At 69.4% G+C, this 57,671-nt stretch carries 44 protein-coding genes and 1 tRNA gene (2 of these 45 cut by a window edge); 21 read left to right on the top strand and 24 right to left on the bottom strand.

The window, feature by feature from the left end:
- Positions 1 to 1,641 carry the 3' portion of a Druantia anti-phage system protein DruA gene (locus tag Sdi02f_RS13890; protein WP_108933338.1) on the top strand. It extends 336 nt beyond the left edge of the window, so 1,641 of the gene's 1,977 nt are visible here — the last part of the coding sequence; its start codon lies beyond the left edge, outside the window; the stop codon is at positions 1,639 to 1,641.
- Positions 1,642 to 2,120: 479 nt separating this feature from the next.
- Here the strand turns inward: Sdi02f_RS13890 and Sdi02f_RS13885 are convergent, their stop codons facing one another.
- The 5 genes from Sdi02f_RS13885 to Sdi02f_RS35620 form a co-directional block, all read right to left on the bottom strand.
- Positions 2,121 to 3,314: a hypothetical protein gene (locus Sdi02f_RS13885; protein WP_108933337.1), complete on the bottom strand. Its 1,194-nt coding sequence runs from the start codon at positions 3,312 to 3,314 to the stop codon at positions 2,121 to 2,123.
- Positions 3,311 to 3,901: a DUF4365 domain-containing protein gene (locus Sdi02f_RS13880; RefSeq protein WP_245962188.1), complete on the bottom strand. Its 591-nt coding sequence runs from the start codon at positions 3,899 to 3,901 to the stop codon at positions 3,311 to 3,313. Before Sdi02f_RS13880 ends, Sdi02f_RS13885 begins: the two co-directional genes overlap by 4 nt.
- A gap of 262 nt (positions 3,902 to 4,163) precedes the next feature.
- Positions 4,164 to 9,731 (bottom strand): DEAD/DEAH box helicase, encoded by a 5,568-nt coding sequence (locus tag Sdi02f_RS13875; RefSeq protein ID WP_245962187.1) that lies wholly within the window; start codon positions 9,729 to 9,731, stop codon positions 4,164 to 4,166.
- The gene (gene druD, locus Sdi02f_RS35625; RefSeq protein ID WP_497594982.1) at positions 9,728 to 10,807 is read right to left on the bottom strand and encodes a Druantia-type antiviral defence protein DruD; all 1,080 of its coding nucleotides are present in this window, start codon (positions 10,805 to 10,807) and stop codon (positions 9,728 to 9,730) included. Before druD ends, Sdi02f_RS13875 begins: the two co-directional genes overlap by 4 nt.
- Positions 10,808 to 10,815: 8 nt before the next feature.
- Complete coding sequence (locus Sdi02f_RS35620; RefSeq protein WP_142199503.1) at positions 10,816 to 13,707, bottom strand: hypothetical protein; 2,892 nt, start codon at positions 13,705 to 13,707, stop codon at positions 10,816 to 10,818.
- 947 nt (positions 13,708 to 14,654) lie between these two features.
- Here Sdi02f_RS35620 and Sdi02f_RS13865 point away from each other — a divergent pair.
- A complete protein-coding gene (locus tag Sdi02f_RS13865) occupies positions 14,655 to 15,737 on the top strand; it encodes a hypothetical protein (RefSeq protein WP_108933334.1) in 1,083 nt (360 codons plus the stop codon).
- Positions 15,738 to 16,356: 619 nt separating this feature from the next.
- Here Sdi02f_RS13865 and Sdi02f_RS13860 read toward each other — a convergent pair.
- From Sdi02f_RS13860 to Sdi02f_RS13845, 3 genes are all read right to left on the bottom strand, one after another.
- Complete coding sequence (locus tag Sdi02f_RS13860; protein WP_108933333.1) at positions 16,357 to 16,704, bottom strand: helix-turn-helix domain-containing protein; 348 nt, start codon at positions 16,702 to 16,704, stop codon at positions 16,357 to 16,359.
- Positions 16,705 to 17,814: 1,110 nt separating this feature from the next.
- Complete coding sequence (locus tag Sdi02f_RS13850; RefSeq protein WP_245962186.1) at positions 17,815 to 19,575, bottom strand: IclR family transcriptional regulator domain-containing protein; 1,761 nt, start codon at positions 19,573 to 19,575, stop codon at positions 17,815 to 17,817.
- 236 nt (positions 19,576 to 19,811) lie between these two features.
- On the bottom strand, positions 19,812 to 21,110 hold the full coding sequence (locus Sdi02f_RS13845; protein WP_055468434.1) for a M6 family metalloprotease domain-containing protein: 1,299 nt from the start codon (positions 21,108 to 21,110) through the stop codon (positions 19,812 to 19,814).
- 299 nt (positions 21,111 to 21,409) lie between these two features.
- Here Sdi02f_RS13845 and Sdi02f_RS13840 point away from each other — a divergent pair, with 299 nt between their 5' ends.
- The gene (locus tag Sdi02f_RS13840; protein WP_030399258.1) at positions 21,410 to 22,063 is read left to right on the top strand and encodes a TetR/AcrR family transcriptional regulator; all 654 of its coding nucleotides are present in this window, start codon (positions 21,410 to 21,412) and stop codon (positions 22,061 to 22,063) included.
- 213 nt (positions 22,064 to 22,276) lie between these two features.
- Positions 22,277 to 23,821 carry an MFS transporter gene (locus Sdi02f_RS13835; protein ID WP_031083467.1) on the top strand — a complete coding sequence of 515 codons (1,545 nt, stop codon included), beginning with the start codon at positions 22,277 to 22,279 and terminating at the stop codon, positions 23,819 to 23,821.
- Between the two features lie 103 nt (positions 23,822 to 23,924).
- Here the strand turns inward: Sdi02f_RS13835 and Sdi02f_RS13830 are convergent, their stop codons facing one another.
- Complete coding sequence (locus Sdi02f_RS13830) at positions 23,925 to 24,416, bottom strand: MarR family winged helix-turn-helix transcriptional regulator (protein ID WP_030399256.1); 492 nt, start codon at positions 24,414 to 24,416, stop codon at positions 23,925 to 23,927.
- 123 nt (positions 24,417 to 24,539) lie between these two features.
- On the opposite strand from Sdi02f_RS13830, the gene Sdi02f_RS13825 reads away from it, so the two are divergent.
- Positions 24,540 to 25,301, top strand: a complete 762-nt coding sequence (locus tag Sdi02f_RS13825; protein ID WP_037800568.1) for a dioxygenase family protein — start codon at positions 24,540 to 24,542, stop codon at positions 25,299 to 25,301.
- 20 nt (positions 25,302 to 25,321) lie between these two features.
- On the opposite strand, the gene Sdi02f_RS13820 is transcribed toward Sdi02f_RS13825, so the two are convergent.
- Entirely contained in the window at positions 25,322 to 25,840 is a 519-nt protein-coding gene (locus Sdi02f_RS13820; RefSeq protein ID WP_031083465.1) for a GNAT family N-acetyltransferase, read from the bottom strand.
- A gap of 213 nt (positions 25,841 to 26,053) precedes the next feature.
- Here Sdi02f_RS13820 and Sdi02f_RS13815 point away from each other — a divergent pair, with 213 nt between their 5' ends.
- Together Sdi02f_RS13815 and Sdi02f_RS13810 are read left to right on the top strand one after the other, a co-directional pair.
- Positions 26,054 to 27,052, top strand: coding sequence for a sigma-70 family RNA polymerase sigma factor (locus tag Sdi02f_RS13815; RefSeq protein ID WP_030399253.1), 999 nt, complete (start codon positions 26,054 to 26,056; stop codon positions 27,050 to 27,052).
- Positions 27,053 to 27,452: 400 nt separating this feature from the next.
- Entirely contained in the window at positions 27,453 to 28,136 is a 684-nt protein-coding gene (locus tag Sdi02f_RS13810) for a TetR/AcrR family transcriptional regulator (RefSeq protein ID WP_053664334.1), read from the top strand.
- Positions 28,137 to 28,270: 134 nt separating this feature from the next.
- Here Sdi02f_RS13810 and Sdi02f_RS13805 read toward each other — a convergent pair whose 3' ends face one another.
- Positions 28,271 to 29,242: a helix-turn-helix transcriptional regulator gene (locus Sdi02f_RS13805; protein WP_030399251.1), complete on the bottom strand. Its 972-nt coding sequence runs from the start codon at positions 29,240 to 29,242 to the stop codon at positions 28,271 to 28,273.
- 62 nt (positions 29,243 to 29,304) lie between these two features.
- On the opposite strand from Sdi02f_RS13805, the gene Sdi02f_RS13800 reads away from it, so the two are divergent.
- The 4 genes from Sdi02f_RS13800 to Sdi02f_RS13785 all read left to right on the top strand — a co-directional run bounded on the left by Sdi02f_RS13800 (position 29,305) and on the right by Sdi02f_RS13785 (position 35,052).
- Positions 29,305 to 30,834, top strand: a complete 1,530-nt coding sequence (locus tag Sdi02f_RS13800; protein WP_053637597.1) for an MFS transporter — start codon at positions 29,305 to 29,307, stop codon at positions 30,832 to 30,834.
- A gap of 261 nt (positions 30,835 to 31,095) precedes the next feature.
- Positions 31,096 to 31,857 carry a DeoR/GlpR family DNA-binding transcription regulator gene (locus tag Sdi02f_RS13795; RefSeq protein ID WP_030399249.1) on the top strand — a complete coding sequence of 254 codons (762 nt, stop codon included), beginning with the start codon at positions 31,096 to 31,098 and terminating at the stop codon, positions 31,855 to 31,857.
- Positions 31,854 to 32,816: a 1-phosphofructokinase gene (pfkB, locus tag Sdi02f_RS13790; protein WP_055468432.1), complete on the top strand. Its 963-nt coding sequence runs from the start codon at positions 31,854 to 31,856 to the stop codon at positions 32,814 to 32,816. Before Sdi02f_RS13795 ends, pfkB begins: the two co-directional genes overlap by 4 nt.
- A 127-nt stretch (positions 32,817 to 32,943) precedes the next feature.
- A complete protein-coding gene (locus tag Sdi02f_RS13785; protein ID WP_108933331.1) occupies positions 32,944 to 35,052 on the top strand; it encodes a PTS fructose transporter subunit IIABC in 2,109 nt (702 codons plus the stop codon).
- 44 nt (positions 35,053 to 35,096) lie between these two features.
- On the opposite strand, the gene Sdi02f_RS13780 is transcribed toward Sdi02f_RS13785, so the two are convergent.
- From Sdi02f_RS13780 to Sdi02f_RS13765, 4 genes are all read right to left on the bottom strand, one after another.
- Complete coding sequence (locus Sdi02f_RS13780; protein WP_030399246.1) at positions 35,097 to 35,846, bottom strand: DUF6227 family protein; 750 nt, start codon at positions 35,844 to 35,846, stop codon at positions 35,097 to 35,099.
- Positions 35,847 to 36,013: 167 nt separating this feature from the next.
- Positions 36,014 to 37,237 carry a L,D-transpeptidase gene (locus Sdi02f_RS13775; protein ID WP_108933330.1) on the bottom strand — a complete coding sequence of 408 codons (1,224 nt, stop codon included), beginning with the start codon at positions 37,235 to 37,237 and terminating at the stop codon, positions 36,014 to 36,016.
- A gap of 306 nt (positions 37,238 to 37,543) precedes the next feature.
- On the bottom strand, positions 37,544 to 38,584 hold the full coding sequence (locus tag Sdi02f_RS13770) for a P1 family peptidase (protein ID WP_108933329.1): 1,041 nt from the start codon (positions 38,582 to 38,584) through the stop codon (positions 37,544 to 37,546).
- Between the two features lie 181 nt (positions 38,585 to 38,765).
- Positions 38,766 to 40,001 (bottom strand): low temperature requirement protein A, encoded by a 1,236-nt coding sequence (locus Sdi02f_RS13765; RefSeq protein WP_030399243.1) that lies wholly within the window; start codon positions 39,999 to 40,001, stop codon positions 38,766 to 38,768.
- 93 nt (positions 40,002 to 40,094) lie between these two features.
- On the opposite strand from Sdi02f_RS13765, the gene Sdi02f_RS13760 reads away from it, so the two are divergent.
- Positions 40,095 to 40,271 (top strand): hypothetical protein, encoded by a 177-nt coding sequence (locus tag Sdi02f_RS13760; RefSeq protein ID WP_037824264.1) that lies wholly within the window; start codon positions 40,095 to 40,097, stop codon positions 40,269 to 40,271.
- A gap of 4 nt (positions 40,272 to 40,275) precedes the next feature.
- Here the strand turns inward: Sdi02f_RS13760 and mscL are convergent, their stop codons facing one another.
- From mscL to Sdi02f_RS13730, 6 genes are all read right to left on the bottom strand, one after another.
- Positions 40,276 to 40,746: a large conductance mechanosensitive channel protein MscL gene (gene mscL, locus Sdi02f_RS13755; RefSeq protein ID WP_108933328.1), complete on the bottom strand. Its 471-nt coding sequence runs from the start codon at positions 40,744 to 40,746 to the stop codon at positions 40,276 to 40,278.
- A 111-nt stretch (positions 40,747 to 40,857) separates the two neighbouring features.
- Complete coding sequence (locus Sdi02f_RS13750) at positions 40,858 to 41,343, bottom strand: CpaB family protein (protein WP_037800566.1); 486 nt, start codon at positions 41,341 to 41,343, stop codon at positions 40,858 to 40,860.
- Positions 41,344 to 41,656: 313 nt separating this feature from the next.
- The gene (locus Sdi02f_RS13745) at positions 41,657 to 42,529 is read right to left on the bottom strand and encodes an S-methyl-5'-thioadenosine phosphorylase (RefSeq protein WP_051783154.1); all 873 of its coding nucleotides are present in this window, start codon (positions 42,527 to 42,529) and stop codon (positions 41,657 to 41,659) included.
- An 88-nt stretch (positions 42,530 to 42,617) separates the two neighbouring features.
- Positions 42,618 to 42,950 (bottom strand): FmdB family zinc ribbon protein, encoded by a 333-nt coding sequence (locus tag Sdi02f_RS13740; protein WP_030399239.1) that lies wholly within the window; start codon positions 42,948 to 42,950, stop codon positions 42,618 to 42,620.
- A gap of 67 nt (positions 42,951 to 43,017) precedes the next feature.
- Positions 43,018 to 44,283: an MFS transporter gene (locus Sdi02f_RS13735; protein WP_030399238.1), complete on the bottom strand. Its 1,266-nt coding sequence runs from the start codon at positions 44,281 to 44,283 to the stop codon at positions 43,018 to 43,020.
- A gap of 248 nt (positions 44,284 to 44,531) precedes the next feature.
- Positions 44,532 to 46,082 (bottom strand): potassium/proton antiporter, encoded by a 1,551-nt coding sequence (locus tag Sdi02f_RS13730; RefSeq protein WP_030399237.1) that lies wholly within the window; start codon positions 46,080 to 46,082, stop codon positions 44,532 to 44,534.
- A 287-nt stretch (positions 46,083 to 46,369) separates the two neighbouring features.
- On the opposite strand from Sdi02f_RS13730, the gene Sdi02f_RS13725 reads away from it, so the two are divergent.
- Positions 46,370 to 49,159 carry a penicillin acylase family protein gene (locus Sdi02f_RS13725; RefSeq protein ID WP_108933327.1) on the top strand — a complete coding sequence of 930 codons (2,790 nt, stop codon included), beginning with the start codon at positions 46,370 to 46,372 and terminating at the stop codon, positions 49,157 to 49,159.
- 69 nt (positions 49,160 to 49,228) lie between these two features.
- Here the strand turns inward: Sdi02f_RS13725 and Sdi02f_RS13720 are convergent, their stop codons facing one another.
- Positions 49,229 to 49,843, bottom strand: coding sequence for a 5-formyltetrahydrofolate cyclo-ligase (locus Sdi02f_RS13720; protein ID WP_031087192.1), 615 nt, complete (start codon positions 49,841 to 49,843; stop codon positions 49,229 to 49,231).
- A gap of 93 nt (positions 49,844 to 49,936) precedes the next feature.
- Between Sdi02f_RS13720 and galU the strand changes: the two genes are divergently transcribed.
- The 7 genes from galU (at position 49,937) to Sdi02f_RS13685 (ending at position 55,617) form a co-directional block, all read left to right on the top strand.
- Positions 49,937 to 50,848, top strand: coding sequence for a UTP--glucose-1-phosphate uridylyltransferase GalU (galU, locus tag Sdi02f_RS13715; RefSeq protein ID WP_030399234.1), 912 nt, complete (start codon positions 49,937 to 49,939; stop codon positions 50,846 to 50,848).
- The gene (gene glp / locus Sdi02f_RS13710; RefSeq protein ID WP_030399233.1) at positions 50,845 to 52,194 is read left to right on the top strand and encodes a molybdotransferase-like divisome protein Glp; all 1,350 of its coding nucleotides are present in this window, start codon (positions 50,845 to 50,847) and stop codon (positions 52,192 to 52,194) included. Before galU ends, glp begins: the two co-directional genes overlap by 4 nt.
- Positions 52,195 to 52,280: 86 nt before the next feature.
- On the top strand, positions 52,281 to 52,793 hold the full coding sequence (gene moaC, locus Sdi02f_RS13705; protein WP_030399232.1) for a cyclic pyranopterin monophosphate synthase MoaC: 513 nt from the start codon (positions 52,281 to 52,283) through the stop codon (positions 52,791 to 52,793).
- Positions 52,790 to 53,329, top strand: a complete 540-nt coding sequence (locus Sdi02f_RS13700; protein WP_051783152.1) for a MogA/MoaB family molybdenum cofactor biosynthesis protein — start codon at positions 52,790 to 52,792, stop codon at positions 53,327 to 53,329. Before moaC ends, Sdi02f_RS13700 begins: the two co-directional genes overlap by 4 nt.
- On the top strand, positions 53,326 to 54,003 hold the full coding sequence (locus tag Sdi02f_RS13695) for a GNAT family N-acetyltransferase (protein WP_030399415.1): 678 nt from the start codon (positions 53,326 to 53,328) through the stop codon (positions 54,001 to 54,003). The genes Sdi02f_RS13700 and Sdi02f_RS13695 overlap by 4 nt, the downstream gene beginning before the upstream one ends.
- A gap of 177 nt (positions 54,004 to 54,180) precedes the next feature.
- Entirely contained in the window at positions 54,181 to 55,458 is a 1,278-nt protein-coding gene (gene sepX, locus Sdi02f_RS13690; protein WP_031087189.1) for a divisome protein SepX/GlpR, read from the top strand.
- A gap of 85 nt (positions 55,459 to 55,543) precedes the next feature.
- Positions 55,544 to 55,617 (top strand) — tRNA-Ala (locus Sdi02f_RS13685).
- 58 nt (positions 55,618 to 55,675) lie between these two features.
- Here the strand turns inward: Sdi02f_RS13685 and Sdi02f_RS13680 are convergent.
- Positions 55,676 to 56,167 (bottom strand): GNAT family N-acetyltransferase, encoded by a 492-nt coding sequence (locus Sdi02f_RS13680; protein ID WP_030399229.1) that lies wholly within the window; start codon positions 56,165 to 56,167, stop codon positions 55,676 to 55,678.
- A gap of 67 nt (positions 56,168 to 56,234) precedes the next feature.
- On the opposite strand from Sdi02f_RS13680, the gene Sdi02f_RS13675 reads away from it, so the two are divergent.
- A complete protein-coding gene (locus Sdi02f_RS13675) occupies positions 56,235 to 57,038 on the top strand; it encodes an exodeoxyribonuclease III (protein ID WP_031087187.1) in 804 nt (267 codons plus the stop codon).
- A gap of 7 nt (positions 57,039 to 57,045) precedes the next feature.
- Here the strand turns inward: Sdi02f_RS13675 and Sdi02f_RS13670 are convergent, their stop codons facing one another.
- A protein-coding gene (locus Sdi02f_RS13670) for a MerR family transcriptional regulator (RefSeq protein ID WP_108933326.1) crosses the window boundary here: on the bottom strand, positions 57,046 to 57,671 show its 3' portion. Its footprint extends 37 nt past the window's final position; only the last 626 of its 663 coding nucleotides appear in the window; its start codon lies off the right edge, out of view; it ends in the stop codon at positions 57,046 to 57,048.

Genomic DNA, 57,671 nt, shown 5'->3' with positions numbered 1-57,671 from the left:
GACGAGCAACTCGGGCAGAGCAGCGTTCGGCGCTTCGTCGAGAGTATGGAGCGCACGCACCAGCACGGCGGCCGGCTGGTCTCCATCTTCAATCTGATGCGCGACGGCCGGGAGTTGGCGGATGCACTTCAGAGTGCCGGCGCAACCACAGACGTCATCAGACCGTACGTTCAGATCGTCGACTCCTCGACCTGCGATCTGACAGGTTTCAAGCTTCACGACATCTGGCGATACTTCCGGCACACTTGGTCTAACGCCTACGCAACCGTGCCCGGCCGTTCGATGCCAATCTTGATCCGGGACGCGGCGACTGAATTCCACACCGTCATTGGGCTGGCGGCGATCTCCAGCCCGGTTGTTCAAATCGCCGAGCGCGACCACTGGATGGGCTGGGAAACTGATCAGTTTCTTGAGCAGGTGCGGGCTGAGCCCACTGCTGACATCGCCCGCTGGCTGGCCCGACGGATCACGGTTCAGCAGGAAGAGATCTATGTCGATGATCTCCTCCGCGACGGGATCCTTCAACCGACCGACCTGGCGGCGCCTACCTCGGAAGTGATCGGCCGGCTGCGGGCTGACGCCGAACGGCACCGTCAGCGACACCACCAGGCCAGCACAATCCGCGAGGTCCGCAACATAGAGCGTGGTGCGTGGGTGGATCGGGCCACGACAGATCTGTTTCGCAGTAAGCGTTCAGCAGCGCTTGCCGAGACCTTGGAGATCGTCACCCTCCTTGGGGCCTATCTCTCTCCACCCACAGCCGAAGGACTCGCCAAAGCTTTCTCGGATTCGAAGGCGCGGGCACAGATGCGTCGCGTGGTACGTCGCGCACGAGGGGAGCGGGTCGGCACCGTCATCGCCGACCTCACCGTCTGTGGCGCCGTGGCGCCTTATAACGCGCTGGTGGCGGGTAAGCTCGTAGGGGCTTTGGCCGTCTCACCGAGTGTACTGACGGCTTACCGTGAAAAGTATTCACGCCCCAGTGAGATCGCCTCTGCGATGGCCGGCCGCCCAATCCTGCGCGAGCCTCGCCTTTCCTTCATCGGAACCACTTCGCTCTACGGAACTGGTTCAAGCCAGTACAACCGGTTGTTCTGGCCTTCTGAAGTGATGGGAGGAAAGAGCAGCGCCCGGATGGGATTCCATGAACTCGGACGGTCACGCTCCTTTGGAACCTCTCACTTCTCCAGTGAGACCGTCGAGGCCCTTGTTCGGCTTTCGGCCCTACGCGGATCGCTCGTACGAGTCAACAATCTGTTCGGTGAAGGAGTCAGCCCTCGTCTACGGAAGGTGAGGCTAGGGATCGCCGCACTTGGGTGGCCCGCCAACGAACTCCTCAGGCACGGACGTGAACGCATCCTCTACGGCGTTCCGCTGGTCGAAAACCTGCGGGACTACTCACTCGGCATCGATGAGGAGCCGGAGTACCTACTCAATCCCGATCTGCCTGAAGCAGACGACAGGGTCGCCAACTGGTGGCTTGAACGCTGGTGTCGACAGAGGGCCGGACGCCAGGATGTTCTTGAGTCCATGCGTTCCCATCGGCTAGTCCGCCCAGTCCGGCATGGTGCCCGGGTACCGTTGCCTGCTGGAGACGGGGCGCCGCCGATCGACCAAGGGATGCTGCCCATGTTCACATAGCCGGGAGGCGTCCCTTCGCCGAGTGCGGGGCATGGCCGGAACGGCACGGGCGTCACAAATGTCAGCCCAGGGCGGCGGCGATCGCATCCAAAGCCCGACCGCTACTCGCCTCGATGTCGACCCAGCGGACCGCTGGCAGGGGAATGGGCGCCCACTCCTTCACCCGCTGTAGGGCGCCGACGAAGTGCCGCTCCTCGGAGCGGACGACGTCACAGTCCGGCGGATAGCAGGCTAACGCGGTTGTCGCGGCCCGTGCTCTTGGTGACCTTACGCGAGCAGCGCCACCCCAGCCCGTTGCGCGGGATCCCTGCTTCGTCGATGTCTTTTGAGCCAGTGCACGCGCGGGCATCTCATCCCCGCCTCCCGGGGGCGCTTCCGGACGATCGTGCAGGCCACCTTCCGCCCGGACGGAATCTCGCCGTAGCAGGTCAGGCGGGGACGCCCATGGACTTGCCTATTATCAACCCGATAAGCGTCTCCTAGGAACTGCCCGAGTCGGAATCTTCTGAGCCTGTAAGGTGGCGCAGGAAGCTCGAATCGACCTCGATACGGCCAGTTAGGCGCCAAGTGCGGCGCTCGTAGGACAGGTCGCCCGTCACAGTAAAGGGAAGTTGGCGTTCATAGGCCATGATCGCCCAGCTGTGATCCGCTCCCGTCAGTGGAACATGAACTCGCAAAGTCTTTCGTTTTACCTCCGCCACGATGATAGCTGTTCCTGCCTCTTCGCCATTGGGCGTCGAGTTTTCCCGTATAAGCGACTTAACGAGACCGGCTAGCCTTTCTCGCCGTACGGGCTCTTCCCTTCGTACGAGTTGTTCTCGAACACGCGGAAGCTCAACAATTGTGTCTCGGTCTAGCGTAATTGTTGCTAGGCCCACGTCCGGCCTGCGCTCAGCCGCTGCCCACTCGAAAGAAAAGTCCAGTGAGCGAAGGTGCTGCGACTGTGACATCTCTTCGAGCGACTCCACCAGCCCCGCACTAAGCCCTAGGCTGCTTGGAGATGAGAGAACCTCTTCGTCCCAGGACTGCGTCAGACGTTTTGTGGTCTCAAGGCCTCTGGCCAATGTTTCCATGACTTGTCGTGGAAAAGGCATAGCAGGTTGCTCGTGGCCATCGATTGGTTGCGGATTAGCCTCGCCTAGACGGGATACTACGGTGAAGACAAAACTGCCACGCTTCGTGTGCCCCAGTCTTACATCCTCTTCCAGGAACTCGTTGACCGCCGCCGGCCTCCGTCCCTTATTCGGATGATTGGGATCGACTGCTGTAGTCGCAGCTGACTTCATCAACTTGAGGATCGCTTGTAGTGTCTTTTCGGCCTGCTGGAAAGGGATTGTCCCATCGATCATTTCTTGATCGAGACGCACAAAGAACAAGTCCGCTCGTGTGGCGATGATGTGTTCCAGTAGTTGCCAGGCATCCCAATCGTGAATATGCCCGAGCGACTCCAACGTGTCCGCGAAGCGTGGTGCGAAATCTGCGAAATCTGTGGCTAGCGGGACCATGACACGGGGCGCGGTGGCCAATGAGGCTGACCGGTAGCGCCAGACCTCGCGAACCTGCGGCTGCTTCTGTTCCAGCTCCCAGTCGTGAGAAGCCAGGAACTGAGAGACCGCGGGAGGAGTCAGCGCGGATGCAATCTCACGGTAGCTGTCAAACGCGGCTCGGGTCACCTCAGACCCCTCTCTGCATCGCCGATTGACTTCATGATGCCCAGAAGCTGCTCACCCGTGAAGAGATTCCGACGTGGTAGATGTACCGTGTGGTAATCATTGATCGGGCCGTCGTATCTCAGGTTATCCGCAGACTCCCAGAACATGCGGCTACGCGTATACAAGCCATATTCATTTATGTGAAGCCAGGGTTCCGGCTCGCGTGGAATAAGGAGGACGCCAAGGTAGGCGGGGATATACCGCTTCGTGCGAGTTAGTTTTCGAAACGGTTTCGCCTTCATTTTCCACGTCATGCTGTCATCTTTAAGTAAGCTCTCCTGGTAGGTGCACTTCAATTGAAGCTCGAACTGCGGCCCGTAGAAGCCGCGGTACTCTGTCGAAGAAACAATAGTGATGTCAACGCCCTCAAAATCGGTCTCGTGAGTTTTTATGGAGCATCCAGCCGCATAAGCAATCATCCGCGTGAACGACACGCTGAAGTGCTCCTGTAGTGCTGTGATGGGTATCTGACCCTCCGCAAGGTCCTGTTCGCCCATCTCTTCACCAGTGCCGCCTTCGGCCATATTGCCCCTCTTGGTATCTTTCATCGATTGCCCTAGCGAGTCACGAAGGAGGAAGTAACGTTCAGGATAGAAGGTTCTTACTTGTGGCGGTTCCGTCTATTTTCGTGTAGAGCGACGCTAGGCTTCTTCATGATGTCAGCACGGGCGACGGCCCGCATAGCAATATGCAGGCCGCCGCCCAATGGGCTATCTCCCCTTGCCGTGCGAGCAGGAGAGGCAATGGAGACTAATTCGGCCAAGCCCAGGCCTCAGTGTCGCCGTGTCGCCATTTGCATCTTGTTCTAGCTCATGTCAGAGCCTTCAGAACGGTTTGGGTCGCGAATGGCAAGTTCTGGGAAATCACCAAATCGTCAACCAGGTGGACCGAAACTTTGCTCTTCTCGGAACTTGCCTGGGCATGCTGCAGCCGGTCGTTCGGTGCTACGCCCGGAGTCAGAGGGCTGTGAACACCAATGATCCATTCACGGTCACGCTCCCTAGCCAGGATGGGCGCAGTGACCGGCCCGACACCTTCGACGTCGGTTTTGACGCTTCGCTCGAACGTGATACCGAGCTCCCGGCTATCGAGATCCTCGAAGAGCTTGTCGGTCGACCGCGCGAGTCGTGCTTCGTCAAGAGCCGGTGGCGTGTCGTCGATCAGGTAGCGCAGGAGACTGGCCCCGACGTGGCGGTCAAGGAGGTTGTGTTCGAATCGATTGCGGAAGCTGCGCAGACAGCGGTAGCAGGACTCATCGCAGTTCGCCGGGCAGTCTTCGAGAAGCTTCAGCGTTTGCCTAAAGATCTCCATGCCGTGGTCGTTGACCCGGCGGGTGAAGCCGGCACCGCCAGCGAGGGTGTCGTACATGTAGATGTCGGCTTCCCGGCCTTCGCCGCCAAGAGGTGTCAGCGCAGGACGGTATTCCGCTTGCAACTCCGTGGCCTCGATGCCTAGCTTCCGTGTCGCAGCAATCGTCAGGGCCTCAGCAATTGTGCGCAGCGCGATGTGTGTCGATAGGTAGTCCGGCTTGAGGGTGATGGGCGAATCCACCTTGAGGCGGACTAGGAGTACGTCGGAGATGAAGTCAGTACCGAGCACCAGTCCACGGGTCGAGCGAGATCCGGGACAGTTCGGTTCCTTTTCGTCGGGGTAGGGCTTCTTGTGTGTCCCATTCACCACGCCCGTGGCCGAGGCTGTCGGCTCAATGAGCCCGCAGAGCGTGCAGTAGGTGTACCCCTCGCTGCGGGGACCGGTGTTCGTCACCAGCAGCGTCTCGCGACGATACGTCTGCTCAAGCCGGTTCGTGACGCGCTGCCAGGCGCTCTCCTCGGTCGGCCCGGAAGCCATGAGCTTGGCTCGCGTGGCGTAACTGCGAGCCGGCGCCTTGTCGGCACTGGTGCCAGGGTCTTTCCTGGCCGGGTGCGCGAACCCCGGCGGGCGCATCCAGTTCTTAGCCTTGCCGAACTTGCCTTCGGCACGGCAGGCCGGACAGTTGCGCTCATCCCCAGGCGCGGCCTCGCCGTACGAATAGTAGTTGGCGTAATGGCACACCTGGCACTCGAAGTAGAGCAGCTTGTCCCGCCAAGCTTGGTGACGCGTTTCTTGGACTGGCGCGTAGATGGCCTCGGAGGTCCATTCTTTGTTATCGATCCACACCACCTTGCCGGGCGCGTACTGGCTGAGCGCTACCGCAAGACCCTGACTGGGCGCATAATGGAACTCAGGCTTGAAGCGCGTCGACCGATCGATGTCAAAGACGTAAAACGATACGACGTCCGTCGGGAACGCGTAACGCGGCAGCACTCCTTTGTATAGGAGCCGATCGAGCAGGTTCTTCTGGGTCCTCCGGGCATTCGGCTCCTCCGGGTCCTCGGCTGAGTCCTCCGTATCTTCCTCATCAGATTCCGATGACGCGTCACTACCGGAGGCCGTCACAGGGTGCCCGCTGGCATCGAGGTCAAGGGCCTCGTCGATCTCGTCGAGAGTCCTCGTGACGAAGTTTTCAAGGACGGAGTGGTGGCCGTTCTGGCCGAGCTCGTCGGGGAGCCATGCCGCAATGTCATGCCGAAGAGAGTCTTCATGGGACTTCAACCACTCTTCCAGGTCGGCCCTGTTCAGCGGTGAATTTGTCCCAGTGAAGTCCGTGATTTGTCCCAGTACCTCGAAAAGCTGTGGCTGCTCGTCGGGGTCGATGTCAGGAAGACGGTCCTGGTGGTAGCGCTGCAGCAGGTACGCGATAACGTGACGACGCGTGATCTCCTCGTTGTCCATCGTCAGTACTGGGTCATCGACCGCACCGCGGATCATCAGTTCCGGCTGGCGGAAGTAATGATCGTCGTGGGTGTCAGCGCTTCCAAAGGCCAGCACAGTGGCGACTGCGTTGCCCCGCCGACCGGCCCGACCTGCGCGTTGCTGATAGTTCGCGCGCGAAGGTGGCATGTTACGCAGAGCGACACCGGATAGATTTCCGATATCGATGCCCACTTCCATGGTGGTCGTGCAAGACAGAACATCGATGGCGGCGGGTTTCTTCCGATCTCCGGATCCGGGCAGACCGAGGTCGACGTCTTGGAACAGCAGCTCATGTTCTTCTGCTTTGGAGAACACAGCGTCTGACTGTGCCGCGGCGTTGAGCTGCGCCGTATGCTCAGCGGCGATGATGCTCATCGGGGACTCGGGGCTGTCCCGTAGAGCTCGTGTGGCGCTGGCGCGGTAGTACCCCTTACGGGCTTGGAACACCGGGTCCGTGTCGGGGTCTAGCGTACGGACTTGGTCGTCTCGGCAGCTGACGCACCGGGAAGAACCGGGGAACGGTCGCTGGGTGAAACGACAGCGTTCACAATATCCCCAAATCGTTCCGAGATCCAAGTAGACCTTCGAGGCTGACAGCCGGTATTTCCCAGCTACCGCTTCGCAGAACTCCTGAAGCAGTGTAGGCAGCCATGTGTCATTGAACTGCTTCTTCGCTGCCTTGGAGTGGAGCCATTGGTCAATCGATTGGAATTTACCCGTGTGCGGATGGACCCCGCCTTCCGTCTTCCACCAGTCTCCATCGGTCATCGACGGGAACCAGATGCCGGGAGTCGTCCATTGCATGAGCCACATTCGCATCAGCGCCAGCTTGGATTCCTCGCTGGTCGCCACGCTGTCAATGCCGGGGAGCGTTGCGAGCAAATCAGCAGCCCTGGCTCGGGGCTCCCGTAGGGATGCGAGGCCGAGGGATGCGAGGCCGAGGTATTTGTCCGTGAGCGTTGCGTACATCGTCCGCATCAGCGCATGCGGTGGCGGATCGGTGATGCTGAACAACTGCATGAGCTCGCCGGGGTTGCCCTTGAGTGCGCCCTTCTCGATGGCTGCTTCGACCCTGTCCAGGACGTGAAGTGACTCAGAAGGGCGCAGTTCGGGGCGAAGCCGAACCGACAATTGGCGGGCGCCAACCATGACTGCCAGATATAGATGGTTCAAGGACAGCATGGGCTCGAGCATCGTCTTTTCCAGCTCTTGCCACCCGCGCAGGATTAGGGGCCGCATGGCGTCGCGCATCGAGTAACTCTGCAGGTTTGGAGCGAGCCGGGCGGCGACCTGTCGGGAGTCGGAAAAAGCGAGCACCTTACGCCCACGCAATGGCGCGAACTCGGTGTTCGGCTGCGCGCCTGGTGGTTGCACTTCAAGTTGACGGGTCACCAAGGCCTGAAACGGTTGGTCACCCTTCGTTTGATGATCTTGCACTGACGAGCGCCCGTAGCCTGCGCGCCGACCGCAGACACCGCAAGGCTTGAACTGCCCGTCCGCCTCGGCCTCGTCGCCGTCATCTTCGCCGGCGATTGGTTCCCCGCTCCGGAGTCCGGGCAGGAAAACGCTGCGGACGCGACGATCGAGTACCTTCTCTGGGTTGAGTCTGCCGGTGACCAGGTCGAGGTCGGCGAGTTCGACGTTCTTCTCGTAGGGCTCTTCGAGTAGCAGGTCAAGGGGCTGCAGTTCCGGGATGAGGCCGGACGCAGACTGGAAGGCTCCTCCAGGCTCGTTCCACAGGTGCGAGGGGTTGACGAGGTCGTCGGTATAGGCCCGCGCGTAGGAGGAGCCACAGTGCCGGCACGTGTACAGCTCAAAAACCCTGGCTCCGCAGTCACAGGTTGCTCTGGGCTGGGCATAGAGTCGGCCCACCGGACCTGACTCTGGGTAAACCTCTCGGTCAACCTCCGGGCAGTCAGGGTCGAGACATGCCCACAGCCCGGGGAGACCGCGGAAAAACGCATGCACGCGGCACGGCAGCAGCCCTGCACCGTCCACCGACCGTCGTGCCGCGCTACCGAGTGCAACCAGAGCAGAAGCGGCTCTGTCAGCGAGAACTTGGTCCACATCCGGGAAGATGAGGGTGCCCAGGTCGCTGACGGGCTGTGCCTGCTTCATTGTCTCGTTGACAAGGAGGTTCATCGGACCAAAGGCGTCGAGCGCCTCGTGTAGCAACTCGCCGACCGTGGCACCCGGCCTCAGGTCCACCGCACGGTAGTCCAACAGGCCTTGTACGGCAGCGATGCGGGCCTCGTCCCCTTCACCCTCATAGAATTCGTGCATCGGCACGGCAGCTAGGACCTGTGCATCCGGCAGGCTTCCTGTGCTGGCGCCTGCCCGAAGGGCAAGCTTGCCTTCGATGCTCTTGAAGTCGGCCTCGGACTTGCCGCTCAACTGGGCGGCGAACTGACGCGCATACCGGGAGCTCGTGAAGCTGGCACTTGTGCAGATCACCTGCAACTGCTCTGCGGGGATACCGAGCCTCGCGCGTAGACGACGGAGCAGGAGTGCCACCTCGGCACCGGCGGCTCCCCGGTACATGTGAGCTTCATCGATGATCAGAAGGAACTTCTCGTCGGGGTTGTTTGCCAACCAGTCCCTTGTGGCATCGAATACGGGCCGCTCAAGCGGACGCATGAGCATGTACTCGAGCATCGAGTAGTTGGTGATCAGGACGTCTGGAGGCTCTTCCAGCACTTCATGGCGTGTCAGAAGCTCCGGGTCTTCGGGACGGGTGACGGCACGGATGAACTCGCCAGCCTTGTTCTTCCACCGGGAACCGCTCTTGCCGTACCACGCCTTCAGATCCGGCTTAGCTGGCCACTTGCCACGTGCCTCCAGTTCCTTGATGAGAGCATCTGCCTCCTCACGCTGTGGCGATGAGGAGTCGTTCGCCAGGTCGATCAGGTTGACGTAGAAGTCCTCGATGGAGCGAAGGCGCGTCTGGTCCTTCTTGGCCTTGCGCACGCCTGGGTACAGCGTCCGGCTGGTGTAGCGGGCGAACCGTGCCGGGCGGCCGGCCCACTCGCTGAACTTGGCAGTGACGCGTGGGTCGCTCAGCAGGAGGCGAAGACGGCCCAACTGGTCGTTCACTAGCGCGTTCATGGGGTAGAGGATTAGTGACCTCACAGCCGGAACCTTGAAGGACTCAGGCTTGTGTGCGGCCTCTGCCGCGAGTTTGGCCAGCATCGGCAGGAGGAACGACTCAGTCTTGCCCGAACCTGTACCGGTCGTGACGGCCAGGCTCAGGCCATCGCGAGCGGTCGACTCTAGTGCCTCAGCCTGGTGGGTATAGGGCGGGTCGTGCAGCAGGCGCTTCGAGCCGGCCGCATGTGCCGACAGGCTGCTGAGCATCTCTCGCACGGCTTCGTCGAGGTCCAGATCACCGAAGCCGCGGTTCGTCTGGTAGCGAGGGGTGCTCTCGATGAAGGGGGCTTGGAACAGTACGCCTTCCTGCTCGAGCAGTTCACGACGCTGGTCGAGCACGGTGGGATGCCCGATGTGATAGGTCGCCTCGATGTAGTCCCGAAGGGCTGTCTGGATCTTGCTGATCGTCTCCGCGATCGTTGGCGCTTCCACTGTCACGCCACCCCTCCCTCTTCTCTGACGTGCATCCATAGCATGTCAGTGAAGAACGCCCGCACTTGGCCGATCGCCGACATCGGTACGCGGTAAGAGACGAGTGCCCCTCTTGCCTGCGGGACAGGGATACCCACAAGCTCGAGGTAGCGCTGCGCCCACCCGGGCACGGGGCTGAACAGGTCCAGACATCGGTCGCCGGACGTCCCCGGAGCCGGTCGTATGTACATGACTTGCGGTGTGCCAGCCAAGGCATCGATGGCTGCCTGTGTGTGCCACGCCTCGTCGCAGCCTGCCGCGGCGAGGTCATCAACTGGAAGATCCACCAGTGCGCGAGGGACTCCATGCTCCACGCGCACAAAACACCACAAGTCAGCTCCGTAGGCCTGAGATCGGCGGGCAACGAAATCTCCTGAGTCACTGCTCGCGAGTTGTCGCCAGCGACCTCGGTAGTAGAGGACGGATGCCGCCGTATCGATGATCTTGAGGCCGCCGACCTCTCCAGACTCACCGGCACCGTCCAAGCGCTGACGCATCACAGTTACGACCGCGGCTGCCTGATCCGTCCTAGGTCGCTTGAGCCAGTGATTAAGAGGTATCTCATGCAGGCCGGCGGCACGCAAACGCGCCGGGGCGAGCTGAGCGTCGAGCTTGAGAGACCTGGTGTGGCCCTCGTGCTGGATGCCTGCGCCCAGCGACTCGTTTACGAGCGGTGCGCCGTTGGGCCGCACACCGAGCAAGAGGTACTGTCCGAGCGCCTTCTCCACGAATGAAGGCGGAGCCAAGTAAATCTGACGACCCTTACGATCACCTCGGTGAGGAAGTTCGATCAGGTCACCAATCGATACCAAAAGGTCAAGCTGTGCTGCCACTTGGGGACGCGCGAACAGCCTTGATTCGTCCAGTGGACTGAGAGCCTCAAGTACTGCATCTACAAGGCGGCGCGGAGTCGACGGGCACAGGAAAGAGGCTGCACGGCGGAGCAAAGCGGAGAGCGCCTCGGCAGAGAACGCATCAGTTGTCGTCTCATCCAGCCAGAGTGCACGGACTGTTCGCTCTGCTGCCTCTTGCTTACTGAGCACCGTTACTTTCACCGGGTGCCTCCGACAATCGACTGCTCTGATACCTCTCGAAGGTCCTCAGTACCCATTATCGCGAATCGAGCCGCACGAATAAGGACGGGTGATATCAGCACACACCTCAGCATTTTGTCTCTCTCGATCTCGTCCCAACTCTCCAGAGACCCCGGTGTGCTTGCAAGAAGCAGTAGAAATTCCGCTGCGACACGCGGGTCGCCGATACCAGTGTCTGACGCGATGGGGCTGATCGCCTGGCTCAAGCCCTCCCGCAATGCCGGCAGCGAATCCGCCCACTTCCAGAGATGGTCAGCGATGTAGCGGGCTACTGCACGTTGTGCCTGAGCCTCGCCTACGAGCTTCTGCATTTCATCCAACGTGTCTGGCCTCCTATGCGCACTAAGACGACCACGTCTGCGCTCCAAATGAGACCATCTGTTCCCGGCCGTGAGGGACACGAGGGCCGCTGTAATCGCATCGAGCACCAGTTGCCGCTGGCGGTATGAGAAGGGATCGGCTGACAGATCAGCATCCTGCCATCGGTGGTGTCCACGGATTAGTTCGAGCACGTCGGACATGGGAGTGCCTGTGCAGCGGATGTTTGGCTGGTCGTTCGGCCTCTGACGCAGCCAATTTGGGTCAGGAGGCAGGATGATGGCTGCGGCCGCGTGGCCGGAAGTAGCTCGAAGCATGCCACCACTCGCTGGGACGGTAATCGCCCGTCGGGCATCTTGCTGCTCACCGAGCAGAGGATTCTCCACAGAGAAGAGGAGCACCTGAGTGCAATCGCCGTCTGTACGGTCGATTAGACGTGCGGCGTGCCCACCGTTGCGCTGCTTAGTGAGAATCCAACGGAGCGGATGAAAGCCACGTTCACATCTGAGTGACGCGAAGCCGACTCCGCTGCGGGAAACCGAGATCTCGCATGACTCGGCTACATTGTAAACACTCTGCAGCCTTCCCTTGCGGAACTCCTGGGCTGCCAACCTCGTCCATGCGCTGTCGTCAAAGGGAAGCGAGATTGTGTGACGCTGGCGAACCAGTTCCTTGTCGGATTCGTCGCGCAGCACAATACTCAGCTCAGCCCTCGTCCCCACAGGGCCGTCTACCGAGAGACTTGCCCGACCGTCCCAAATCTCGGTTAGCTTCGGGCGGGCTGGAGTGGCGAACAGCCGGATGCCTGCCCCCTCAGTGTTCTCCTCCAAGCTTGGGTGAGGATCGCGAATAGTGACAATAAGCGAACCGTTCACAAAGGGCCTGCCTGCACTCCTGGTTAGGAGTGCAACATGTACCTCGTGCGTGCCTACAGGAAGGTCCTCGAGAGCGAAGACTAGTTCTTGACTACCTGCAGGCCATTCGAGTAGAGAAGGTAGTCCACCGTCTATTCTTACTGAACATTTCTCTGTCGCTTGAGTAGACTTCACCATGAGGAGTGCTGGTTCCCCGGCCATCCACTCGGCAACTCCTTCCCCGTCCCAGGAAGCCGGAATAAGCCCCACAGGGTGGATGGACACGGTCGACACCACTGACAGGCCCACTGCCGCGAGCTGAGTGACCTCTTCTTCGCTAAGGGTGTGGGGCACCTTTAAGTCGAAAGCATTCACTCCATCAGCAAGAATAAATGTCTCAGATATCCAAGGTAGCGCCAGGGGGGGAAGGCCGGCGCGGCCGACCAGGCAATATTCATGACCTGGCCGGACAACTCCGCCTTTGATCTCGATAGCTAGACCTCCGGGTTGCTTCCGGAAGAGCCACCATGGACCCCTAGTGATGGCGCAACGCTCGGCGATCAGCTCATTGACTTGTGTGGATCCCTGCTCTAATTGAATGATGGGCACGCCCGGCCGAGGCCACGTGGTTAGCTGTACTTTGCCTGGGTACAGCAGTTTTCCGCGAGGAAGTGGTTGGTGACGTCCTTCGATTTTTGGGCGCCGTGTCCGCAGTTCCTCGCCGACCTGAATATTTTCCGCTTGAAGAGTTGTGAGGTCGGGTAGGCCCAAATAGGGGCACCAACCGTTGGCTTCTTGGCGCAAGAGGAGTTTCGGATTGGAGACAGTCGGTAGAGGCTGTCCTCGCTGCGCAGGCCCCGAGCTCGTACTCGTCGGAAGAAATCCGCTAGAGCGGACTGTGTGCGCCGAGCGCTTAGCCTGGTACAGCCAGTTTCGTGAATCATGCTCTTCCGTTAGGTCGTCAAGTAGACGAATTAGCGCCGATTGCACCAGGTACGGAGATTTCTCGTCGTCGCCTGATAGTAGAGCTGCGGAAATATGTCCGACCAGGATCTGGTTCGAGCAGAATTTTTGGAAGCGATCGCTGTACCCGCCCGTGCGCGATGCCAGGCTGGCGCCCAGAACGCGTGGGTCATCAAGCATGGCCGGTGTAAGTATTGCGCGCGCCTCGTATAGAAGCTGCGCCATCTGGCGTTGTAGGTCAGCTGGCATGATGGCATGCGTGATTGGCCATGCGATGATGCTAAAGTTCTTAGCAAAAGCTCCCTTGGGTTCAATCCCGCCGTACTCGGCCGCAAACCGTTTGAACCACTGCTTAATGTATTTACGGTTATTGTCTATTTTCCGGTGCGGGCCACGCTCCCAGCCCGGTGTCTTCTGGGAGAACAGGGGCCAGTACTCGTCTCCGGTATAGAGATATCCGATCTCAGCAGCGTGCACTACGAATGGCAACCACCAGGTTCGGTGTCGAATGTCGAATCCCTCTACGACAGCCCCGCACACCGCATTCGAGAGCAATTCAAGGTCATCCTGGTTGAGTTCGTGCTCCAGGGCGAAGACGGGCGCTGTTGGCTGTAGTGCCTGGCGATGTGTATGAAGTGTCCGAAAGTGCTCATCGAGGTACTCATGTAGGTACTTGAGGACCTCCGTCGGTCCGGCAGGCGCCGTTCTTGCCACGCTCGGTCTCCCTCCCCTGGGTCCCGCCTTGCACTAGACACAGTTTGGGACAAGCCGATGGCAGTGCGGACATGGTTGGGCGAGAACGACCATCCCCGCCGGCCTCCCGGCAGCGGGCGCGGTCGTCGGTCCAGGCCGCGGGCAGGTAACAGGCGGCGCTCGAATGTAGGCGTGCCCGCCCGGGGCGGCGTACGTCAGCATCGTCGGGACCCTGGCAGTTCCGGATGTCGTGCCGGTCACCCCGCGACGCTGACGGGCCTACCCGCACCCCCTTGGGCCCTTCTTTTGCACCTGGGTGTCGTCGAGGACGAGCGTCACAGCCGGGTCGCCCAAGAGTCGGCGACGTAGGCGCGCACCTCGAATCGTGCAGGGCGTCTGCCGACCACGAAGCCGCTTCAGGAACTTCTGCATCCCTGACGGCGTGACATGGCCGCGCGTTCTCTTCCGCAGGGCGGGCAGCAGCCCTCCCTCGGATCCGCGAAGACATCCCGTGGCCCCGGCCGCGCGAACAGATGCCCGCGACCGTCGATAACGACCGCTAACTCCTCCGCTCCAAGCACGTGTTGCTCCTCTGCCGCAACAGTCAGCATGTCCGCTCAACGGCACAGGTCAGCAGTCACTCTGTAGTACATGGGTAGGGGGGCCGAGGCCTTCCGTGCCCCGTTCGACGCGAGCGCGATCCCGGTATGGCGGGCGATCCTCGCTATGCTCGGGTGCCCATCGCAGCCTGTTGAAGGACGTGACCTGGCTTGATGTCAATGCCTATTGAGCTGGTCGCCGTCTTCGCTATCGCAGTGCTTGTCACCGCTTGGCTGCTCTGGAGATTCTCGCGAAGGATCACCACCGCCTCGGGCGGACACACTGCACCAAGCGCCACGGCAGCTGTCGAAGTTCGGCCCGAGTTCCCTCCAGCAGGGCTTTTGGTCCCCGAGGACGTTCTCCGATCCGTGGGCTCGACGTCCGCCGCGATCTGGGAGGCGCTCGAGGCCGCAGCGGCGCCAGCCGCTGTCGAGTACTACCCGGTCAGCGAGCCGGAGGTCGCGGAGTTCCGGACGGTGCCCGTGAACGCGCCGGCTCTTCAGCAGGTGGTGGCCGGGCTCGTGGAGGCCCTCAACCCGAAGAGCCCGACGTTGTTCCGGGTGGTGCTGCCAAAGGGAGCAGAGCTCGTCAAGGCTGCCGGTACTTCTGGGTTCCGAGGGTTTTCTCGCAGCGGCGGCAAGACAACACATGCCGTTCTGAAGCCTGTCGCTGCTGGAGGAGCAGTCGCGGCAGGTTGGCCGGTGCTGGCCGTCGCCGGAACTGTCCTGGCGGTAGACATGGTGGCTCAACGTGAACAGCGGGTATTCCAACGTCGAGTTGATGCCTTCCTGGGCCGCCAAGACGAACGTCACTACATCGAACGGATCAAGGATCAGCGGTCGGCCGATGCTCAGTTGTCCCGCGCGATCAGTCTCATGCTTGACGGCCACGATCCGAATCTTGAGCTCGCCTTGAAGAGCGCAGACGACGAGTTCTACCGCTCTCAGCAGTTTCTGGAGAAGCACCGCGGTGTCATCGACGAACTGATGGATGACGACGGCAGGGTCGACTATCGCCGTCTGGAGGAGACTCTTGGCGGCGAGGCGAAGGAGGTTGACCACTTCGTCCGGGAGCTTCACTTGGCGCGAGCCGCGATTGCGATACGACGCAAGGCAATGGTTGCCAACGCGGCGTCGGTAGCGCTGATGGATCCCACCAACCCTTACGCCGCACTGCGCAAGTTTGTGGAGGCGCAGGTTCAAGAGTTGGAGGACGCTGATGCGGTCGCGATCGAGCTGACCGAACGCCTCACCCAGGTTGAGCTCAAGGGCCGTTGGCGTGACTCCAGCAAGTCAGTGGCGGCGCGACAAGAGCGACTCCGCGCCCGAGTCTCCCCGCCCAGAATCAATGGCGACACCGAGAATTGCTACGTCATGACGTCTTCCGGCCAAATCCTCCAGGTGCTCGCGCCCGACGAAGACGAGCCCTTGCAACTCGCGCAAGACGAGTAAATCTGTTTGCGGCGGATACCTTCATTGCGGGACGGTTGCACCCGGACTACACCCTCCGATCGGACGAGCCCACAGGGACCGCGCCCCAAGCCTTGGCCGCACTGTGCAACCTGGCCATCGGCACCCTCCGCCTGACCGCCGCCAGCCTGCGTAAGCATTTCCGAGGCGCCACCCGACACTGACCACCCGCGGCATCATGTGATCAAACCGGGTAGACCCTGAACGACGCCGTCCTGGGCCATCGGTGTACAGCTTGTCAATGAGACCGTGTCCACAACCGCCAAGCAACACGCCGCGTCAGAAGGCCTGCTCGCAGGGTGAGCCCGGAAGTCGTCGAGTTCTATCGCTTCCATCGGAAGGGCCAAGGGGAGCTTGGGATCGGCGTGGCCGACCACCGCGGTACGCACCCGTCGCTTGTCGACGGCCACGCAACCTCCAGCCGTACTGGATCGGTGTCCGCCGTTGGCCGGCGCCCTGCCACACTGTCGGGCACCCGGCCGCAATGGCACCTCCCGCCACTGACAATGCTGAGGACTACTGAGGGACCCAGACTGACATGGCGCGGGCATATTGCGCCGTGAGATGGGGGCGACGCTCCCAGCCAGCTCTGAGCGGCTGCTCAGAACCTGCGGTCTCTTTCCGTCCAAGCGGCTGGCCCGGGCCACAAGCTCTTGCCCAGCGCCACTTCCAGTCGCGCCAGGGTCCCCAGGTCGGGCAGGACCATCCCTCGGAGCAGCCGGCTGATCGTGGCGTGGGAGACGCCCGCCTTGTCGCCGAGCGTGCGCAGGCCGATCTCGGAGGCCGCCATGGCCGTCGCCAGGTTGCGTGCGAAGGCCTGGCCATAGTGTGCGCTGACGGGGGCGCTCTCGACGAGCCGGGCGTACGGCCACTCGCCGGAGGCGATGTATGTCGCCGGCAGTTGGTCGTTGTTGCTCCGGGGCATGCCGAAATGATCCCACGTCGCCATGGGGCCCGTCCCTCCGTGCCGGTTGAGTCGACACACGCCTCGTGTTGGTGCAAGTACACACCATTTTAGGTCATGGGAGGCAGCGACGTCGGCATTCTTGTTGCGGCTTTGCGGAGACGGTTGCTGGCCGCTGGCGGGAAGTTCTGATCAGTGTCCGCGTGCGCCCTGACGGGTCTGCCTCGACGAGGTAGCCGAGCTCTGTGAGGATGCCGAGGACGACCGCACTGCGGATGACGTCGAGCCGCCTCGTGGGCTCCGTCTGCCCTGCCCATGGGCAGGATTGTGCGTCGTTCATTCCGTGAGGGTGATGACGCCATCGGGGATCCACCCCTCCAGATAGCCCCGCAGAAATGGGCCGAGCTCGTGCGGGTGCACATGCAGGTCACCCTCGACCTCCGTCAGGGGATGCCAGGCATACACGGCATCTGGTGACGTGCTCGAGCAAGGACGAAGGGTGAGGTTTCTCATTCGGTCCCGACGGACGGCGAAAATGTGCCTGGTGGCGACTTGAGTCGGTGCGGTCGAAGGGGGCGTGTACTTGCCGACCACGGGAACTGCGGCCAAGTACCAGTGACTGAACAGAGGGTCCTGGATTCGCATGAGGGAGAAACCGGTCGGCTGGAGGCGGACCACTGCCGCCCTCAATGGCGTCCACGCCCTCTTACCGGGCGAGCGTCTGAGCAAGACACGCTCCTGCTCGTCAATGACGGCAACTTCTTGTGAGCAGTGGCCGTGTCGGCGGGTTGCGATACCTCTCATGCCTTGAGAGTCCGGCAATGGCCGCCTCGGCGCCCCTGAGGGGCGCCGGAGCGAATGAAAGCGATAGGCGTGGAGCGGAAGACTCAACCATCGCGCCGATGCGCGCCCAAGAGGTGTGAGCGGGATGAGGGCTGACAGGCCGTGACCTGCGGCGACGCTGATAGCGTTCCCAGATCACTCGAAGCGCGTTCTGAGGTCAGAGAGGCCGCCCTCTCTGACCTGTGCTCTCAGAGTTTCGATCAAGCCCCACGAAGGCGGGGCCTGCCGCTGTGGGCGGCGGTGCCAACAGGTTAGCGGATCGGGGGACGGGGTGGAGGCGGTGGTGAGCAGCGTGGTCGTGAGGGGAGGGGGTCAGGCCGGGGGGACGTGGACGAAGTGGCCCGCCACGCGGAGGTCCGCCTCGATGGCGGATGCCGTACGGGTCAGTTCGGGGAGGATCTCCGCTTCGCAGGCCTGCGTCGTGCGGCGGGCCGCGTGCATGGCGACGTTCAGGGCCGCGACCACTCTTCCCGTGCGGTCGCGTACCGGGACCGCGACGGCCCGCAGGCCCGCCTCCAGTTCCTCGTCGACGAGGGCGTAGCCCCGCGCCCGTACCTCGGGGAGGGCCAGCAGGACGCGGCCCAGGGCCGTCGCGCGGGCCGGGAGGCGGGCGCCGACGGTGACGCGGGCGCTCAGGACGCGGGGTGTGGACGCCCGGGCCGTGTACTGGATCTCCGTGCCCGTGTCGGAGAGGACGGCGAGGGACGTCGATTCGTGGACGCGGTCCGCCAGGGCGGTCAGGTGGGGCTGGGCGATCTCGGGCAGGGAGGTGCGGGAGAGGGGCGGGAAGCCGAGGGACAGAACGCGCGGGGTGAGGGTGAAGGCGGCGTCGGGGGCGGGGGAGACCAGACCGGCGTGCGTGAAGGTGATCAGGGCCCTGCGTGCCGTTGCCCGGGCCAGGCCCGTCGCCTTCGCCACCTGGGTCAGGGTCAGGGCGGAGCGGCCCTCGCCGAACGCCGTCAGTACGGTCAGTCCGCGGGCCAGGGACTCCACGAACTCCCGGCCCAGTTCCTGTTTCGACGCGCCCGTCCAGGTGGCCAGGCCGGCCCGGGGCGGGCCGGGCGCCGGGGGAGGGGCCGTGCGCAGGTCGTCCTCCATGGCCGCCACCGCCGTACGCAGGCGGGGGAGCAGGGACGTCCGCAGGTCGGTGGCCGTGTGGCGGCTGGTGTGGCTCACGACGCTCGCCACGCAGGCCACCCGGCCGCTGCCGGGGTCCCGTACGGGGACCGAGAGTGCCACCAGGCCCGGTTCGATCAGCTGGTCGTCCAGTGCGTGGCCGTCAGCCGCCGCCTCGGCCGTACGCCGGACGAAGTCCTCGTCGGGGGTGGGGTGTTCGCGGGGCGGTACGGCCGGGAAGGTGCGGTCCGCCGGGTCTGCCGCCCGGCGGGTGCGCCAGTGCTGCCAGTCGGGGTCGGTCCATTCCGTGGCGAAGAGGGGGCCCGGGGCCGTGCGTTCGGCCGGGAGGAGGTCGCCGATGCGGAAGCTCAGGGACATGGCGCGGCGGCGGGTGGCCTGGTGGATGAAGCGGATGCCGTCCCGGTCGCCGACCGCCAGGGACACCGACTCGTCGAGTTCGTCGGCCAGGGCGTCGGCGCGGGCGGAGAGCAGGGCGGGCAGGCGCAGGGCGGCGAGGTAGGCGTTGCCCAGTTCCATCAGGCGGGGGGCCAGGGCGACGTCGCGGCCGTCCAGGCGGACGTATCCCATGCGGGCGAGGGTCGCCGTGAGGCGGTCGACCGTGGAGCGGGCCAGGCCGGTGGTCTTCTCCAGGGCGCTGAGGCTGAGGGTGCCGTCGTCCGCCTCGGTCAGCCGGCGGAGTACGGCGATGCCACGGAGGAGGGGGGTGACCGCCTCGGACGGGACCGTATCCGGGAGGCCCGTTCCCGCCGGGTCCGAATCCGGCAGAACCGATCCCGCCGGGTCCGGCTCCGGCAGAACCGATCCCGTCCGGTCCGTTTCCGCCGGGACCGTCCTCGCCGGTGCGCCCGCGTCCGGTGCGCCCGCGTCCGGTGCGGCGGCGGCAGCCGGGGCGTGGGCCCCGTCGGGGGCGGCGTCGTCAGGACTGTGGGCGGGCATCGGCTCTCCGGTACGGCGGTCACGGCAGGTCGCCTACGGTAGCCCGGCCCGTCGCCTCGTCGGTCCGCCCGTCCGTACGGTGGCTCGGTGCGTCCCCGCGGCGGTCCGGCGAGTTCGTACGGTGGCTCGGACCGTCCCCGCGTCGGTCCGGCCCGTCCGCAGGGCCGCTCGTGCTCCCCTCCGTCCGTGCCCCGGCCGTCGTCCGCGTCCCGGTCGCCCGCCCCGTGCCCCCTGCGTCACTTGCGGGTGACCCGCACCCGTACGTCGCCCTTCGCGTCCTTCCCGGTCACCTTGACCGTGATGCCCTTGCGCGGGTCCTTGAAGGTCTCGCCCTCGGTGAAGGCGGCGTCCGAGAGTTCGGCGTGGACGTTGGGGCTGCGGGTGCAGCCGCCGCTGTCGCGCTGGGAGTCGTAGACCCGCACCGGGCCCATTCCGGTGTCCACGTCCGCGTCGACCTTGTAGATCAGTACGCCGGGCCGGCACACCGTCGCGTCGTTGCCCTCGCGGGTGCGCAGTTCCAGCGCGTAGCCGGACGTGCCGCTCAGCGGGAGGACCACCAGCTTGTCGCCGCCCTTGCGGGCCAGCGGCGTCAGCGTGTACTCGGTCGTCCCGGGGGCCGAGGCGCAGTGCACCTGGGTGGGGTCGAGCCAGCCCAGCTTCCACTTGTGCCAGCCGAGGAGGTCGTTGTCGGCGCCCCAGTCCTCGCTCATGATGTCCCAGTGGCCCACGGCGCCTCCGCCCTCCTGGGTGTAGAGGTCGGGGAGGCCGAAGACGTGGCCGTTCTCGTGGGGGAGGACCCGGTAGCCGGTCTCGCCGTAGGAGCCGGAGCCGTCGTCCTGACGGGAGTAGACGAAGGAGGCGTTGGACACCGGGACGCCGTCGGCGACCGGGGCCTCCTTGTTGCCGGCGAAGGTCACGGACAGGACGGTGTCCAGGGCGGAGGGGCCCGCGTTCGGGGTGACCAGGACGTTCACGAGGTCGTACGCCCGGAAGTCGACCTTCGAGTCGGCCGCGGCGACCATGTCCTGGACCAGTTTGCGGTAGCCGGGTTCGAAGGGGGCGCCGCGTTCTATGCCGTACTCCGCGAAGGACTTGGGCATCCGGAGCCAGTCCCGGACCGGGGTTTCGGGGCGGTAGTCGAGGCGGCCGTAGCTGCTGGTGCGGAACCACTCCTGGGTCTGCGGGAAGAACTCCGCGTACCGGTCGAGCGCCTTGCCCTCGCCGGGCGCGTCGGAGAAGTCGATCATCAGGGTGAGGGCGCGGACGGTGCCGGTCGAGCGGGCGTACCCGGTGGAGGTCGGTACGCCCTCGGACATCTGGATCTCGGAACCGCCGCTGATCATGCAGGGGCCGTGCGCGGAGGAGCGGGAGAGGGCGGCGGGGCCGGGGCCCGAGGTCGAGGTGCCGGGCGCGAGCCGGCCGGTGCCGGCCGAGGTGCTGAGGGCGAGGGTCAGGACGGCGACGGTCGTGGCCGCGGCCAGTCGGCGCGGGCGTATGCGGTGGCTCGGTGGCTGCGCCTGCCCGTGCGACCGCATGCGGACCTCCCCGTGCCACGGCAGCCGCCCGACACCGGCTGCGCCCTTGGGCTCACCCTGGGCCGCCGGATGGGCGGGCGCGCGCTGGAGGGGCCGATCGTGGGTTTCTCGCCGGTAGCCGCCGACCGGGTGACGTGCGGACCGGTCCGGCCGTGAGTGTGAGCCAGGTCACCGGAAAGTTCTTCGGGAGCGGGAAATAACCGGGGATCGTTTCCCCGTTTAGACCTGTGTCCGAGCGAAACGGGGACTGTCTCCCCGGATCGTGAGCCCACTGACCCAGACAGACCAAGGAGTGCGCCGTGCAGACCGCGACCCCCGACCAGCGCAAGGCGGCCCGGCCCCGCGCCGATGCTCTGCGCAATCGGGAGCGGATCGTCGCCGCCGCCCGGGAGATGTTCGTCGAGCACGGCCCGGACGTGCCGCTCGACGACGTCGCCCGCCGGGCCGGCGTCGGCAACGCCACGGTGTACCGCAACTTCCCCGACCGCGACGCCCTCGTCCGCGAGGTCGTCTGCTCGGTCATGGACCGTACGGCACGGGCGGCCGAGCTGGCGCTCGACGAGACCGGGGACGCGTTCGAGGCGCTGGAGCGCTTCGTGCACGCCTCCGCCGACGAGCGCATCAGCGCGCTGTGTCCCATGGTGTCCAGCACGTTCGACCAGCACCACCCCGACCTGGAAGCGGCGCGCGAACGGGTCGAACGGCTCGTCGCCGAGGTCATGGACCGGGCGAAGGCGGCCGGTCAGCTCCGTGACGACGTGGGCGTGGGCGATCTGATGATCGCCGCCGCCCAGCTCAGCCGGCCCCCGGCCGGCACGGGGTGTGTCAGCGCCGACCGGTTCGTCCATCGCCATCTGCAGCTTTTCCTGGACGGGCTGCGGGTTCCCGCCCGCTCCGCCCTGCCGGGGACGGCCGTGACCCTGGAGGACCTGCGCCGGCCCTGCGACCAGTAGTTCAGCCCGTTCAGCCCGTTCAGCCAGTTCAGTTCGTTCGGTTCGTACAGCCCGTACAGCCCGTTCGGTCCGTTCGGTTCCTTCAGTCAGTTCCACCGGTTCCGTCATCGATGCCGAGCCGTCAGCGCCGTCGCTGACGGCGGGCCGGCGCCGCGGGATCAGTCGTCCCTTTTCTCGTCTTTTTCCGTCACGAAGTCCGAAGTGGGTATCCCCATGTCTCAGTCAGCCGTCCAGGCCTCCGGCGTGTCCGACGCCCCGGACGCCGGCCGCTGGAAAGCGCTGGTCTTCATCGCGCTCGCCCAGCTGATGGTGGTCCTCGACTCCACCATCGTGAACATCGCCCTGCCTTCCGCCCAGCAGGACCTCGGCATCTCCGACGGCAACCGGCAGTGGGTCGTCACGGCCTACGCGCTCGCCTTCGGCGGTCTGCTGCTCTTCGGCGGCCGGATATCCGACAAGTGGGGCCGCAAGCGCACCTTCATCACCGGGCTGGCCGGTTTCGCCGCGGCGTCCGCGCTCGGCGGCGCGGCCACCAACGAGGCGATGATGTTCGGCTCCCGCGCCCTCCAGGGTGTCTTCGGCGCCCTGCTCGCGCCCGCCGCGCTCTCCCTGCTCGCCGTGATGTTCACGGACGCCAAGGAGCGCGCCAAGGCCTTCGGCATCTACGGCGCGATCGCCGGTGGCGGTGCCGCCGTGGGCCTGATCCTCGGCGGTTTCCTCACCGAGTACCTGAACTGGCGCTGGACCTTCTTCGTCAACGTGCCGTTCGCCGTCGTCGCCGCGGCCGGCGCCTACCTCGTCGTCCGTGAGCCGAAGGGCGGCCGCAACCGCGCCCCGCTCGACGTCCCCGGCGTGATCCTGTCCACCCTGGGTCTGGTGGCGCTCGTCTACGGCTTCACCCGCGCCGAGTCCGAGGGCTGGAGCGACGCGGTGACGGTCGGCATGTTCGTCGGCTCCGCCGTGCTGCTGCTGGCCTTCGTGCTGGTCGAGTCGAAGGTCCGCACTCCGCTGCTGCCGCTGCGCGTGATCACCGAGCGCAACCGGGGAGGCGTCTACCTCTCGCTGGGCCTGGCGATCATCGCGATGTTCGGCCTGTTCCTCTTCCTGACCTACTACCTGCAGATCGTGAAGGGCTACACGCCGGTGAAGACCGGCTTCGCCTTCCTGCCGATGGTCGTCGGCATGATCACGGGCTCCACCCAGATCGGCACCCGCCTGATGACCCGGGTCCCGCCCCGGCTGCTGATGGGTCCCGGCTTCCTCGTCGCCGCCGTCGGCATGCTGTTGCTGACCCAGCTCGAGGTCGACACCTCCTACGCCGGTGTGCTGCTGCCCGGCATGCTCCTGCTCGGCCTCGGCATGGGTACGGCGTTCATGCCGGCTATGTCCCTGGCCACCACGGGCGTGGAGCCGCGGGACGCCGGTGTCGCCTCGGCGATGGTCAACACCTCGCAGCAGGTGGGCGGGGCGATCGGCACGGCGCTGCTGAACACGATCGCCGCCTCGGCGACCACGTCGTACATCGCCGACCACATCGGGGGCGCGTCCTCCCGCTCCCAGCAGCAGCTGGTCCAGTTGCAGGGGCAGGTGCAGGGCTACACCAGCGCGATCTGGTTCGCCGTCGGCATCCTGGTCGTGGCGGCCGCCGTCGCCCTGACCTTCGTCAACGCCGGACGTCCGGGCGTCGGCCCCGTCGCCGGGTCCCGTACGGGCGACGCGGCCGAGGACGAGCTGCCGGTGCCGGTCGTCGTCCACTGACGACGCCGGTCCCGGTACCCGCTCGGGCCCCTGCTCCACCCGTGCGGACGGGGAGGGGACGCCCCGTCCGCACGGTTCCCGCGGACCTGCCCCGGCCGCGCGGTCAGCGCAGCCAGGGCAGGTCCGCACCCGCTTCGCTCGGCTGAAGTCCCTCGGCGACGATCCGCATGATCTCGCCGAGGGACTTCTGCTGTTCGGGGGTGAGTCGGTCGAAGACCGCCTGGCGCACGGCGTTCACGTGGCCCGGTGCCGTCCGGCGCAGCACCTCGTGGCCCTCGTCCGTGAGGATGGCGAACTGGCCGCGCTTGTCGGAGGGGCAGTCCTCGCGGCGCACCCAGCCGTTCTTCTCCAGGCGGGCCACCGCGTGGGAGAGCCGGGACCGGGTGATCTTGGCGTACTTGGCCAGCTCCGTCATCCGCAGCCGCCGGCGCGGCGACTCGGCCAGCTTGACCAGGAGGCCGTAGTAGACGTGCGGCATGCCCGCGTCGCGCTGGAGCTGTCGGTCGAGGTGGTCCTCGAGGAGGGTGGCGGCCTCGATGTAGGAGCGCCAGACGAGCTGCTCCTCGGCGGTGAGCCATCGGGGTTCGTCGTTCATACCGCCCACTGTACGAGACTATTTCTTGAATCTTAAACAAACTGGGGGTAGATTGGCGTCGAGTAAAGGTTGAGGTTTCAAGTATGTGAGGAGTCCGCCATGACCGTCGCCCCGCAGGAGCGCATGCCCGCCCTCTATCTCAGTCACGGCGCCCCGCCGCTGGCCGACGACCCCGTCTGGCCCGGCGAACTCGCCGCCTGGGCCGCCGCCCTGCCCCGCCCCAAGGCGATCCTCGTCGTCTCCGCCCACTGGGAGGAGGCCCCCCTCGCCCTCGGCGCCACCCGGACCGTGCCCCTGGTCTACGACTTCTGGGGCTTCCCGGAGCACTACTACCAGGTGCGCTACGAGGCCCCCGGCGCCCCCGGGCTCGCCGAGTCCGTGCGCAAGCTGCTGCGCGCCCCCGGCACGCCCGTGCAGGACGTCCCCGACCGCGGCCTCGACCACGGCGCCTACGTGCCGCTGGTCGAGATGTACCCCGGCGCCGACATCCCGGTGCTCCAGGTCTCCATGCCGACCCTCGACCCGGCGCGGCTCATGGAGATCGGCCGCAGGCTCGCGCCGCTGCGCGACGAGGGCGTGCTGATCATCGGCTCCGGCTTCTTCACCCACAACCTGGCCGCGCTGCGCCAGGGCGGCATCCCCTCCTGGTCCGCCGAGTTCGACGACTGGGGGCAGCGGGCGCTGGAGGGCGGGGACGTGGACGGCCTGCTCGATTTCACCCGCAAGTCCCCGGCGGGGCGGCTCGCCCACCCCCGCACCGAGCACTTCGCGCCCCTGTTCGTGACCATGGGGGCGGCGGACGCGGCCGGCGAGCTGGACCTGCGGCGGTCGGTGATCGAAGGGTTCTGGATGGGGCTGGCCAAGCGTTCGGTCCAGTTCGGCTGAGCGACGGGCCCGGGAGCCGCCTAGAGCGGCTTCTCGTACCAGGCCACGTCCCAGTACCGCCCGAACTTGCGGCCCACCTCCCGGTACGTGCCCACGTGCCGGAAGCCGAAGCGGGCGTGCAGCCGCGCCGAGGCCTCGTTGGGCTGGGCGAGGGCCGCGTAGGCCCGGTGCAGGTCCTCGCCGGCCAGGGCGTCGAAGAGGGCCGTGTAGAGGAGCGAGCCGATGCCGCGGCCGCCGGCCCCCGGAGCGACGTAGACGGTGGTCTCCACCGAGGTCGCGTAGGCGGGTTTCGCGCGGTAGGGGCTGGAAGTGGCGTACCCCAGAATCTCCTGTGACCCCGCGTCCCTCGCAACCCTCAGCCGGTGGGGGCCGTCTTCAGGGTGGGAGAGCAGCCAAGGGCGGCGTTCTTCCGGGGTGAACGGCTCGGTGTCGAACGTGAGGGGCGTCTCACGTACGTAGTGGTTGTAGAGGTCGGTGAGGGCCTCGAGATCGGCCTCGACTCCCGGCCTGACCTGGACCTCCGCAGTTCCCGGTGGCATCCCGCCTCCTCGTGTGGCGGCACAGGGTACTGCATGATCAGAAAAATTGAGGGGCGGGTTGGGAATTCTGTCCGGATTCCAGTCGTTGTTTCCATCGGATGCAGGGCACCCGAGGAGAGTCCCCGGCAGGGATCCAGACACACGGAGACCACCCGCACGGAGCCCGAGCGTCCACAGGACCACCCGCTGAACCACCATCGCAAGGGAGCACGCATGGCAACCCGTGCCGTCGCCCGTCGTAAGTCCGCCACCGGCGAGACCTCCGGCTCGGCAACCAGCGTCCGCGCGAACGGCGGCGAGCTCGCCGACCGCGATCTGGTCGGCATGTACCTCGACGAGATCGCCCGGACACCGCTGCTCGACGCCGCCAAGGAGGTCGAGCTGTCCCAGACCATCGAGGCGGGTGTGTTCGCACGGCAGGTCCTCGAAGGGTACGAGGAGACCGGGGCCGACGCCACCCGTGAGGAGCTCCAGGCCCTCGTCGACGAGGGCGAGCGGGCGAAGGACGTCTTCATCCGTTCCAACCTCCGCCTGGTCGTCGCCGTCGCCCGCCGCTACCCGCGCAGCGGGCTGCCGCTCCTCGACCTGATCCAGGAGGGCAACGCCGGCCTGGTCCGCGCCGTCGAGAAGTTCGACTACCGCAAGGGCTTCAAGTTCTCGACGTATGCGACCTGGTGGATCCGTCAGGCCATCACCCGGTCCATCGCCGACCAGTCGCGCACCATCCGCCTGCCCGTCCACCTGGTGGAGGAGCTGGGCCGGATCCGGCGCGTGCAGCGCGAGTTCAACCGCGAGCACGGCCGCGAGCCGGAGCCCGCCGAGATCGCCGCCGAGCTGGGCTCGAAGCCCGAGCGCGTCGTCGACGTGCTCGACTGGGCCCGCGACCCGGTCTCGCTGAACATGTCGGTGGACGACGAGGGCGAGACCCAGTTCGGCGACCTGCTGGAGGACACCTCCGCCGTGTCGCCCGAGCAGTCGGTGCTGACCCTGCTGCGCAGCGAGGAGCTGGACGACCTCATCGGCCGCCTCGACCCGCGCACGGCCTCCATCATCAAGATGCGGTACGGCATCGACGACGGCCGCGAGCGCACGCTGACCGAGGTCGGCAAGGAGCACGGCCTCACGCGTGAGCGCATCCGCCAGATCGAGAAGCACGCGCTGCTGGAGCTGAAGAAGCTGGCCCGCGACACCGGCTTCGAGGCGGCGGCGTGACGCGGGGGGCGTGACGTGGCGGGTGGGGCGTACGCCGGGTGCTGAACCCGGCGCAAACATGGCCGTACAACGCTGCTTCAACCGGCCGGGGCCGGGAAAGAGACGGGCGAGCCCGTTCGTCCGGCTCCCGGGCCCCCGAAGGCACGGCCCCTCCCGCGCCCCGGCGCGGCACCACAGACCACGTCCCGACGCACTCCCCCCGGCGCCGGGACTTCCCGAGCCGGGCTGCCCGGCGCCTCTCCCCCCGGGGCGCCGCAGCCCGGCTCCTTCCTCGTGGCCGTGCCGCAGGGCCGTGGGACGGGCCGGTGGGCCGGTGCGAAAGGGGCGGGGCACCCCGAACCTGAACCCCGGGGTGGCCCGCCGAATGGCAGATTCTGCCACAGCGGCATAGCCTGCCGACGTGAGCTCCACCGTTCCCGCACGTCCCGCCGACGGACCGGCCTCCCTGACCGAGCGGCGCAAGGCCGAGACCCGGATGGAGATCGCCCGCGCGGCGGCCCGCCTCTTCGCCGGCCAGGGCCTGCGGGCCACCCGGGCCGAGGACATCGCCAGGGCCGCCGGGGTCGCCCCGCGCACCTTCTACCGCTACTTCGCGGCCAAGGAGGAGGCCATCGCGCCGCTCTACGCCCTGGGCGCCGAGCGCTGGGTGTGCGCGGTGCGCGAGGCGCCGGCCGAACTGTCCCCGCCCGAGGCCCTCGAACACGCCGTGCGGCACACGCTGACCCCGGGCGCGGGCGTCTCGGCGCGCTCCTGGGAGGGGGCCCGCACCCTCATCCGCCTGGCCGGGAGCAACCCGGCGCTGCGCAAGGTGTGGGCGGAGGTCTGCCACCGCACGGAGCGGGGGCTGGTGGAGGCGCTGGCGGCGCGGATGTCCGGCGGTGACGACAACGTTGCCGCGCGGCTGGCCGCCGCTCCCCGGCTGCACTTCGCCGCCGCCGTGGCGGGCGCGGCCGTGCGCGTCGCGGCGGAGAACTGGGCGTCGGCGCCCCCTCAGGACACGAGCGGCCCCCTGGAGCAGGCGCTGCTGAACCTGGCGGTGCTGCGGGACTTCGACTGGGAGGACGGCCCGGCGCGGCGGGTGTGACGGGCGGGACGGCGAGCGGGCAAGGCGGGCGGGACGGCGGGCGGGCGTGATGGGCCTGACGGCGGCCCGGTGCGGCGGGTGTGACGGCGGGCGAGTGCGACGCGCGTGACGGCGGGCGGATGCGGCGGCGCAGGTCAGCCGTCCTCCGCCGCCCGTGCCAGGCGTGCCCCCATCTCCCGGACGCACTCCACCAGTTCCGCCGGTTCCGCGACCCGGAACTCCAGCCCGGTCGTCGCCAGCCGCACCGCGATCCACTCCACCGAACCGGACACGGTCGCCCGCACCACGCACGATCCGCCGTCCTCCGCCGGCTCGGGCACCCCCAGCCACGGCGGCAGCAGGGCTGCGACGGTCGCGGCCGGCGCGTGGAAGACGACCGTGATCCCGTAGGAGTCGTTCCGCCGGTACATCGAGCGCCGCAGGTACTCGGCCGCGTCACCGGTCGGCAGTTCCCGGGGTGCGAACCGCGCCCCCGTGGCGAAGGGCTCGCTCACCCGGTCGACCCGGAAGGTCCGCCAGTCGGCCCGGTCGAGGTCGTAGGCGACCAGGTACCAGCGCCGTCCCGTCGACACCAGCCGGTACGGCTCGGTCACGCGCCGCGTCTCGGTGCCGTCCGCCGCGCGGTAGGCGAACCGCAGCCGCTCGTTCCCGGCCACCGTCGAGGCCATCACGGTCAGCGTCTCGGGAGCGATGCTCGGCCCGTCCCCGCTGGTCAGCGGCGTGGTGGCGGACTGGAGCGTGGCGACCCGGCGCCGCAGCCGGGACGGCAGCACCTGCTCCAGCTTGGCCAGGGCCCGCACCGACGCCTCGTCCAGGCCCGCGACGGCGTGCCCGGCGCCCGCCCGCAGCCCGACGGCGATGGCCACCGCCTCCTCGTCGTCGAGCACCAGCGGCGGCATCGCCTTGCCCGCCACCAGCCGGTAGCCGCCGTCGGTGCCCATCGTCGCCTGGACCGGATAGCCCAGCTCGCGCAGGCGGTCGATGTCACGCCGGACCGTGCGCCGGGAGACACCGAGCCGTTCGGCCAGCTCGCCGCCGGGCCATTCGCGGGGCGTCTGGAGGAGGGAGAGGAGGGTCAGCAGCCGGGCCGGGGTGTCCGTCGTCATGCCGTCGAGGATGCCGCAGATTTAGGACACGATCTGACCTACCGCCCTCCTAGGTTTCTCCCATGACCTCCACGCACACCCCGGAACCGGCCCCCGTTCCGCCCGCCGCGGCGGGCGGAACGGGCGACCGCCGCCGCTGGTTCGCGCTCGCGATCGTGATGACCGCGGCGTTCATGGACCTGGTAGACGTCACCATCGTCAACATCGCCATCCCCTCGATCCAGCAGGACGAGGGGGCCTCCTTCAGCCAGATCCAGTGGATCACCGCCGGATACGCCCTCGCCTTCGCGGCCGGCCTGATCACCGGCGGGCGGCTCGGCGACATCCACGGCCGCAAGCGGGTCTTCCTCGTCGGCATCGGCGGCTTCACCCTCGCCTCGGCGCTGTGCGGCTTCGCCGTGAACCCGGAGATGCTGGTCGCCTCCCGCATCCTCCAGGGCGGCATGGCGGCGCTGATGGTTCCGCAGGTGCTGTCGATCGTGCACGCCACCTTCCCGGCGCACGAACGCGGCAAGGTCTTCGGGCTGTTCGGCGCGATCGTCGGACTCGGCGCCGTCTCCGGTCCGCTGCTGGGCGCCCTGCTCACCGAGTGGAACCTCTTCGGGCTCGAGTGGCGGCCCATCTTCCTCATCAACCTGCCGGTCGGCATCGCGGGCCTCGTCCTCGGCAGCCGCTTCATCACGGAGTCCAAGGCGCCGCGCGCCCTGAAACTCGACCTGGTCGGGGTCGCCCTGGTCACCCTCGGGCTGCTCATGCTGATCTACCCGCTCACCCGGGGCGAGGAGCTGGGCTGGCCGCTGTGGGGCCACCTCTCGATGGCCGGTTCGGTCGTGGTCCTCGCGGCCCTGGTCGCCTACGAGCGGCGCAAGAGCGCGCGGGACGGTTCGCCGCTGGTGGAGCTGTCGCTGTTCAAGGTGAAGAGCTTCGCGGCCGGGATCGCCGTGCAGACCGTCTTCGGCGTCGGACTGGGCGTCTTCTTCCTGGTGTGGACGCTGTACATGCAGGTGGGGCTCGGCTGGAGCCCGCTGCGGGCCGGCCTGACCGGCGTACCGTTCTCGATCGCCGTCTCCACGGCCGCCGGGGTCTCGGTGCAGAAACTGGTCCCGCGCTTCGGGCGCAAGGTGCTGCAGACGGGCGCGCTGGTGATGGCGGCCGGGGTGCTCCTCTACGTCTGGGAGTCCGGGCACTACGGGCTCGCCATCACCTCCTGGCAGATGGCGCTGCCGCTGGCCGTGATGGGCCTCGGCATGGGCCTGATCGTCGCGCCGCTGACCGACGCGGTGCTCTCCCAGGTGCCGCGCGAGCACGCCGGGGCGGCGTCGGGGCTCATCAACACCGTGCAGCAGATGGGCAACGCGCTCGGTCTCGGCCTCGTGTCGGTGGTCTTCTTCGGCACGATGAGCGACCACCTCACCCCCGCCCGCATCGGACCGGCCTACGTGGACGCCTTCCAGAACGCGCTGGGCTGGGTGGCCGGGGTGCTGGCCGCGATCTTCCTGCTGATGTTCGCGCTGCCCGGGCGGCCGGCTCGGCACGGGGAAGGCGGCGGTGCGGAGGACCGGACGGAGGAGAAGGAGCCCGTCCTGGTCTGAGACCGGACCGGAGCCCGGCGGAGACCGGGCCGACGTCGGCCGGTCCTCGTGGTCGACCGGCGGGGGTCGGCCGACCGACGAGGACCCGGCCGACGGGAAGCGGGCCCGGCACGGAAGTGCCGGGCCCGCTTCCCGTCCAGCCGATGCCCGGTCATGCCTGCTCGGGTCCGATCGTTTCCACTTCGTGTTTACATTCCGGACAAGCGGGCGTAGCCTCCCGGGAAAACCACAGGTTCGGACACGAGTCGGAGGTGAACGGTCATGTACGCACCGGAGCGGCAGCAGGAGATCCTCCGGCTCGCCCGGGACGGCGGCCGGGTGGACGTGGTGTCGCTGGCCGAGGAGTTCCAGGTGACGGCGGAGACGATCCGCCGGGACCTCAAGGCCCTCGACCGCGCCGGTCTGCTCCGCCGCGTGCACGGCGGCGCGATCCCCGCCGGACGGCTCGACTTCGAACCGGACCTCGCCGAGCGCGAGTCCACGGCCGCCGACGAGAAGGACCGCATCGCCAGGGCGGCCCTGGCGGAACTGCCGGCCGAGGGCACGATGATCCTCGACGCCGGTTCCACCGTGGCCCGCATGGCCGCGGCGATCCCGCGGGAGACCTCGCTGACCGTGGTCACCCACAGCCTGCCCATCGCGGCCCGCCTCGCCGACCACCCCGGCATCCAGCTCCACATCGTCGGCGGACGCGTACGGCACCGCACCCGCGCCGCCGTGGACGCCTGGGCGCTGCGCGCGTACGGCGAGATCCGCGCCGACGTGGCCGTGGTGGCCGCCAACGGGTTCTCCGTGGAACACGGCCTGACCACCCCCGACCTCGCCGAGGCCGCCGTCAAGCGGGCCGCCCTGACCGCCGCCCGGCGCGTGGTGCTGCTCGCCGACTCCTCCAAGTTCGCGCAGGAACACTTCGCCCGCTTCGGCGCCCTGGACGACGTGGACCTGCTCATCACCGACACCGGACTGACCCCCGAGGACGCGGGCGACATCGAGCGCGCCGGCACGGAAGTGGTACGCGCATGATCCTGACCGTCACCCCCAACCCGTCGCTGGACCGCACCTACGAGGTGCCCTCCCTCGACCGCGGCGAGGTCGTCCGCGCCACCGGCGAACGGGTCGACCCCGGCGGCAAGGGCGTGAACGTCTCGCGCGCGGTGACCGCCGCAGGGCAGCGCACCGTCGCCGTGCTGCCGCTGGGCGGGGCACCGGGCGCCCTCGTCGCCGAACTGCTCGACGCGCAGGGCATCGAGGTGGCGCCGGTCCCGATCACCGGACCCACCCGCTCCAACATCGCGCTCGCCGAGGCCGACGGCGTCCTGACGAAGATCAACGCGCCGGGCCCCGAACTCTCCCCGGCCGAACGGGAACTGCTCCTGGAGACCGTACGGCGCCAGTCGCCCGGCGCGGACTGGATCGCCTGCTGCGGCAGCCTGCCCCGCGGACTCGCCCCGTCCTGGTACGCCGACCTGGTCGCCCGTGCCCACGCCGCCGGGGTCCGCATCGCCCTGGACACCTCCGGGCCCGCCCTGCTGAGGGCGCTGCGCGAACGGCCTGACGTGGTCAAGCCGAACGCCGAGGAACTGGCCGAGGCCGTCGGCCGGCCCCTGGCCACGGTCGGCGACGCCGTGAAGGCCGCCGAGGAACTGCGGGAGCGGGGCGCCGGGTCCGTGCTCGCCAGCCTGGGCGCCGACGGGCAGTTGCTCGTGGACGACGCGGGCACCTGGTTCGGCACCGCCCGCGTGGACGCCGTACGCAGCAACGTCGGCGCCGGGGACTCCTCCCTCGCGGGGTTCCTCGTCGCCGGGGGGAGCGGCCCCGGCGCCCTCGCCTCCGCCGTCGCGCACGGTGCCGCGGCCGTCCAGTTGCCCGGCAGCGTGATGCCGACGCCGCAGGACCTGGACCCGGCGGCCGTCACGGTCACCGCCGAGGTGCCCCTGGACCGCGTCCTGGTGGACCGCCTCCCGGGGGTGCCGGCGGCATGACCTTCCACCCCGCTCACGGCCTCCTCCCCGGGGCCGTCCCCAGCCCCCACCGCTGTGCCCCCGTCCCCCTCCCCGCCCCCGCCCCTCACCCCACGTTCCGGGCGATACGCGAGCTAAGGAGCCCGCGATGAGCGACATGATCACCGCGGATCTGGTCGACCTCGACCTGTCCGCCGACACCAAGGAAGCGGCGGCGCGTGCCCTCGCGGAGCGGATGACGGCCCTGGGGCGGGTGACCGACCTGGAGGGCTTCCTCGCCGACGTGGCCGCCCGCGAGGCGCAGATGCCGACCGGCCTGGACGGCGGCATCGGCATCCCGCACTGCCGCAGCGAGCACGTCACCGAGCCGACCCTCGCCTTCGGGCGCAGCGCGGCCGGCGTCGACTTCGGGGCGGCGGACGGACCGGCCGACCTGATCTTCCTGATCGCCGCTCCGGCGGGCGCCGACGACGCCCACCTGACGATCCTTTCCGCCCTGGCCCGGCAGCTGATGAACGCCGAGTTCACCGCCGCGCTGCGCTCGGTGGGCGACGCGGCGGGCGCCGCCGCGCTGATCCGCGGGGAGGAACCGGCCGCTGCCGGGGCGCCCGCGGCGGACGCGGCGGACGCCGGTCCGGAAGGCGGCCGGGACTCCGTGGCGGGCCCGGCGGCGGCCTCCGCCGGGCCCGCCACGGTCGCCGACGAGGGGACGCCGGAGCCGGCCGGGCCCGCGCGTCCGTTCCGGATCGTCGCCGTCACCTCCTGCCCCACCGGCATCGCGCACACCTACATGGCGGCCGAGTCGCTGGAGAACGCCGGCCGCGAGGCGGGCGTCGAAGTCGTCGTCGAGACCCAGGGCTCGGCCGGCTTCACCCGGCTCGACCCCGAGGTCGTCGCGGCGGCGGACGGCGTGATCCTCGCCCACGACGTGGCCGTGCGCGAGAAGGACCGCTTCGCCGGGAAGCCCACCGTCGACACCGGCGTCAAGGCGGCCATCAACCGGCCGGGCGAGCTGATCCGCGAGGTCCGCGACAAGGCGGCCCGCGGCGAGGTCGCCGCCGCCTCCCCGGACGCGACGCGGTCCCCGGACGCGACACCCGTCGAACGCGGCGGCGAGCCCGGCGAGGGCTACGGCACCAAGCTCCGCACATGGCTCATGTCCGGCGTCAGTTACATGGTCCCGTTCGTCGCCGCCGGCGGTCTGCTGATCGCCCTCGGCTTCGCGATCGGCGGCTACGAGATCAACAAGGCGCCCTCCGTGATGGACCACTTCGTGTGGACCCAGGCGGACAGCTGGGGCGCGCTGCTGTTCCAGATCGGGGGCGTGGCCTTCGCCTTCCTCGTCCCGGTGCTGGCCGGCTACATCGCCTACGGCATGGCCGACCGGCCGGGCCTGGTCCCCGGTTTCGTCGGCGGCTCGATCGCGCTCACCGTCGACGCCGGCTTCCTCGGCGGACTGGCGGCCGGTCTGATCTCCGGTGCGGTGGTGCTGGCGATCCAGCGGATCCGCATACCGAAGGCGCTGCGCGGCATCATGCCGGTGGTGGTGATCCCGCTGATCTCGGCGGCGGTCGTCGGCTTCCTGATGTTCGTCGTGATCGGCAAGCCCATCGCGTCCGCGCAGTCGGCGATGACCGACTGGCTCAGCGGCCTGTCCGGGGCCAACGCGATCCTGCTCGGCGCGCTGCTCGGCCTGATGATGTGCTTCGACCTCGGCGGCCCGGTCAACAAGGTCGCCTACACCTTCGCCACCGCGGGCATCGCGGTCGCCAGCCCCAGCGACCCCGCGATGAAGATCATGGCGGCGGTCATGGCGGCCGGCATGGTCCCGCCGCTGGCGATGGCGCTGGCCACCACGGTGCGCGGCCGGCTCTTCAACGCCGCCGAGCGCGAGAACGGCAAGGCCGCCTGGGTCCTGGGCGCCTCCTTCATCTCCGAGGGCGCGATCCCGTTCGCCGCGGCCGACCCGTTGCGCGTCATCCCGGCGTCGATGGCGGGCGGTGCGGTCACCGGTGCCCTGTCGATGGCCTTCGGGGCGACGCTGCGCGCACCGCACGGCGGCATCTTCGTGGTGCCGCTGATCGGCAACCCACTGCTCTACCTGGTCGCCGTCGCGGCCGGTGTCGCCGTCACCGCGGCGCTGGTGATCGTCCTCAAGGGGCTGCGCAGGGCGGCGCCGGGAGCGGCGGCCCAGGGACCGGACGGCGCGGACCCGTCGGCCCCCGCGCCGGGGGAGAAGCAGCCGGTCGCCGCCTGAGGCACCGGACGGGACCGGACGGGACCGGACGGGAGCGGTGCGCGCTACGGGGACACCCGTGCCGCGCGCCGCTCCATCGCGAGGCGAGCCGTCTCCTCGCTGTCGTACACCTCGCACATGTGCCGCCCGTCCGGCGTGGCGGTGTGCTCGACCTCCCACAGGGAGACCTCGACGCCGTCGCGCAGCAGGAACGCGTGCTCGTAGAGCGAGAAGCCGATCCGGGCGCGGCCCGCGCGGCCGGGACCGCCGAAGGCCTGGGTGATCTGGTGCCCGCACGCCGTCGACAGCCGCTCGGCGAGGTCGGCCCCGGGCCGGTCCGCGTTCTCCGCGCGGCGCAGCAGCCGACGGGCGTGGTCCGCCGAGGCGTCGGGGACGTACGTGTGGCGCGGGGCGGGGACGGGCGACAACGGCACCTGCGCCGGCAGCTCGAAATCGGGCGTGTCCGGCTGGAGCGCCAGCCGGGAGCCGGCGGCCCGCAGCTCCTCCTCGTCGACGTAGACCTCGTGCTGCGGCTCGCTGCCCGGGGCGGTGTTGTGGACCAGCTCCCACAGGGTGAGCGCGGAGCCGTCGGGGAGCAGCCAGGTGTGGCGGTACGTCTCGCGGTGCAGACCCGCGCTGTGGTGCGCGGAGTGCAGCGAACCGTCGTGCGCCAGCGCGCAGTCCAGCCGCCGCAGGATCTCGTCGGGAAGCTCGAAGGAGTTCAGTGCGCGACCGAGCAGTCGCATGAGGTGCTCCTCCGGAGACTCGGGCGACTCGGGTGGTTCGTACGCTGCGGTCTCGTACGGAACGCTCAAGGTTTCTCCCGGCGTTGCTGCATGTCACCTTGTGGGTGCATACCGTAGCCCCCCTTCGGGCGTCGTGGGCGGGAACCGGGAAAACGTACGCACGAAAAACGCGGGGGCCGCGCGAAAAGTTCCCGCGCGGCCCGACGAAGCGTCAAAAAAGCCTGCTCACAGGCGGGTCAGGCCTCACTTCCGGCGATCCACTCGCTCCACGGCATGTTCCAGCCGTTGAGGCCGTTGTCCGGTGCGACCGTGTCGTCGGGGGAGTTCTTGACGATCACGACGTCCCCGATCAGAGAGTTGTCGTAGAACCACTTGCCCGGGGTGTCGCCCTGCGCGCCCTGGGCGTCCGCGAGTCCGACACAGCCGTGGCTGGTGCCCTGGGAGCCGAAGGGCGGATTGCCGCGGCTGTACCAGTAGTTGCCGTGGATGAAGGTGCCGGACTGGCTCAGCCGCATCGCGTGCGGCACGTCCGGGATGTCGTACTCACCGCCGAACCCGACCGTCGACCCGTTCATGCGGGTCTGCTCGGACTTCTCCGAGATCACCATCTGCCCGTTGTACGTGGGGTTCGCGGCGCTGCCCGCCGAGATCGGGACCGACTTGAGCGTCTTGCCGTCGCGCACCACCGTCATGGTCTGCGTGTTCACGTCCACCGTGGAGACCTGCGCGCGGCCCACGGTGAAGGTCACCGTCTTCTTCTGCACGCCGTAGAGGCCGTTCGCGCCCTCCACCCCGTCCAGGTCGATCTTCATCGTGACCTTGGAGCCGGCCTTCCAGTACTCCTCGGGCCGGAAGTCGAGCCGCTGCGCGCCGAACCAGTGCCCGGCCACCTTCTGCCCGCTGCTGGAAGTGACCGTGATGTGCGACTGGACGCTCTTCCGGTCGGTGATCGCCTTGTCGAACGTGAACGACACCGGCATCCCCACCCCGACCGTGCTGCCGCCGTCCGGGGTGTACGTGCCGACGAAGCTGTTCTGCGTGGAGACCGTCGTGAAGACCGAGTCGGCGGCGGCCGGGCGGCCGTCGGCGTCCTTTGCACGCGCGGTGATCTGGTACTTCGTGCCGCGTTCCAACTGCTCCTTCGGCTTCCAGCTCCCGCCGTCGCCCGACACCGTGCCCGGCACGGCGGCGCCCGTCTCCGCGACGGTCATCTTCACCTCGGTCAGCGTGCCGTCGCTGACCTTCACGCCGGTCGAGTTGATCGAGGCGCCGGTCGAGCCGTCCTCGGCCGAGATCACGAGCTTGGCGACCGAGGTGTCGGCGGACCCGGCGCCGCCCTTGCCGTCCTTCGTGGTGTCGGCGCTGGCGCTTCCGCCGCAGGCGGTGAGGGTGAAGGCGCCGACCACCAGGGCGGCACAGGCCCCCAGTACGCGCCGCGTGGCTATGTCCGGCGTTGTCACGGGCTGCTCCAGGTTCGGGTGTTGTGCGGTGTGCGCTTCAGCGGTGTAGAGGGCCCCGGCGGCCCGTGGGGTTCCCGTCGGCCGCCCGCTGCGGCGACACGTGACAAAACGCGGACAATCGCTACGCGCACGGTGCAACCGGCCCCGGACGACCGCCCGTTCACACCCTCGCCCACCCCCGTTCAGGCCCCCCGTGCCCCGCCTCGTCCACCCCCGTTCAGGCCCCTCGTGCCCCCGCCTCGTCCACCCCCGTTCAGGCCCCCCGTGCCCCCGCCTCGTCCAGCTCTCCGTTCAGCCCTTTCGCCCTCACGCCTCCCCGGACTCCCCGTACAGCTCCCCGTACGACGGCCAGGCCCCGCCCGGACCGTCCACCGGCTCGGCGGCCCGGACCGCCCGCACGATCGCCCGCGTCACCACGTCCGCGCCGGCCGCCAGCACCTCGTTGAGCGCGAGCGGCTGCCCGGCGTCGAGCGGACGCTCCCCGGTGGCCATCGCGAACACCGTGTCGCCGTCGTTGAGCAGGTGCACCGGCCGTACGGCACGCGCGATGCCGTCGTGCGCGGTGCCGGCCAGCTTCTGCGCCTGCGCCTTGGACAGGCCGGCGTCGGTGGCGACCACGGCGAGCGTGGTGTTCAGCGGCGGCGGCGCGTTCCTCGCCGCGGCCTCGGCCAGCCGCCGCCGCGCGGCCCCGTGGACGTCCGGCGCCGGGTACGCCACCCGACCGCCCCGGAACAACTCCCCGTACAGCGCCCCCGTCTCCGGATCCACCGCCGACCCCGCCGCGTTGGCCACGACCAGCGCCGCCACCGTGATCCCCGAGTCCAGCACCGTGCTCGCGGTGCCCACCCCGCCCTTCAGCGCGCCGACCACGGCACCGGTGCCCGCCCCGACACACCCCTCGGCGACGTGGGCGCCCGGCGCGCTCGCGTGGGCCGCCTCGGCCGCCGCGTATCCGGTGGCCGCGTCCGGCCGGGCCCCGAAGTCGCCCCCGCGCCCCAGGTCGAAGACGCAGGCCGCGGGCACCACCGGCACCACGTGCGCCGGGTCGGGGCCGACCCGCACGCCGTGTCCCCGCTCCTCCAGCCAGGCCATCACCCCCGACGCCGCGTCGAGCCCGTAGGCGCTGCCACCGGTCAGCACCACCGCCTGCACCTTCTGCACGAGGTTGCGCGGATCGAGGGCGTCGGTCTCCTTGGTGCCGGGGCCGCCGCCGCGCACATCCACCCCGGCGACCGCCCCGCCCTCCGGCGCGAGCACCACCGTCGTCCCGGTCAGCCATCCGTCGCCGGCACGCGTCGCATGCCCCACCCGCAGACCGGCCACATCCGTCAACGCGTCAACTGTCATACGGCCAGTCTCGTCCAGCCACCCACCGCGGAACCGCAGCCGACGACGCTCCGCGGCGCGGCAGACGCGGAGCCGCCCTCAGACGGCCGTCCGGCTCCTCAGGCGGCGGGAACTGTTCCCCAGGCGGCGGGAACTGCTCCTCGGACGGCGGGAACTGCTCCTCAGGCGGCCCGAACTGCTCCTAGGCAGCCGGTGCCGCGGCCCTCCGCTCCCGTCCGGTCCGCCGCGCGGTCAGCGTCACCCCGGCCGCGACGGCCAGCGCCAGCACGATCCCCGCCACGAGCACCGCCTCCCCGCCGCCCAGGAAGGTGCAGGCGAGGACCAGCAGCGCGGCTGTCGGCAGGACGAGCTGCTCGGCGACGCCCACCTTGAAATGCCGCGCGTGCAGCGCCCACACCGTGAGCAGGAAGACGGCGGTCGGCAGGGTCACCGCGAAGGACGCCGCGAGCGCCGAGACGTGCGCCTTGCCCACGGCCTGCTCCACCGCCACCTCCAGCCCCGCCCCGATCGCCGCCGCCGAGGCGAACACCAGATAGTGGCCGTATCCCCACAGGAAGGACTGTCTGTTGGACCGCAGATGGCTGTGGACGGGAACCACGAAGTAGATCCACCAGGCCGCGAAGACGATGAGCAGCCCGCCGGCCGCGATCGGCAGGACCTCGCCCAGCGCGTCGTTCTCCTCGATGCCCGACTTCACCGCGACCGTGGCCGCGGCGATGGTCTCGCCGAGCACGATGATCGTGAGCAGCCCGTACCGCTCGGAGATGTGGTGCGGATGCCAGGACGAGGCGTGCCTGCGCTCGGCGAACGCCGGCACGCACAGCTCCAGCACCACCATCGCCAGGAACAGCCAGCCCCGGCCGCCCTCCGGCAGGAACAGCAGCCCCAGCCAGCCGACCTGGCAGAGCAGCACGCCACCGGCGTATCTCAGCGCCATCGCCCGCTCCGCCCCGCCGGCCGCACGCGCCGCCCGCAGCCACTGCGCGGACATGGCCACCCGCATGATCGCGTAGCCGATGATCACGGCCGCCCAGTCGTGGTCCTGGAACGCCCGGGAGACTCCCGCCGCCAGGACCAGCACCCCGGCGATCTGCACCAGGGTGACGACCCGGTAGAGCACGTCGTCGTTGTCGTAGGCCGAGGCGAACCAGGCGAAGTTCATCCAGGCCCACCAGATGGCGAAGAAGACCATCGCGTAGTTGAGGACGCCCTGTCCGGCGTGCCCCCCGGCGACGGAGTGCACCAACTGGACGCCGGCCTGGGCGATGGCGACGACGAAGCACAGGTCGAAGAAGAGCTCCAGCGGCGTGGCGACGCGATGCGGCTCGTGCCGGGGACGGGCCTTCAGCCGCCGCACCGGAGGGTGGCCGTCGGGCGGCGGGGCGGAGGGCGCGCTCGCGGAGGAGGGACTGGACATCATGGCTCCCAGCACAGCAGAGACGGCGTGGACGTGCTTGCGGGCCCGCCCGGGACCGGACCGGGGTCACGGCGCGGGCCGTACCCTGGAGCCATGAGTACCACCCCCGAGCCCGAGCCCCGCGCGCCCCGGCCCGCGCTGGTCTTCGACGACCCGCTGGACCAGCAGACCTCGGACGACACCGACCGCGGCTGGGGCGAGCGGCCCGAGGCCGACAGCGCGGCCGACCTGAAGCGCTTCCTCGACGAGAAGCCGCCCCACCACATCTGAAGCGCTACGAGCGGTCCTGCCCCGAGCCGCGCTGGGAGATCAGCTCGTCGCGGATCTCCTTGAGCACCTCCAGCTCGGAGACCTCGATGACCTCCTCGGCGCTCTCCTTGGCCTTGCGGCGGGCCTCCTGCCGGGCCAGGTACTTCGACATGGGCAGCACCATCAGGAAGTAGACGACGGCCGCCGTGATCAGGAACGTGAGGGTGGCACCCAGCACCGAGCCCCACTGGATGCGCACGCCCGTCGCGCTGTCTCCCGTGCCGGTGCAGGGGCCCTTCAGGCAGGAGCTGTAACCGTCCAGGCTCTGGGTGCCGAACGCCCCGACCAGTGGATTGATGACTCCCTCCACCACCGAGTTGACGATCTTGGTGAAGGCGGCACCGATGACGACCGCCACCGCCAGGTCGATGACGTTGCCGCGCATCAGGAAGGCCTTGAAGCCCTGCCAGACACTCGGTCCGTTCTTCTCGCTCACGGGGGGAGCACTCCTCGCTCGAACAGGTGTAGAGACCAAACGCCTCGAAACCTACGACAGCGTTGGGCCGTCCTGTCCAATCCGGTCCCACGAACGAGTGACTTGACACCCTCAGCACAGGGTCACCGCCAGCCGTGCCGTGGTAGCGGCGCCGACCAGCCGGTGAGCGGTGGCGCGCGGCACGGAGACCACGACCAGCGCCCCGCCCGCCGCCGCGTCCTCCACGGGCTCGGGCACCTCCGTCACCCGCACCCCACGCGCGAGCACCAGGGCGTCGCCCGCACCGCCGTCCCCGGTCGCGACGACGTCGACACGGTCGCCCGGCCTGAGCAGCCGCACCGTGGCCGCGTCGGCGATCCGCACCGGCGCCGCCACGAGCCGGGTGCCGTGCCGCTCGCGCCCGGGCTCGCCCACCGGCTCCTCCGTCGGCCCGGCCACCGGATGCCCGCGTGCGCGCCGCGTCTCCTGCCCACCGCTCCCGGGGTGCGGCCCCGCCGCCACCAGCGCCGCGGCCGTGACGGCGAGCCCGACGGCGAGGGCGCGCCGCCGGTGCCGCACGAGCGCGTGCAGCCGGTGGCGCCCGCCGCGCACCCGCACCGGGGCGAAGTGCGGGACCTCGCAGGTGGGCGGCGCGTCGGCGCCGGCCGGAAGCGGGGAGGGAAGGGCGTCCGAGGGAGGAGGCGGGGCGAAGGAGGCGGCGGAGGAGTCGGTGAGGGAGCCGGGGGAGGGGACGACGGAAGGGGAGGGCGGCAGCGAGGGGGAGGGCAGGGCGGGACGGAACACGGTGATCACCACCTGTGACGAGGGACCGGCTTGCGCTCCCACGATGACGCTTTCCGCCGGACCCCGCCGAGGCCCGTGGACCACTGCCCGGCTGTGGACAACTCCCTCGCCGGAACGTGGTCCTCCGCTACGGCAGCGCGATCCCCGGATCCATTCCGCCCAGCGCCTCCCCGCACGGGCAGCTCCGGTCATCGGTCGTCGGCAGCGTGGCCACGGCGTCGAACAGCACGCCCCGCAGCCGGTCCACGTTGGCCGCGAACACCCGCAGCACGTCCTCGTGCGAGACGCCCTCGCCGCTCTCCGCACCGGCGTCCAGGTCGGTCACGAGGGTCAGGGAGGTGTAGCAGAGCTCCAGTTCACGGGCGAGTGCCGCCTCCGGGTGGCCGGTCATGCCCACCACCGACCAGCCCTGCGCCCGGTGCCACAGGGACTCCGCGCGGGTGCCGAAGCGCGGCCCCTCGACCACGACCAGGGTGCCGCCGTCCACCGCCTCCCAGTCCCGTCCCCGGGCCGCCTTCAGCGCGGCGGCGCGTCCGGTGGGGCAGTAGGGGTCGGCCAGCGACACGTGCACCACGTTGGGCACCGCGCCGTCGGGCGTCGGCAGCCCGTCGAAGTAGGTCGACGGGCGGGACTTCGTGCGGTCGACGAACTGGTCCGGCACCAGCAGCGTTCCGGGCCCGTACTCGGGGCGCAGGCCGCCGACCGCGCACGGGCCGAAGACCTGGCGGGCACCGACCGAGCGCAGCGCCCACAGGTTGGCGCGGTAGTTGATCCGATGCGGCGGCAGATGGTGGCCGCGACCGTGGCGGGGGAGGAAGGCGACCCGCCGGCCGGCGATCTCGCCGAGGAAGAGGGAGTCGCTGGGCGGCCCGTAGGGGGTGTCCACGCGGACCTCGGTCACGTCGTCGAGGAACGAGTAGAACCCGGAGCCCCCGATCACACCTATCTCGGCCCGCACACCCTCGGCCCGCCCGTCCTCGGCCTTCGCGTTGTCTGCCATGCCCGCACCCTAGCCGCCCCGCGCAACGCCGGGGACCCCGCCGTCGGACGACGACAGGGTCCCGTGAGAAGCGGTGCCCGCAGGGGCCCTACGCGGCGCTGGTGCTCGCGGAGGAGCTGCCCGAGCCCGACGACGAGCCGGAGCCCGAGGACGAGGAGCCCGAGGACGACGAGCCGGAGTCCGAGGAGGACGAAGAAGAGGACGCCTTCGAGGACGACGACGCGGGCGAGCTGCTCGACGAGCTGCCACGGCTGTCGTTGCGGTAGAAACCGGAGCCCTTGAAGACGATGCCGACCGCCGAGAACACCTTCTTCAGGCGACCCTGGCAGTTCGGGCACTCGGTGAGGGCGTCGTCGGTGAACTTCTGCACCGCCTCGAGGCCCTCGCCGCACTCGGTGCACTGGTACTGGTACGTCGGCACTGTCTTCCTCCTGGCACTCTCACTCGATGAGTGCTAACGACGGTCCATAGTGACGTATTCCGCGGGATCAGTCCACTGCGGCGGGCGCGCGGTGACCGACACCACGCGCCACCGTACGGCCCGGGGACCGGGTCGCCAGCCGCGAGCGCAGCGTCACCAGGACCGCCAGCGCGAGCACCGTGCCGCCCATCGGCACGAGGAACCCCGCGCCGTCCCGGAAGCGGTCCTCCAGTTGCCCGGCGACGGTCACGGCCGCCGCCTGGCCCAGCGCGACGGCGCCGGTCAGCCAGGTGAAGGCCTCGGTGCGGGCACCCGCCGGCACCAGCCCCTCGACCAGGGTGTAGCCGGTGACGATGGCGGGCGCGACGCACATGCCCACCAGCAGGCCGAGGCCGGCCAGCACGAGCACCGAGTGCGCGGCCCACAGACCGGACGCGGTCAGCGCGAGGGCGGTGTAGCCGACCAGGAGGCGCCGCTGCGGGGCCACCTTCCAGGCGATGGCGCCGCAGGCCAGGCCGGAGATCATGTTGCCCGCGGCGAAGACGCCGTACAGGACGCCGTTCAGGCCGGGCTCGCCGATCGACTCGGTGAAGGCGGCCAGCGACACCTGCATGCCGCCGAAGACGGAACCGATGCCCAGGAAGGCCACGATCAGGACCCGTACACCGGGGACGCGCAGCGCGGAAACGTGCTCCACGCGCGCGTGGCCGTCGTCGGCGCCGCCGACGACGGGCTGGGTGCTCTTCCGCGCGGCGAACAGCAAACCGCCCACCAGGGTGAGCGCGGCCTCCGTGAGCAGGCCCGCGGCGGGGTCGACGGAGGTGCACAGGGCGGTCGCCACCAGGGGGCCGAGAACGAAGGTCAGCTCGTCGGTGACGGACTCGAAGGCGGCCGCGGTGCTCATCAGGGGGGAGTCCTTGAGCTTCGCGGCCCAGCGGGCCCGCACCATCGGCCCGACCTGCGGCACCGAGGCGCCGGTGGGCACGGCCGCCAGGAAGAGCGCCCACAGGGGCGCGTCGGCGAGCGCGAGGAAGGTCAGGGTCAGCCCCGACGCCGCGTGCACCAGCACCCCGGGCAGCAGGACGGCGCGCTGCCCGTAGCGGTCGGCGAGCCGTCCGCCGTAGGGGGCGAACAGGGCCATGGAGACGCCGGTGACGGCCGCGGCGGCGCCGGCGACGCCGTAGGAGCCGGTGGTGTGCTGCACCAGCAGCACGATGGAGAGGGTCAGCATCGCGAACGGCTGGCGTGCCGCGAAGCCGGGGAGCAGGAACGTCCAGGCGCCGCTGGTGCGCAGCAGCTGCCCGTATCCCGGACGGGTGACCGTGGATGCCACGGCCCGTGCCTTTCTGCCGCCTGGTGGCGCGGTCCCGGCCCCGTGCGGGCGTCGTGCGGGAGCGCCGAGAGCTGTCCACTCGCGCGGACTGCGGTAGATGCCGGAGCCCGCGTGGATGAGGGGGCGATCCGACCGCCATACGGTCGCGCCAGCTCTGCTTCAGACAGAGGTGGTTCGATCAGGTGCGGCCTTCATCGTACAGGGGGCGGGAGGGGCGCGGCCTGTGAAAGGGCGCACCCCTCCCGTGCTCACCTGCGATTGCGGCGGGCCCCCTCGGCCTGACCGGTGCCCAGCCAGCCGGCCAGCTTGCCGCCGTGGCCGACCGCGCGCAGCCGCGCCTCGGCGGCGTCCCGGACCGGGTCGGTGGCGACCACCAGGAGTTCGTCCCCGCGGCGCAGTCCCGTGGTGGGCAGCGGCACGAAGGACGTCCCGTCGCGGACGACCAGTGTGACGGCCGCCCCCGTGGGCAGCCGCAGCTCGTTGACCTCGACGCCGTGCATCCGGGAGCCCTCGGGGATCGTCACCGACAGCAGGTGCCCGCGCAGCCGCTCCAGGGGCGCGGACTCGATGCCGAGGTCGGCCGCCTCGTCGCCCTTGCCGAGCCGCAGCTTGCGGGCCAGCCAGGGCAGCGTCGGACCCTGCACCAGGGTGTAGACGACGACCAGCACGAAGACGATGTTGAAGATGCGGTGGCTGCCCGCGACGCCCTGCACCATCGGGATCGTCGCCAGGATGATGGGCACCGCGCCCCGCAGCCCGGCCCACGACATCAGGGCCTGCTCCTGCCAGGGCACCCGGAAGGGCACCAGGCACAGCACGACGCTCAGCGGGCGCGCGACCATGGTGAGCACCAGGCCGATGACGAGCGCGGGCAGGATGTCGTCGCCCAGCTCGTGCGGGGTGACCAGCAGGCCGAGCAGGACGAACATGCCGATCTGGGCGAGCCAGCCGAGCCCGTCGGCGAACCCCCGGGTGGCGGGCCAGTGCGGCAGCCGCGCGTTGCCCATCACCATGGAGGCGAGGTAGACGGCCAGGAAGCCGCTGCCGTGGGCCATGGCGCCGGCCGCGTAGGCGGCGATGGCGATCGACATGACGGCGATGGGGTAGAGGCCGGAGGCGGGCAGCGCGACGTGCTTGAGTCCCCAGGCCCCGAGCCAGCCGACCGCGAGTCCGATGGCCGCGCCGATGGCCAGCTCCAGGGCGATCTCGCCGAGCAGCACGTACCAGTGCGCGATCGGTCCCGCCGTGGAGAAGGCGACCACGAGGATGACCACGGGGGCGTCGTTGAAGCCGGACTCGGCCTCCAGCGTGCCCGTTATCCGCTTGGGCAGCGGGATCCGGCGCAGCACGGAGAAGACGGCCGCGGCGTCGGTGGAGGAGACCACGGCCCCGATGATGAGTGCCTGCCGCCACTCCAGCCCCGTCAGGTAGTGCGCGCCCGTCGCGGTCACGCCGACGCTCACCGCGACTCCGGCGAGGGCCAGCGCGGAGGCGGCCGGGAGGGCCGGTTTCGCCTCCTTCCACTTCGTGCCGAGGCCGCCCTCGGCCAGGATCACGACGAGGGCCCCGTACCCGATGACCTGGACCAGTTCGGCGTTGTCGAACTTGATGTCGCCGATGCCGTCCTGGCCCATGGCGATGCCGATGGCCAGGTAGACGAGCAGGCTGGGGAGCCCGCTGCGCGAGGAGATCCGGACCGCCGCCACGGCGATGAGCAGGACGAGCGAGCAGACGAGCAGGAGCTGGTTGAGGTGGTGGACAGTCAGCGGCCGTTCCCTTCCCTGGCGCACAGCACGGATCACAGCGTGGGCGAACGCGCCCGCGTTGTGCGCCGGGCACACCCTCCATGACACACGAATCCGCTGTGCTGCACGGGCAACTACTTCGTTACCTTACCTAACTCTTGACGCTTTCTTGACGCCGAACCTGGCAAGATCGAACGCCCGTGCGTCCCTGTACCCGACTCCGCGTCAAGGCGGAGCCGGGCCTGCGCCTAGAGTTGCTCCAGCGCTCGGCGCTCAGCGCTCGGCCTCCGTACGAAGCACAGCCCGCCCCTGCCGCTCGTGTTAGGACAGCAAGGACAGCGATGCCCCCCACCACCACCGCCTCCCCGGGTCAGCAGTCCGGTACCGGCACGTCCGGCAGGAAGAAGGGGCGCAAGGGCCGCCTGCTCGTCCTCGTGCTGGTCCTGGCCCTCATCGGCGGTCTCGCCTATGGGGCGTACTGGTCGGTCAGCACCGTCCGCGCGTCCTTCCCGCAGACCAAGGGCTCGATCAAGCTGGACGGCCTGTCGGGCCCGGTCGACGTCCAGCGCGACGGGTACGGCATCCCGCAGGTCTACGCCTCCACCGACGAGGACCTGTTCATGGCGCAGGGCTACGTCCAGGCGCAGGACCGGTTCTACGAGATGGACGTCCGCCGGCACATGACCGCGGGGCGCCTGTCGGAGATGTTCGGCAAGAGCCAGATCGACAACGACGCCTTCCTGCGCACCCTGGGCTGGCACCGGGTGGCGAAGAAGGAGTACGACGAGAAGCTGTCGGACTCCGCCAAGAAGTACCTCCAGGCCTACTCCAAGGGCGTCAACGCCTACCTGAAGGGCAAGGACGGGGCGGACATCTCCCTGGAGTACGCCGCCCTCGGCTTCACCAACGACTACAAGCCCCAGGAGTGGACGCCCGTCGACTCGCTGGCCTGGCTCAAGGCGATGGCCTGGGACCTGCGCGGCAACATGCAGGACGAGGTCGACCGCGCCCTGATGACCAGCCGCCTGGGCCCCAAGCAGATCGCCGACCTCTACCCGGCCTACCCGTACGACCGCAACAAGGCGATCGTCCAGGAGGGCCAGTACGACGAGCTCACCCAGACCTTCGACGGCGGCGACGGCGGCGACGGCGGCACCTCGGGCGGCGGTGGCGACGGCACGGGCACCGGGACGGGCACGGGCACCGGGACGGGCTCCGGCTCGGGCGACGCCCTCCAGGGTCAACTGGGAGGCCTGCAGGAGGTCCTGGACGGCCTCCCCACGGCCGTCGGCGTGAACGGCAACGGCATCGGCTCCAACTCCTGGGTCGTCTCCGGCAAGCACACCATCACCGGCAAGCCGCTGCTGGCCAACGACCCGCACCTGTCGCCGTCCCTGCCGTCCGTCTGGTACCAGATGGGCCTGCACTGCCGCACCGTCTCCGCCAAGTGCCAGTACGACGTGGCCGGCTACACCTTCGCGGGCATGCCCGGCGTGGTCATCGGGCACAACCAGGAGATCGCCTGGGGCCTGACCAACTCCGGCGCCGACGTCACCGACCTCTACCTGGAGAAGATCACCGGCGACGGTTACCAGTACGACGGCAAGGTGGTCCCCTTCGAGACGCGCGAGGAGACCATCAAGGTCGCCGGCGGGGACTCCAAGAAGATCGTCGTCCGCGAGACCAACAACGGCCCCCTGCTCTCCGACCGCGACGACGAGCTGGTGAAGACCGGCAAGAAGGCCACCGTCGAGACCGCCGCCCCCGACCGCGGCGACGGTTACGGCGTGGCCCTGCGCTGGACCGCGCTGGAGGCCGGCACCACGATGGACGCCGTCTTCGCGATCGACCGGGCGCGGAACTGGTCGGACTTCCGCGAGGCCGCCACCCTCTTCGACGTCCCCTCGCAGAACCTGGTCTACGCCGACGACGAGCACATCGGCTACACGCTGCCCGGCCGGATCCCGGTGCGCGCCGAGGGCCACGACGGCTCGGTCCCGGCGCCGGGCTGGGACCCGAAGTACCGCTGGACCGGCGAGTACATCGACCAGGACGAGCTGCCCTACGAGTACGACCCGGAGCGCGGCTACATCGTGACCGCCAACCAGGCCGTCGTCGACGAGGACGACTACCCGTACACGCTCACCACGGACTGGGGCTACGGCGCCCGCAGCCAGCGCATCACCTCCCTGATCGAGCAGAAGATCAAGGACGGCGGGAAGATCTCCACCGACGACATGCGGCAGATGCAGCTCGACAACAGCAGCGAGATGGCCAAGCTCCTCGTGCCGCAGCTGCTGAAGATCGACGTCGAGGACAAGGACGTCCGCGAGGCCCAGAAGCTGCTGGAGGGCTGGGACTACACCCAGGACGCCGACTCCGCCGCCGCGGCCTACTTCAACGCCGTCTGGCGCAACATCCTCAAGCTCGCCTTCGGCAACAAGCTGCCCAAGGAGCTGCGCGTCGAGGGCCAGTGCCTGTGGGTCGACCCGGTCAACACCACGGGGCCCGCGGACAAGACCAACAAGGTCCGCGAGTGCGGCCAGCGCGATCCCGGCCAGGCGCAGCCGGACGGCGGCGACCGCTGGTTCGAGGTCGTGCGCGGCCTGATGGACAAGCCGAAGAGCGACTGGTGGACGACGCCCGCCAACGGCACCCGCAAGGGCGCCGACCACAACCGCGACGACCTGTTCAAGCGCGCCATGATCGACGCCCGCTGGGAACTGACCGCCAAGCTCGGCAAGGACCTCGACACCTGGAACTGGGGCCGGCTGCACCGCCTGTTCCTGAAGAACCAGACCCTGGGCACCGAGGGCCCCGGCTTCCTGAAGTACGCGCTCAACCGCGGCCCCTGGAAGCTCAGCGGCGGCGAGGCGGCGGTCAACGCCTCCGGCTGGAACGCGGCCGGCGGCTACGGGGTGATCTGGGTGCCGTCCATGCGGATGGTGGTCAACCTCGGCGACCTCGACAAGTCCCGCTGGATCAACCTCACCGGCGCCTCCGGACACGCCTACAGCGCCCACTACACCGACCAGACCGACAAGTGGGCCAACGGCGAACTGCTGCCGTGGGCCTTCTCGAAGAAGGCAGTCGACGAGAGCACGAGCGACACGCTGGTGCTCAAGCCGTAGCCCCGGCGCCCGTCGTACGGAAAACGGCCTCCACGCGTGCGTGGAGGCCGTTTTCCGTACACCCGGGTGTCAGCGGAACCTGCGCACTCCGGACGGCGTCACCACCGCGTCCACCGGCCGGTCGTGCGGCTCGGCGGGAACGCGCTCCACGACCTCCCGGTCGTAGAGCAGCACCAGGAGCGCGGGCCGCGCGCCCGCGGCCTCCAGACGGGCGAGCACCCGGTCGTACGACCCGCCGCCGCGCCCGAGACGCAGGCCGCGGCCGTCCACCGCCACCCCCGGCAGCAGCACGACGTCCGCCCGCGTCACCGCGTCCGGCCCCAGGCGCTCGCCGGCGGGCTCGGACAACTCCATCCGCCCGCCGTGCCGCACGCGCGCGAGGGAGTCCCTCCCGGTGTACTCGCCCCAGTCCAGATCGTTGTCCGGCAGCAGGGCGGGCAGCAGCACGCGCACACCCCGCGCGCGCAGCGCGTCCAGGAGCGCGAGGGTGCCCGGCTCGGCGCCCACGGAGACGTACGCCGCCACGGCGTGCGCCCCCGCGACCTCCGGCAGCCCGAGCGCCCGCCGGGCCAGCGCGTCGGCGGCTTCCCGCAGGTCATCCGGGGTCAACCTGTTCCTCGCCGCGAGGAAATCCCGCCGCAATGTCCGCTTGTCAGGTTCGTCCGCGGGTCCGATCCGGGGCATGGGAGACTCCTGTACCGCACTCATGCGCTCATATGAGCGTCTAGGTCCTCGCGTCACAGATTCTCCCTATAGGCACCGGATAGGGTGGCGCGCATGACTCAGTCCCACCCCAGGATCAGCAAGGCTGTCATCCCAGCAGCCGGTCTCGGTACCCGGTTCCTGCCGGCCACCAAGGCCACTCCCAAGGAGATGCTGCCGGTCGTCGACAAGCCGGCGATCCAGTACGTGGTCGAAGAGGCCGTGGCCGCGGGCCTCGGCGACGTCCTCATGGTCACGGGCCGCAACAAGCGCCCCCTGGAAGACCACTTCGACCGCAACTACGAACTGGAGTCCGCCCTCCAGAAGAAGGGCGACGCGGGCCGCCTCGCCAAGGTCCAGGAGTCCAGCGACCTCGCGATGATCCACTACGTCCGCCAGGGCGACCCCAAGGGCCTCGGCCACGCCGTGCTGTGCGCCGAGCCGCACGTCGGCCACGAGCCCTTCGCGGTCCTGCTCGGCGACGACCTGATCGACCCGCGCGACCCCCTGCTCCAGCGCATGATCGACGTCCAGGAGCAGTACGGCGGCAGCGTGATCGCCCTCATGGAGGTCGCGCCGGAGCAGATCCACCTCTACGGCTGCGCGGCCGTGGAGGCCACCGAGGACAGCGACGTCGTCAAGGTCGGCGGCCTGGTCGAGAAGCCGGACGCGGCCGACGCCCCGTCCAACTACGCCATCATCGGCCGCTACGTCCTCGACCCGAACATCTTCGGCATACTCCGCACCACGGAGCCCGGCCGCGGCGGCGAGATCCAGCTCACCGACGCCCTCCAGCAGTTGGCGGCGGACGAGAAGACCGGCGGCCCGGTGCACGGCGTCGTCTTCAAGGGCCGCCGCTATGACACCGGCGACCGCGGCGACTACCTGCGTGCCATTGTCCGACTCGCATGCGAACGTGAAGACCTGGGCCCGGACTTCCGGACCTGGCTCCGCAGTTACGTAGCCGAGGAGATGCAGGGACGTTGAGCAGCAGCGCGCACCGTGACACCGGTCACGACCTCGCCACCGCGGGCCCCGGCCCGGACCGGCTGTGGTCGGTCCAGGAGCACCTGGACGACGTCCTCGCCACCGTCCGTCCCCTGGACCCCATCGAGCTGAACCTGCTCGACGCCCAGGGCTGCGTCCTGGTCGACGACGTCACGGTGCCGCTGTCCCTGCCGCCGTTCGACAACAGCTCCATGGACGGGTACGCGGTGCGGGTCACCGACGTCGCGGGCGCCAGCGGGGAGTTCCCCGCCGTCCTGGAGGTCGTCGGGGACGTCGCCGCCGGACAGGCCGACCCGGTCGCCGTCGGCCCCGGCCAGGCCGCCCGCATCATGACCGGCGCCCCGCTGCCGCCCGGCGCCGAGGCGGTCGTCCCCGTGGAGTGGACCGACGGCGGGCTCGGCGCGGGCCCGGTGGCCGGCATGCGCGCCCGCAGCCTGGCGCCGGAGGGCGACCGGGGCCACGTCCACGTGTACCGGCCGGCCGAGGAACGCGCGCACGTGCGCGCCAAGGGCAGCGACGTCCGCTCCGGCGAGCGCGCCCTGGCGGCCGGCACCGTGCTCGGCCCGCCGCAGATCGGCCTGCTCGCCGCCATCGGCCGGGGCACCGTACGGGTGCGCCCGCGCCCGCGCGTGGTGGTGCTCTCCACCGGCAGCGAACTCGTCCAGCCCGACGAGCGGCTGGCGTCCGGTCAGATCTACGACTCCAACAGCTTCGCCCTCACCGCGGCCGCCCGCGACGCCGGGGCCATCGCCTACCGGGTGGGCGCCGTCACCGACGACGCCGACACCCTGCGCTCCACCATCGAGGACCAACTGGTGCGCGCCGACCTGATGGTCACCACCGGCGGCGTGAGCGTCGGGGCGTACGACGTGGTCAAGGAGGCGCTGGCGCACGTCGGCGACGAGGACGAGCCGGGCGGCGGCGTGGACTTCCGCAAGCTCGCCATGCAGCCCGGCAAGCCCCAGGGCTTCGGCTCGATCGGCCCGGACCACACCCCGCTGCTCGCGCTGCCCGGCAACCCGGTGTCGTCGTACGTCTCCTTCGAGCTGTTCGTGCGCCCCGCGATCCGCACCCTCATGGGCCTGCCCGACGTGCACCGTCCGACGGTGACCGCGTCGCTGGCCGCGAACCGGGCGCTGACCTCGCCGAAGGGGCGCCGGCAGTTCCTGCGGGGCAGTCACGCCGACGGATCGGTCACCCCGGTCGGCGGCTCCGGCTCCCACCTCGTGGCCGCCCTCGCGCAGGCGAACGCCCTGATCGTCGTCCCCGAGGACACCGAGTCCGTCGAGCCCGGCACCGAGGTCGAGGTGGTCCTGCTCGGCTGACCGGCCCCCGATGGCGGTACCGTGTCGCGCACAGCAGGCCCGCGCGCCGCACCGCGCCGGGCCAGGACCGGGAGCGCCACACGAGCATGAGTACGCAGGACCGACCGTCCGGGAGCGGACAGGACCCGCAGGACCGGCTGACGCACATCGACGAGGCGGGCGCCGCCCGGATGGTCGACGTGTCCGGCAAGGACGTGACCGCCCGCACCGCCCGCGCCAGCGGACGCGTCCTCGTCGCGCCCCGCGTGGTCGAGCTGCTGCGCGGCGAGGGCGTACCGAAGGGCGACGCCCTGGCCACCGCCCGGATCGCGGGCATCATGGGCGCCAAGCGCACCCCCGACCTGATCCCCCTGTGCCACCCGCTGGCGGTCTCCGGTGTGAAACTGGACCTGTCGGTCGCGGACGACGCCGTGGAGATCACCGCCACGGTGAAGACGACGGATCGCACGGGTGTCGAGATGGAGGCGCTGACCGCGGTCTCCGTCGCCGCGCTCACCGTGGTCGACATGGTCAAGGCGGTCGACAAGGGAGCGGTCATCACGGACGTGCGGGTGGAGCAGAAGACGGGCGGCAAGTCCGGCGACTGGAACCGGTCATGACGCAGGAAGAGGCGTGGGGCGGCGCCCTCCTCGGGCCGTACGCGGCCCTGGTCGTCACGGCGTCCAACCGGGCCGCCGCCGGTGTCTACGAGGACAAGGGCGGGCCACTGGTCGCCGAGGGGCTGCGCCGCTTCGGCTTCGCCGTCGACGGCCCCCGGGTCGTCCCCGACGGAGACCCGGTCGAAGCCGCCCTCCGCGCGGGCGCCGACGCGGGCTACGACGTGATCGTCACGACCGGCGGCACCGGCGTCTCGCCCACCGACCGCACCCCCGAGGCGACCCGCGCGGTGATCGACTACGAGGTGCCGGGCATCGCGGAGGCGATCCGGGCGTACGGCCGGGACAAGGTGCCCACCGCGGTGCTCTCCAGGGGACTGGCCGGAGTCGCCGGGAGCACGCTGATCGTCAACCTGCCGGGTTCCTCCGGCGGGGTGAGGGACGGCCTCGCCGTGCTGGAGCCGCTGCTGCGGCACGCCGTGGACCAGTTGCGCGGCGGCGACCACCCGAGACCCGCCAGCGGTGGGGGTGCGAGCTGAACGGCCCGTCCTGGCCCGTCGAGCTGACGGACGGCGACGTCGTCCTGAGGCCGATAAGGCTGCGCGACCAACGGACCTGGCGCGAGGTCAACCGGCGCAACCGGGACTGGCTGCGCCCGTGGGAGGCCACCATCCCGCCGCCCGGGCCCGGCGGCCCGATCGCGCACCGGCCGACGTACCGCCAGATGGTGCGGCACCTGCGCTCCGAGGCCCACGCGGGCCGGATGCTGCCCTTCGTCATCGAGTACCGGGGCCGGCTGGTCGGCCAGTTGACGGTGGCCGGCATCACCTGGGGCTCGATGTGCTCCGGGCACGTCGGTTACTGGGTGGACGAGGCGGTGGCCGGGCGCGGGGTGATGCCGACGGCCGTGGCGATGGCCGTGGACCACTGTTTCCGCACCGTCGGACTGCACCGGGTCGAGGTCTGCATTCGCCCCGAGAACATGCCCAGCCGCCGCGTCGTGGAGAAACTCGGATTCCGCGAGGAGGGTCTGCGGCCGCGTTATCTGCACATCGACGGGGCCTGGCGGGACCACCTCGTCTTCGCGCTCACCGCGGAAGAGGTTCCCGAGGGCCTGCTGCGACGCTGGCACCGGTCACGGCGGGGCGGCGCGCCGAACGCGGGGAACACCGGGAGCACGGGGAGCACCGGAAACAGCGGAAGTCCGGGGTAATTGAATAAACGTTCGAATTTGATCGCGCCTTGACCGTCCCGAAACGGATCATTTCCCGTTCCTGACAGTCGGTTGATCGGATCGGTCACAAGAAAAGTTCGAAATATCAGCCAGATCGTGCGACACACCGGCCCAATTGGCGGATGGCCTCATGCAAACCCCTCTACCGTGTGAGGCGTGAGCAGCAGCGGCCTCATCTACGCAGTCATCGTCGGGGCCTGGGCCGCCTACTTGGTGCCGATGTGGCTCCGTAGGCAGGACGAGCTGAACGAGGCCCGTCCGACGGAACGCTTCAGTACCGCCATCCGGCTCCTGTCCGGACGGGCGGGCATGGAGCGCCGGTACGCCAAGGACCTGCGGTCGCGCACCGCCGACGAGGCGGAGCCCGACGCCGACGCCCCGGACGCCGTCACCGACTCGGTGGACGTCCGGGCCTTCGCCGTGTCCAGGACCCGGCGGCACACCCGCCCGGTGCCGGCGCGGCCGGCGGCGGAGCGGCCGGAGGCGGCGCGCCCCGAGCCGGGCGGATCCGGCCACGGGCCGAGAGCCGGGCAGTCCGCGGAATCCGCCCACCCGGCCGGACCCGGCGCGGCACCGGCGCGGGGGCGGGTGCCGCAGGCCCGGCGCGCACCTCTGTCTCCGGGGGCCGCCGCGGCGCGGGCGCGGCGCACCAAGGTCCTCGCCCGCCGTCGGCGTACGACGGTGATGCTCTTCCTGGCCTTCACGCTCGGCTCGGTCGTCGCGGCGGTCGGCGGGCTCGCGTTCCTGTGGGCGCCGGGCGTGCCCGCGCTGCTGCTCAGCGCCTACATCGCCCATCTGCGCGCCCAGGAGCGCCGCCGCTTCGCCTTCCACATGGACCGACGCCAGGCCGAGGCCGCCGCGCAGCGCCTGCGCGACCGTGACCCGCGTCCGCGCCGCCGCGGACCCGCCGACCCCGGCGGACCCGTCGGCGACCTCGACGCCGAGGAGCCGGACGACGGCCCCGACGTGGAGCCCGGTGCCGGGATGTCGGCGCTCGCCGCGGACCGGCGGGCACTGGTCGAGCAGACCGACCACGCCGAGTGGGTCGACCAGCAGCGGGAACGCCGGGGCCGTCCGCAGGGCGAGAGCTGGGACCCGGTCCCGGTGCCCCTGCCCACCTACGTGACCGCGCCGGTCGCTCCCCGCGCGACCCCCGACGTGGACCTCGCCGCGCCGGACGCGTGGAGTTCGGCACGCTCCAGCGCCGTCGTGCCCGACGGGGAGGACGCCGCCCGGGCCACCGCCCCGGAGCGGGACCGTCCGGCGGACCGCGCCGAGGAGGGCCCGGCCGCCCACGCCGACGAGCGCCCGCAGGCCCCGGGCCGCAGCGACGCCCGCCGCGCGGCGTCCGCCCGCCGGGCCAGGGAGCGGGGCCGCACACCGCTCTTCGACCAGTACGAGGACGGCGACCGTCCCCGCGCGGCCAACGAGTAGCCGCGACCGGGGCCGCCTCGGCCGCGGCCCCGGGAAGCGATTTTTGAGCAGGCCCGTCGGGGTGCTAAAGTTTCACTCGTTGCAAGGGCCTGTGGCGCAGTCCGGTAGCGCACCTCGTTCGCATCGAGGGGGCCAGGGGTTCAAATCCCCTCAGGTCCACGCACATTGACGAAGGTCCCGTCCGATCCTTACGATCGGGCGGGACCTTCGTCGTGTTCTAGCTCCGCTGGTCCCGGAGGGCCTTCGCGTAGCAGAGGCTGTCCTCGTGGAAGCGGTAGTAGCCGAACTTCACGCAGGGCTCGTAGCCGCTGGAGGTGTACAGGGCCACGGCCTCCGGCTGCTTGGTGCCGGTCTCCAGGACCATCCGGGTCCGGCCCGCGGCCCGGGCGTCCTCCTCCAGGGCGGCCAGGATCCGCCGGGCCAGCCCGCGTCCGCGCACCTGCTCGGTCACGAACATCCGCTTCAGCTCGGCGTCCCCGTCGAGATTGCCCTCGTCGTTGGCGTCCTGGCTGCGCCAGCCGCCGGAGGCGACCGGGGCGCCGTTCTCGTCGTAGGCGACCAGGTACAGGCCGTTCGGCGGTGCGAAGTCGGACGGGGCCAGGGACGTCGCGTCGCCGCCGTCGCCGTAGCGGAGGTCGTACTCGGCCTGGACCTCGTCGTTGAGCTTCACGGCGTCGGGGTGGTCGAAGGGGACCCGGCGTATGTTCATGCTTCCTACCGTAAATCGATGCGTATCCGGAGAGGGACGATGTCCAGTGTGCCGGTATCGTGCCCTGGTGCTCACCGTGACCTCCGTAAACGTGAACGGTCTGCGCGCCGCCGCGAAGAAGGGCTTCGTGCCGTGGCTCGCCGACACCTCCGCCGATGTGCTGTGCCTCCAGGAGGTGCGGGCCGAGCCCGAGCAGGTGCCGGAACACGTCCGCACCCCCGAGGGCTGGCACGTGACGCACGCCCCCGCCGCCGCGAAGGGCCGCGCGGGGGTCTCGCTGTACACGCGCCGTGAGCCCGACGCCGTCCGCGTCGGTTTCGGCTCGGCGGAGTTCGACACCGCCGGCCGCTACGTCGAGGCCGACCTGCCCGGTGTGACGGTCGCCTCCCTCTACCTGCCCTCCGGCGAGGTCGGCACCGAGCGCCAGGACGAGAAGGTCCGCTTCATGGGGGAGTTCCTCGCCTACCTCAAGGAACTGCGCGAGCGCTCCGCCGCCGAGGGGCGCGAGGTCGTCGTCTGCGGCGACTGGAACATCGCCCACCGCGAGGCCGACCTGAAGAACTGGCGCGCCAACAAGAAGAACTCCGGGTTCCTGCCGGAGGAACGGGAATGGCTCGGCCGGGTCCTGGACCCGGCCGACGGCGGCTACGTGGACGTCGTCCGCTCCCTGCACCCGGACGTCGAGGGGCCGTACTCGTGGTGGTCGTACCGGGGGCGGGCCTTCGACAACGACAGCGGGTGGCGGATCGACCTGCACGCCGCCACCCCGGGCCTGGCCGCCAGGGCGCTCAAGGGGTACGTCGAGCGCGCCGCCACGCACGCCGAGCGCTGGTCCGACCACGCGCCGGTCACGGTGGTCTACGACCGCTGACCGCCGGCTATGCGTCCTCCGCCCGGTCCGACCCCTTCCGCATCCGGCGGTCCAGCGCCAGGGACAGTTCCGCCTCCACCACGCTGCGGGCCAGCGGGCGCAGGCGGTGGAGTTCCGGTTCGGGGGCGTGGCGCAGGATCAGGTCGGCGAAGAGTTCGGCGAGGGCGTCGGCGTGTTCGCGGACGCGGGCGCCGGCCTGGAGGACCTCGCCGAGCGGGATGCCCTCGCGGACCAGGGCGGAGGAGACCTCCAGCAGGCGGTGGCTGATGTGGACCAGTTCGTCGCCGTCGGTGCCGAGGTAGCCCAGGTCCATCGCGGCGGCCAGGTTCTCCGGGGTGACCTCGCCCTCGAAGCGGGCCGCGAGTTCCTCGGGAGTGAGGCGGACCGGGGTCTCCTCGGTGGGTTCGCCGAGGCCCAGCAGGTCGCCGACGTCGCGGCCGTGGTCGAAGGCGTCGGCCAGTTCCGCGATGCCGTTCAGGGTGTGGCCGCGGTCGAGCAGCGCCGCGATCGTGCGCAGGCGGGCCAGGTGGTGGTCGTCGTACCAGGCGATGCGGCCCTCGCGGCGGGGCGGCGGGATCAGCTTGCGTTCGCGGTAGAAGCGCAGGGTGCGCACCGTGATGCCGGCCAGCCGGG

Origin of the sequence: Streptomyces ardesiacus (genome assembly GCF_003112575.1) — a bacterium.
GTDB lineage: Bacteria > Actinomycetota > Actinomycetes > Streptomycetales > Streptomycetaceae > Streptomyces > Streptomyces ardesiacus.
The sequence above is the reverse complement of the archived record's forward strand: the minus strand, read 5'-3'. Positions and strand labels throughout refer to the sequence as shown.

What these genes read in the sequence shown, in the direction of transcription:
- Sdi02f_RS13880 (WP_245962188.1), bottom strand. Translation starts at nt 3,901, where the DNA reads ATGAAAGATACCAAGAGGGGCAATATGGCCGAAGGCGGCACTGGTGAA.
- Sdi02f_RS13860 (WP_108933333.1), bottom strand. Translation starts at nt 16,704, where the DNA reads ATGGCGACGTGGGATCATTTCGGCATGCCCCGGAGCAACAACGACCAA.
- Sdi02f_RS13850 (WP_245962186.1), bottom strand. Translation starts at nt 19,575, where the DNA reads ATGCCCGCCCACAGTCCTGACGACGCCGCCCCCGACGGGGCCCACGCC.
- Sdi02f_RS13845 (WP_055468434.1), bottom strand. Translation starts at nt 21,110, where the DNA reads ATGCGGTCGCACGGGCAGGCGCAGCCACCGAGCCACCGCATACGCCCG.
- Sdi02f_RS13835 (WP_031083467.1), top strand. Translation starts at nt 22,277, where the DNA reads ATGTCTCAGTCAGCCGTCCAGGCCTCCGGCGTGTCCGACGCCCCGGAC.
- Sdi02f_RS13830 (WP_030399256.1), bottom strand. Translation starts at nt 24,416, where the DNA reads ATGAACGACGAACCCCGATGGCTCACCGCCGAGGAGCAGCTCGTCTGG.
- Sdi02f_RS13825 (WP_037800568.1), top strand. Translation starts at nt 24,540, where the DNA reads ATGCCCGCCCTCTATCTCAGTCACGGCGCCCCGCCGCTGGCCGACGAC.
- Sdi02f_RS13820 (WP_031083465.1), bottom strand. Translation starts at nt 25,840, where the DNA reads ATGCCACCGGGAACTGCGGAGGTCCAGGTCAGGCCGGGAGTCGAGGCC.
- Sdi02f_RS13815 (WP_030399253.1), top strand. Translation starts at nt 26,054, where the DNA reads ATGGCAACCCGTGCCGTCGCCCGTCGTAAGTCCGCCACCGGCGAGACC.
- Sdi02f_RS13805 (WP_030399251.1), bottom strand. Translation starts at nt 29,242, where the DNA reads ATGACGACGGACACCCCGGCCCGGCTGCTGACCCTCCTCTCCCTCCTC.
- Sdi02f_RS13800 (WP_053637597.1), top strand. Translation starts at nt 29,305, where the DNA reads ATGACCTCCACGCACACCCCGGAACCGGCCCCCGTTCCGCCCGCCGCG.
- Sdi02f_RS13795 (WP_030399249.1), top strand. Translation starts at nt 31,096, where the DNA reads ATGTACGCACCGGAGCGGCAGCAGGAGATCCTCCGGCTCGCCCGGGAC.
- pfkB (WP_055468432.1), top strand. Translation starts at nt 31,854, where the DNA reads ATGATCCTGACCGTCACCCCCAACCCGTCGCTGGACCGCACCTACGAG.
- Sdi02f_RS13785 (WP_108933331.1), top strand. Translation starts at nt 32,944, where the DNA reads ATGAGCGACATGATCACCGCGGATCTGGTCGACCTCGACCTGTCCGCC.
- Sdi02f_RS13770 (WP_108933329.1), bottom strand. Translation starts at nt 38,584, where the DNA reads ATGACAGTTGACGCGTTGACGGATGTGGCCGGTCTGCGGGTGGGGCAT.
- Sdi02f_RS13765 (WP_030399243.1), bottom strand. Translation starts at nt 40,001, where the DNA reads ATGTCCAGTCCCTCCTCCGCGAGCGCGCCCTCCGCCCCGCCGCCCGAC.
- Sdi02f_RS13760 (WP_037824264.1), top strand. Translation starts at nt 40,095, where the DNA reads ATGAGTACCACCCCCGAGCCCGAGCCCCGCGCGCCCCGGCCCGCGCTG.
- Sdi02f_RS13745 (WP_051783154.1), bottom strand. Translation starts at nt 42,529, where the DNA reads ATGGCAGACAACGCGAAGGCCGAGGACGGGCGGGCCGAGGGTGTGCGG.
- Sdi02f_RS13725 (WP_108933327.1), top strand. Translation starts at nt 46,370, where the DNA reads ATGCCCCCCACCACCACCGCCTCCCCGGGTCAGCAGTCCGGTACCGGC.
- Sdi02f_RS13720 (WP_031087192.1), bottom strand. Translation starts at nt 49,843, where the DNA reads ATGCCCCGGATCGGACCCGCGGACGAACCTGACAAGCGGACATTGCGG.
- galU (WP_030399234.1), top strand. Translation starts at nt 49,937, where the DNA reads ATGACTCAGTCCCACCCCAGGATCAGCAAGGCTGTCATCCCAGCAGCC.
- moaC (WP_030399232.1), top strand. Translation starts at nt 52,281, where the DNA reads ATGAGTACGCAGGACCGACCGTCCGGGAGCGGACAGGACCCGCAGGAC.
- Sdi02f_RS13700 (WP_051783152.1), top strand. Translation starts at nt 52,790, where the DNA reads ATGACGCAGGAAGAGGCGTGGGGCGGCGCCCTCCTCGGGCCGTACGCG.
- Sdi02f_RS13680 (WP_030399229.1), bottom strand. Translation starts at nt 56,167, where the DNA reads ATGAACATACGCCGGGTCCCCTTCGACCACCCCGACGCCGTGAAGCTC.